At 58.3% G+C, this 53,247-nt stretch carries 61 protein-coding genes and 2 pseudogenes (1 of these 63 only partly in view); 50 read left to right on the top strand and 13 right to left on the bottom strand.

Features of this window, described 5'->3' with window-relative positions:
* The 6 genes from IAE36_RS13405 to IAE36_RS13380 all read left to right on the top strand — a co-directional run.
* Positions 1 to 136: the 3' portion of a hypothetical protein gene (locus IAE36_RS13405; RefSeq protein ID WP_201212884.1), read on the top strand. It extends 35 nt beyond the left edge of the window; 136 of the gene's 171 nt are visible here — the last part of the coding sequence; its start codon lies off the left edge, out of view; it ends in the stop codon at positions 134 to 136.
* On the top strand, positions 127 to 717 hold the full coding sequence (locus tag IAE36_RS13400; protein WP_201212883.1) for a hypothetical protein: 591 nt from the start codon (positions 127 to 129) through the stop codon (positions 715 to 717). The genes IAE36_RS13405 and IAE36_RS13400 overlap by 10 nt, the downstream gene beginning before the upstream one ends.
* A 212-nt stretch (positions 718 to 929) precedes the next feature.
* On the top strand, positions 930 to 1,601 hold the full coding sequence (locus tag IAE36_RS13395) for a HEPN domain-containing protein (RefSeq protein WP_201212882.1): 672 nt from the start codon (positions 930 to 932) through the stop codon (positions 1,599 to 1,601).
* A 115-nt stretch (positions 1,602 to 1,716) separates the two neighbouring features.
* Positions 1,717 to 2,088, top strand: coding sequence for a hypothetical protein (locus IAE36_RS13390; protein WP_049696622.1), 372 nt, complete (start codon positions 1,717 to 1,719; stop codon positions 2,086 to 2,088).
* A complete protein-coding gene (locus IAE36_RS13385; protein WP_201212881.1) occupies positions 2,088 to 2,426 on the top strand; it encodes a hypothetical protein in 339 nt (112 codons plus the stop codon). The genes IAE36_RS13390 and IAE36_RS13385 overlap by 1 nt, the downstream gene beginning before the upstream one ends.
* Positions 2,427 to 2,474: 48 nt before the next feature.
* A complete protein-coding gene (locus tag IAE36_RS13380; protein ID WP_111475764.1) occupies positions 2,475 to 2,663 on the top strand; it encodes a hypothetical protein in 189 nt (62 codons plus the stop codon).
* Here IAE36_RS13380 and IAE36_RS13375 read toward each other — a convergent pair.
* The gene (locus tag IAE36_RS13375; RefSeq protein ID WP_201212879.1) at positions 2,660 to 3,232 is read right to left on the bottom strand and encodes a hypothetical protein; all 573 of its coding nucleotides are present in this window, start codon (positions 3,230 to 3,232) and stop codon (positions 2,660 to 2,662) included. The genes IAE36_RS13380 and IAE36_RS13375 overlap by 4 nt on opposite strands.
* A gap of 81 nt (positions 3,233 to 3,313) precedes the next feature.
* Between IAE36_RS13375 and IAE36_RS13370 the strand changes: the two genes are divergently transcribed.
* The 10 genes from IAE36_RS13370 to IAE36_RS13325 all read left to right on the top strand — a co-directional run bounded on the left by IAE36_RS13370 (position 3,314) and on the right by IAE36_RS13325 (position 11,248).
* Positions 3,314 to 3,922, top strand: a complete 609-nt coding sequence (locus tag IAE36_RS13370) for a putative metallopeptidase (protein ID WP_201212877.1) — start codon at positions 3,314 to 3,316, stop codon at positions 3,920 to 3,922.
* 30 nt (positions 3,923 to 3,952) lie between these two features.
* Complete coding sequence (locus IAE36_RS13365) at positions 3,953 to 4,429, top strand: DUF2280 domain-containing protein (protein ID WP_201212875.1); 477 nt, start codon at positions 3,953 to 3,955, stop codon at positions 4,427 to 4,429.
* A complete protein-coding gene (locus IAE36_RS13360; protein WP_201212873.1) occupies positions 4,404 to 5,732 on the top strand; it encodes a phage terminase large subunit family protein in 1,329 nt (442 codons plus the stop codon). The genes IAE36_RS13365 and IAE36_RS13360 overlap by 26 nt, the downstream gene beginning before the upstream one ends.
* The gene (locus IAE36_RS13355; protein WP_201212871.1) at positions 5,732 to 7,192 is read left to right on the top strand and encodes a DUF4055 domain-containing protein; all 1,461 of its coding nucleotides are present in this window, start codon (positions 5,732 to 5,734) and stop codon (positions 7,190 to 7,192) included. The genes IAE36_RS13360 and IAE36_RS13355 overlap by 1 nt, the downstream gene beginning before the upstream one ends.
* A complete protein-coding gene (locus IAE36_RS13350; protein ID WP_201212869.1) occupies positions 7,110 to 8,207 on the top strand; it encodes a minor capsid protein in 1,098 nt (365 codons plus the stop codon). Before IAE36_RS13355 ends, IAE36_RS13350 begins: the two co-directional genes overlap by 83 nt.
* A gap of 23 nt (positions 8,208 to 8,230) precedes the next feature.
* Positions 8,231 to 8,560 carry a hypothetical protein gene (locus IAE36_RS13345; protein ID WP_201212867.1) on the top strand — a complete coding sequence of 110 codons (330 nt, stop codon included), beginning with the start codon at positions 8,231 to 8,233 and terminating at the stop codon, positions 8,558 to 8,560.
* Between the two features lie 70 nt (positions 8,561 to 8,630).
* Positions 8,631 to 9,404 (top strand): hypothetical protein, encoded by a 774-nt coding sequence (locus tag IAE36_RS13340; protein ID WP_201212866.1) that lies wholly within the window; start codon positions 8,631 to 8,633, stop codon positions 9,402 to 9,404.
* A 3-nt stretch (positions 9,405 to 9,407) separates the two neighbouring features.
* Positions 9,408 to 10,385 (top strand): major capsid protein, encoded by a 978-nt coding sequence (locus IAE36_RS13335; protein ID WP_167055707.1) that lies wholly within the window; start codon positions 9,408 to 9,410, stop codon positions 10,383 to 10,385.
* 47 nt (positions 10,386 to 10,432) lie between these two features.
* Positions 10,433 to 10,867 (top strand): hypothetical protein, encoded by a 435-nt coding sequence (locus IAE36_RS13330; protein ID WP_201212864.1) that lies wholly within the window; start codon positions 10,433 to 10,435, stop codon positions 10,865 to 10,867.
* Positions 10,868 to 10,870: 3 nt separating this feature from the next.
* Entirely contained in the window at positions 10,871 to 11,248 is a 378-nt protein-coding gene (locus IAE36_RS13325; RefSeq protein ID WP_201212862.1) for a hypothetical protein, read from the top strand.
* A gap of 6 nt (positions 11,249 to 11,254) precedes the next feature.
* Here IAE36_RS13325 and IAE36_RS13320 read toward each other — a convergent pair whose 3' ends face one another.
* Positions 11,255 to 11,479: a hypothetical protein gene (locus IAE36_RS13320; RefSeq protein ID WP_201212860.1), complete on the bottom strand. Its 225-nt coding sequence runs from the start codon at positions 11,477 to 11,479 to the stop codon at positions 11,255 to 11,257.
* 40 nt (positions 11,480 to 11,519) lie between these two features.
* Here IAE36_RS13320 and IAE36_RS13315 point away from each other — a divergent pair, with 40 nt between their 5' ends.
* The 10 genes from IAE36_RS13315 (at position 11,520) to IAE36_RS13270 (ending at position 19,733) form a co-directional block, all read left to right on the top strand.
* Positions 11,520 to 11,912, top strand: coding sequence for a hypothetical protein (locus IAE36_RS13315; RefSeq protein WP_201212952.1), 393 nt, complete (start codon positions 11,520 to 11,522; stop codon positions 11,910 to 11,912).
* A gap of 1 nt (position 11,913) precedes the next feature.
* Positions 11,914 to 12,588 (top strand): hypothetical protein, encoded by a 675-nt coding sequence (locus IAE36_RS13310; protein ID WP_201212858.1) that lies wholly within the window; start codon positions 11,914 to 11,916, stop codon positions 12,586 to 12,588.
* Complete coding sequence (locus tag IAE36_RS13305; RefSeq protein ID WP_201212856.1) at positions 12,585 to 13,013, top strand: phage tail terminator-like protein; 429 nt, start codon at positions 12,585 to 12,587, stop codon at positions 13,011 to 13,013. The genes IAE36_RS13310 and IAE36_RS13305 overlap by 4 nt, the downstream gene beginning before the upstream one ends.
* A 39-nt stretch (positions 13,014 to 13,052) precedes the next feature.
* Entirely contained in the window at positions 13,053 to 13,712 is a 660-nt protein-coding gene (locus IAE36_RS13300) for a phage tail protein (protein ID WP_201212854.1), read from the top strand.
* 9 nt (positions 13,713 to 13,721) lie between these two features.
* A complete protein-coding gene (locus IAE36_RS13295) occupies positions 13,722 to 14,105 on the top strand; it encodes a phage tail assembly chaperone (protein ID WP_201212852.1) in 384 nt (127 codons plus the stop codon).
* A 68-nt stretch (positions 14,106 to 14,173) separates the two neighbouring features.
* Positions 14,174 to 14,419 carry a DUF1799 domain-containing protein gene (locus IAE36_RS13290; RefSeq protein WP_442967456.1) on the top strand — a complete coding sequence of 82 codons (246 nt, stop codon included), beginning with the start codon at positions 14,174 to 14,176 and terminating at the stop codon, positions 14,417 to 14,419.
* Between the two features lie 3 nt (positions 14,420 to 14,422).
* Entirely contained in the window at positions 14,423 to 17,878 is a 3,456-nt protein-coding gene (locus IAE36_RS13285; RefSeq protein ID WP_201212850.1) for a phage tail tape measure protein, read from the top strand.
* Positions 17,878 to 18,216, top strand: a complete 339-nt coding sequence (locus tag IAE36_RS13280) for a phage tail protein (RefSeq protein WP_201212848.1) — start codon at positions 17,878 to 17,880, stop codon at positions 18,214 to 18,216. The genes IAE36_RS13285 and IAE36_RS13280 overlap by 1 nt, the downstream gene beginning before the upstream one ends.
* A 9-nt stretch (positions 18,217 to 18,225) precedes the next feature.
* Entirely contained in the window at positions 18,226 to 18,975 is a 750-nt protein-coding gene (locus IAE36_RS13275; protein WP_201212846.1) for a phage minor tail protein L, read from the top strand.
* A 2-nt stretch (positions 18,976 to 18,977) separates the two neighbouring features.
* Positions 18,978 to 19,733, top strand: coding sequence for a C40 family peptidase (locus tag IAE36_RS13270; RefSeq protein WP_201212844.1), 756 nt, complete (start codon positions 18,978 to 18,980; stop codon positions 19,731 to 19,733).
* 142 nt (positions 19,734 to 19,875) lie between these two features.
* Here IAE36_RS13270 and IAE36_RS13265 read toward each other — a convergent pair whose 3' ends face one another.
* Positions 19,876 to 20,139: a hypothetical protein gene (locus IAE36_RS13265; RefSeq protein WP_201212843.1), complete on the bottom strand. Its 264-nt coding sequence runs from the start codon at positions 20,137 to 20,139 to the stop codon at positions 19,876 to 19,878.
* A 203-nt stretch (positions 20,140 to 20,342) separates the two neighbouring features.
* On the opposite strand from IAE36_RS13265, the gene IAE36_RS13260 reads away from it, so the two are divergent.
* The 13 genes from IAE36_RS13260 to IAE36_RS24085 all read left to right on the top strand — a co-directional run bounded on the left by IAE36_RS13260 (position 20,343) and on the right by IAE36_RS24085 (position 33,071).
* Positions 20,343 to 20,525: a hypothetical protein gene (locus tag IAE36_RS13260; RefSeq protein ID WP_201212842.1), complete on the top strand. Its 183-nt coding sequence runs from the start codon at positions 20,343 to 20,345 to the stop codon at positions 20,523 to 20,525.
* 101 nt (positions 20,526 to 20,626) lie between these two features.
* Positions 20,627 to 21,430 (top strand): NYN domain-containing protein, encoded by an 804-nt coding sequence (locus IAE36_RS13255; RefSeq protein ID WP_201212841.1) that lies wholly within the window; start codon positions 20,627 to 20,629, stop codon positions 21,428 to 21,430.
* An 81-nt stretch (positions 21,431 to 21,511) separates the two neighbouring features.
* Positions 21,512 to 21,856 (top strand): hypothetical protein, encoded by a 345-nt coding sequence (locus IAE36_RS13250; protein ID WP_201212840.1) that lies wholly within the window; start codon positions 21,512 to 21,514, stop codon positions 21,854 to 21,856.
* A gap of 51 nt (positions 21,857 to 21,907) precedes the next feature.
* On the top strand, positions 21,908 to 22,489 hold the full coding sequence (locus IAE36_RS13245) for a tail assembly protein (protein ID WP_201212839.1): 582 nt from the start codon (positions 21,908 to 21,910) through the stop codon (positions 22,487 to 22,489).
* 56 nt (positions 22,490 to 22,545) lie between these two features.
* The gene (gene gpJ / locus IAE36_RS13240; RefSeq protein ID WP_236408879.1) at positions 22,546 to 29,817 is read left to right on the top strand and encodes a TipJ family phage tail tip protein; all 7,272 of its coding nucleotides are present in this window, start codon (positions 22,546 to 22,548) and stop codon (positions 29,815 to 29,817) included.
* Positions 29,818 to 30,147: 330 nt separating this feature from the next.
* On the top strand, positions 30,148 to 30,882 hold the full coding sequence (locus IAE36_RS13235; RefSeq protein ID WP_201212837.1) for a hypothetical protein: 735 nt from the start codon (positions 30,148 to 30,150) through the stop codon (positions 30,880 to 30,882).
* Between the two features lie 21 nt (positions 30,883 to 30,903).
* The gene (locus tag IAE36_RS13230; protein WP_201212835.1) at positions 30,904 to 31,125 is read left to right on the top strand and encodes a hypothetical protein; all 222 of its coding nucleotides are present in this window, start codon (positions 30,904 to 30,906) and stop codon (positions 31,123 to 31,125) included.
* Between the two features lie 60 nt (positions 31,126 to 31,185).
* On the top strand, positions 31,186 to 31,632 hold the full coding sequence (locus tag IAE36_RS13225; protein WP_201212833.1) for a structural protein P5: 447 nt from the start codon (positions 31,186 to 31,188) through the stop codon (positions 31,630 to 31,632).
* A complete protein-coding gene (locus tag IAE36_RS13220; protein WP_201212831.1) occupies positions 31,629 to 32,006 on the top strand; it encodes a hypothetical protein in 378 nt (125 codons plus the stop codon). Before IAE36_RS13225 ends, IAE36_RS13220 begins: the two co-directional genes overlap by 4 nt.
* On the top strand, positions 32,003 to 32,287 hold the full coding sequence (locus IAE36_RS23680) for a hypothetical protein (RefSeq protein ID WP_236408877.1): 285 nt from the start codon (positions 32,003 to 32,005) through the stop codon (positions 32,285 to 32,287). The genes IAE36_RS13220 and IAE36_RS23680 overlap by 4 nt, the downstream gene beginning before the upstream one ends.
* A gap of 85 nt (positions 32,288 to 32,372) precedes the next feature.
* Positions 32,373 to 32,561 (top strand): hypothetical protein, encoded by a 189-nt coding sequence (locus IAE36_RS13215; RefSeq protein WP_201212829.1) that lies wholly within the window; start codon positions 32,373 to 32,375, stop codon positions 32,559 to 32,561.
* A 69-nt stretch (positions 32,562 to 32,630) separates the two neighbouring features.
* Complete coding sequence (locus IAE36_RS13210; protein ID WP_060482735.1) at positions 32,631 to 32,843, top strand: hypothetical protein; 213 nt, start codon at positions 32,631 to 32,633, stop codon at positions 32,841 to 32,843.
* A 21-nt stretch (positions 32,844 to 32,864) separates the two neighbouring features.
* Positions 32,865 to 33,071, top strand: a complete 207-nt coding sequence (locus IAE36_RS24085; RefSeq protein WP_442967455.1) for a hypothetical protein — start codon at positions 32,865 to 32,867, stop codon at positions 33,069 to 33,071.
* Here the strand turns inward: IAE36_RS24085 and IAE36_RS13205 are convergent.
* A complete protein-coding gene (locus tag IAE36_RS13205; protein ID WP_201212948.1) occupies positions 33,034 to 33,753 on the bottom strand; it encodes an SOS response-associated peptidase family protein in 720 nt (239 codons plus the stop codon). The two genes, IAE36_RS24085 and IAE36_RS13205, sit on opposite strands and share 38 nt — an antisense overlap.
* A 102-nt stretch (positions 33,754 to 33,855) precedes the next feature.
* On the opposite strand from IAE36_RS13205, the gene IAE36_RS13200 reads away from it, so the two are divergent.
* The 3 genes from IAE36_RS13200 to IAE36_RS13190 are packed head-to-tail and all read left to right on the top strand — an operon-like array spanning position 33,856 to position 35,751.
* On the top strand, positions 33,856 to 34,284 hold the full coding sequence (locus IAE36_RS13200; RefSeq protein WP_201212828.1) for a LexA family protein: 429 nt from the start codon (positions 33,856 to 33,858) through the stop codon (positions 34,282 to 34,284).
* The gene (locus IAE36_RS13195; protein WP_201212827.1) at positions 34,274 to 35,548 is read left to right on the top strand and encodes a Y-family DNA polymerase; all 1,275 of its coding nucleotides are present in this window, start codon (positions 34,274 to 34,276) and stop codon (positions 35,546 to 35,548) included. The genes IAE36_RS13200 and IAE36_RS13195 overlap by 11 nt, the downstream gene beginning before the upstream one ends.
* 8 nt (positions 35,549 to 35,556) lie before the next feature.
* Complete coding sequence (locus IAE36_RS13190; RefSeq protein ID WP_236408876.1) at positions 35,557 to 35,751, top strand: hypothetical protein; 195 nt, start codon at positions 35,557 to 35,559, stop codon at positions 35,749 to 35,751.
* Between the two features lie 584 nt (positions 35,752 to 36,335).
* Here IAE36_RS13190 and IAE36_RS13185 read toward each other — a convergent pair.
* Positions 36,336 to 38,051: a DUF6119 family protein gene (locus IAE36_RS13185; protein WP_201212825.1), complete on the bottom strand. Its 1,716-nt coding sequence runs from the start codon at positions 38,049 to 38,051 to the stop codon at positions 36,336 to 36,338.
* A gap of 352 nt (positions 38,052 to 38,403) precedes the next feature.
* Here IAE36_RS13185 and IAE36_RS13180 point away from each other — a divergent pair, with 352 nt between their 5' ends.
* The 4 genes from IAE36_RS13180 (at position 38,404) to IAE36_RS13165 (ending at position 46,018) form a co-directional block, all read left to right on the top strand.
* Positions 38,404 to 40,818 (top strand): type I restriction-modification system subunit M, encoded by a 2,415-nt coding sequence (locus IAE36_RS13180; RefSeq protein ID WP_201212824.1) that lies wholly within the window; start codon positions 38,404 to 38,406, stop codon positions 40,816 to 40,818.
* Positions 40,809 to 42,053, top strand: a complete 1,245-nt coding sequence (locus tag IAE36_RS13175; protein ID WP_201212822.1) for a restriction endonuclease subunit S — start codon at positions 40,809 to 40,811, stop codon at positions 42,051 to 42,053. The genes IAE36_RS13180 and IAE36_RS13175 overlap by 10 nt, the downstream gene beginning before the upstream one ends.
* A gap of 132 nt (positions 42,054 to 42,185) precedes the next feature.
* Positions 42,186 to 45,302, top strand: a complete 3,117-nt coding sequence (locus IAE36_RS13170) for a type I restriction endonuclease subunit R (RefSeq protein WP_201212820.1) — start codon at positions 42,186 to 42,188, stop codon at positions 45,300 to 45,302.
* Positions 45,302 to 46,018 (top strand): M48 family metallopeptidase, encoded by a 717-nt coding sequence (locus IAE36_RS13165; RefSeq protein WP_201212819.1) that lies wholly within the window; start codon positions 45,302 to 45,304, stop codon positions 46,016 to 46,018. Before IAE36_RS13170 ends, IAE36_RS13165 begins: the two co-directional genes overlap by 1 nt.
* 100 nt (positions 46,019 to 46,118) lie before the next feature.
* On the opposite strand, the gene IAE36_RS13160 is transcribed toward IAE36_RS13165, so the two are convergent.
* The 5 genes and pseudogenes from IAE36_RS13160 to tnpB (IAE36_RS13145) all read right to left on the bottom strand — a co-directional run bounded on the left by IAE36_RS13160 (position 46,119) and on the right by tnpB (IAE36_RS13145) (position 48,790).
* The gene (locus tag IAE36_RS13160) at positions 46,119 to 46,412 is read right to left on the bottom strand and encodes a hypothetical protein (protein WP_201212817.1); all 294 of its coding nucleotides are present in this window, start codon (positions 46,410 to 46,412) and stop codon (positions 46,119 to 46,121) included.
* Positions 46,409 to 46,519: pseudogene (locus IAE36_RS23675) on the bottom strand (integrase domain-containing protein); the annotation flags it as partial. The pseudogene IAE36_RS23675 and the gene IAE36_RS13160, both read right to left, overlap by 4 nt.
* 47 nt (positions 46,520 to 46,566) lie before the next feature.
* Complete coding sequence (locus IAE36_RS13155) at positions 46,567 to 46,827, bottom strand: DUF6429 family protein (RefSeq protein WP_201161897.1); 261 nt, start codon at positions 46,825 to 46,827, stop codon at positions 46,567 to 46,569.
* 52 nt (positions 46,828 to 46,879) lie between these two features.
* Complete coding sequence (gene tnpC / locus IAE36_RS13150; protein WP_201212815.1) at positions 46,880 to 48,412, bottom strand: IS66 family transposase; 1,533 nt, start codon at positions 48,410 to 48,412, stop codon at positions 46,880 to 46,882.
* 18 nt (positions 48,413 to 48,430) lie between these two features.
* Positions 48,431 to 48,790 carry an IS66 family insertion sequence element accessory protein TnpB gene (gene tnpB, locus IAE36_RS13145; protein ID WP_236408872.1) on the bottom strand — a complete coding sequence of 120 codons (360 nt, stop codon included), beginning with the start codon at positions 48,788 to 48,790 and terminating at the stop codon, positions 48,431 to 48,433.
* Positions 48,791 to 48,875: 85 nt separating this feature from the next.
* Between tnpB (IAE36_RS13145) and IAE36_RS13140 the strand changes: the two are divergent.
* Positions 48,876 to 49,313 (top strand): annotated as a pseudogene (locus tag IAE36_RS13140) (hypothetical protein); the annotation flags it as partial.
* On the opposite strand, the gene IAE36_RS13135 reads toward IAE36_RS13140, so the two are convergent.
* Positions 49,291 to 49,515 carry a hypothetical protein gene (locus tag IAE36_RS13135; protein WP_201212814.1) on the bottom strand — a complete coding sequence of 75 codons (225 nt, stop codon included), beginning with the start codon at positions 49,513 to 49,515 and terminating at the stop codon, positions 49,291 to 49,293. The pseudogene IAE36_RS13140 and the gene IAE36_RS13135 sit on opposite strands and share 23 nt — an antisense overlap.
* Before the next feature lie 74 nt (positions 49,516 to 49,589).
* Positions 49,590 to 50,348, bottom strand: a complete 759-nt coding sequence (locus tag IAE36_RS13130; RefSeq protein ID WP_201212812.1) for a hypothetical protein — start codon at positions 50,346 to 50,348, stop codon at positions 49,590 to 49,592.
* Positions 50,349 to 50,463: 115 nt separating this feature from the next.
* Between IAE36_RS13130 and IAE36_RS13125 the strand changes: the two genes are divergently transcribed.
* Positions 50,464 to 50,976, top strand: a complete 513-nt coding sequence (locus tag IAE36_RS13125) for a hypothetical protein (protein WP_201212944.1) — start codon at positions 50,464 to 50,466, stop codon at positions 50,974 to 50,976.
* A 386-nt stretch (positions 50,977 to 51,362) separates the two neighbouring features.
* On the opposite strand, the gene IAE36_RS13120 is transcribed toward IAE36_RS13125, so the two are convergent.
* Positions 51,363 to 52,004: a hypothetical protein gene (locus IAE36_RS13120; RefSeq protein WP_201212810.1), complete on the bottom strand. Its 642-nt coding sequence runs from the start codon at positions 52,002 to 52,004 to the stop codon at positions 51,363 to 51,365.
* Between the two features lie 182 nt (positions 52,005 to 52,186).
* Between IAE36_RS13120 and IAE36_RS13115 the strand changes: the two genes are divergently transcribed.
* Positions 52,187 to 52,651 (top strand): hypothetical protein, encoded by a 465-nt coding sequence (locus IAE36_RS13115; protein WP_201212808.1) that lies wholly within the window; start codon positions 52,187 to 52,189, stop codon positions 52,649 to 52,651.
* Positions 52,652 to 52,732: 81 nt separating this feature from the next.
* A complete protein-coding gene (gene tnpB, locus IAE36_RS13110) occupies positions 52,733 to 53,092 on the top strand; it encodes an IS66 family insertion sequence element accessory protein TnpB (protein ID WP_054913089.1) in 360 nt (119 codons plus the stop codon).
* Positions 53,093 to 53,247: the final 155 nt, after the last annotated feature.

Below are 53,247 nucleotides of genomic sequence, written 5' to 3'. Positions count from 1 at the left end.
TTTCTTGCTGGCGTGCACTGTTGCCCTTGCATGGGCGGGGACGATCCGCAGGAAGCGACACTATGAAGAGTTCCTCCTGCGCAAGGTTGAATTGGATCTTGCTCAGGCTGATTTGAGGGCGAAGTCATGCAACTGAACAGTGCACGTCAGGCCTGGCACGACTGCTACTACACCGCCTGGGATAGCCAAGGCGCCTTCATCGAGAACCTTGGCATGCTCGGCGCCATGGTCCAGACCACGCAGAAGCAGCGCAAGGCGAGCCACGCGGTTCACCAGGCGCTGGCCGGGGGCGTGCAGGCGGCGATCGCCAAGCTGCCCGGCAGCCTACGGTCGTTCGGCAACTTCATGTACGCCCCGCAGCCTAGCGACAACGAGCGCGAGATCGCCGAGGAGTCCGTGTTCTCGCTGGCGGTGGCAAAGGTCGGGCGCATGACCGCGGCCAAGCGCGAGCGCTGCGAGTACGTGGCCAAGGGTGTGATGTTCCGGTATCGCCGGATGCACCAAGGCGGGCAGTCTTCAGCACAAGACCCATTCGAGAGCCCGGAGTGGTTCAAGCGGTGGATCGACGAGGTGTACGGGGTGAGCCTTCCGGCTTGCGCTTGGAATCGTGACTGGGAACCTTTCGTACAGATCTGCTTCGAGGTCTGCGAGGACATCGACAAGCGTTCACTCTCGCCGGTGGCGGCCACAATTTACGAAATGAAGGAGGCCGCTTGAGGGCCTATTGCGTTCCCGCACGTGTGATGGCATTATTTGTCCATTGTTAGAGTTTTGCCTTTGGCAAATATGAGCATCCAGCCCAGCATTGATCTGGGCTTTTTTTGGCGTTAACGCACTGTTTCCATCATGAGGCCCGAGGCTTAAATTCTGCGCAATATGGGTAGGCTGGTAAGGTATGATGGCTAAAACACATCATCCAAGGACCGAAGATGTCTCTCGCACTCACCAGTTTCCAAAACAATCAAGCGGATATTGAACAGCTCTGGCAAATCCATGAAGAATATGCGGGCCAAGGGCGCGGCAGAAAATACGGCGTGGAGGTGCTCAACAGATCTGTCGTGATCTTTGTCACTGCCTGTTGGGAGTCCTATGTCGAGGACCTGGCGCGGGAGGCGTTTAGCTTCTTGTTAGAGCATGCGGCCGATTCCAGTGCGATTCCTGCAAAAGTCAGAAATTACGCCGTCGCAGAACTCCACAAGCAGAAAGACCCGGCACGGCTTTGGGAGATCGCGGATCAAGGCTGGCGCCATGTTCTCGAGCTGCACAAGGATTCGGTCATGGAAAAGTGGCTGGGTGGCTTCAACACTCCCAAAGCGAAGCCAATAAATGATTTGTTTTCTGAGTTGCTTGGCATTCCCAAAATCAGCGATAGCTGGAATTGGCAGAAGATGTCCTCAGCTCGGGCCATGGAAAAACTCGACGAGTACATCACCGTCCGAGGGAATATTGCCCACCGTATCCGTGATGAAGGGAATGTAGCGAAAGTGCTTGGATACCAGTACTTGAGCCATGTGATTTCGCTCGTCTACCGAACCGAATCCGCAGTGAAACAGCATCTTCAGAACGCTACTGGTGTCGAGCCGTGGCCGCATGTTGACTAAACGAGCTTAGCTATGGATGGCCATCTGCAGAAGCTCTTCACGAGTGCATAAGCCCGCCTATGAGCGGGCTTTTCTACATCTCAAGGTCCTAGAGGGCCATGCCGCGGAGTAAGAAATGGACCCAACTGACCTCGGCCCAGGCACAGCCACCTGGCTGGGCGGTACGGGCACCGTCCTGCTGGGCGGCTTCCTTTGGCTGCGCAAATTCCTATCGAAAGATGCGACCGATCGCGCAATGGACAACGCCGATATCGGCACGGTGCGCCGCCTAAACGAACTGCTCGACTCGGAACGCGAGGCCCGCAAGCTTGCCGAGGCCCGGGCCGATCAGTTCGCCAAGGAGCGCAACGACCTAGCCGCCACCGTTGGGCGTATGGAAGGGAAGATCGAGGCTCTGACCAGCCAGGTTGGCCAGCTCACTGAGCGCGTATCGCTGCAAAGCGAAGAGATCGCCCGCTTGCGTACCAAGCTCGGAGGTATGTCGTGATGGACAGATGCGCACTTGAGTTCATTGCTCGTCGCTGGTGGCGGCGCATCGAGGTTTGGATGATCGCCCTGTTGCTTGTAGTGGGTGGCGGGTTCGGTGGCTATCAGCTTGCTCAATGGGCCCTTGCCCGAAGCTACCTGGAGCAAGTCGCCGAGATACGCGCCGCTTATGACGAAGCAAGCCTACAGCGCGACCAGCGCCTGGATGAACTGGCCAAGCAGACGGGTAGTGCAGCGGCCAAGGCGTCGAAAGCCGCAACGACAGCCACCCAAGCAGCAGACAAGGCAGACCAAGCTGTAGATCGGGCAGGGGAAGCGCTCAACCGCGTGACACCTTGATCCGCGCCACGAAATCGACATGCGCCGTTTCGTGGCGCGGAGACCTCTATGACGAATGTCACTCGCCTGCGTCATGTTCTACCGATGCCTGCCGACGTGGTGGCCGCTACCAATGCGCTCGACTCGGCGCTGATCAAGGCGATCGATGCAGCCAAGGAAGCAGGACTGCCTCAGGGGCTGCTCGTCGCTATCTTGCACGGGCATGCCCATGCAGAGACCCGCAAAATGGTGGGTTAAATGTCGATCTTTGCCTGGAGTACGCAACGGCAGTACTCACATGTACAGTTCTGTTTGAGCAATTGAACAAAATCAACGTCAACTGAGAGCAGCTTTCCATTCATCGACATGCACCAATCACAGTCGCGCTCATCGCCGCACGTCATCGGGCTGTAATGCAGGATGCCAAGGCTTTTCATCTTGGCAATCTGCTGATGCCGGTTATGGTCAAATGTTGCTCGGTAGTACAACGGGTTCATTACCTCTTTAGGGCCTAGACGCAGACCTTCCAACGTCAATGCCTGACAGTGGCTGCTTGTGATTTTGAGACGAGCGTTTATTCCCAGAGATTTTTTCTCATCTGTCGTGAGGGGTATCCCGTCTTTCAGCTTTTCCACGTGTAAAAAGTCGAGCAGTACCATCATGCGTCCAGACTCCTGGATAAAGGGACACTTCTCAATTTCCTCTTTGAAATAGTCTGCGAGACTCCGCTGATCTGGCATGACAGGACTCGCGTTGCTTTCCGATGCAGCTGCTACGGGCTTTACTGGTGTTGCTCTGAACAGTGAGCAAATCATCTTCTTGAGCATTGTCCTATTCCCGCGCTGGCTCTCGTGAATTTGCAGACATCAATACCGGCCAGGATCCATCAATTCAAGAGTAGCGTCGTTATGAGCAGGCCAAACCCTCCATGCGATCTGCCCAATCAGATCTTCCTCACCCTGCGCCCGGCTCCTGAGGTATGGGACTGGATCAACACTTTGATCCTGGCGGACACCGGCAGCCTGCATAACCCCGATCACGCTCATCTGTTGGATGCCAGCGTTCAGGTGCTATGGGCATCCCAATCATTCGCTAAGCAAGGTCGCACTGTGCTGGGCCAGGCAGAGCAGGTGATGTTCCGTGCAGGCGGGTGGCAGAAGGCACGCCAAGAGCAGCAGATGCGGGAATGGTTCGGCGAAGAGCCCCAATTCCTCATCACCCTGGCGGCTGACTACTGCGCCCAATGCACCGACGCGGAGTTCTGCGCTTTGGTCGAACACGAGCTCTACCACATCGCCCAGGCGACCGATCAGTACGGTGCACCCAAGTTCACCCAGGACGGTCTGCCCAAGCTGGAGATGCGCGGGCACGACGTCGAAGAGTTCGTTGGTGTGGTGAGGCGCTACGGTGCCAGCAACGACGTACAGCAGCTGATCGACGCTGCAAGCCGGCCGCCTGAGGTGGCCAAGATCAACATTACGAGGGCCTGCGGAACCTGTCTACTCAAGTCGGCCTGATTTTGGACAGGTTTGGACGGATGAACGCCTATGGCAGCCCTATCAAGTGAGGTGAAGGTCTTCGTAATTCAGGCCTTGGCCTGCTTTGACACGCCTTCCCAAGTTGCCGAGTCGGTCCAAAAGGAATTTGGCCTGGCAATCACTCGTCAGCAAATCGAATCGCATGATCCGACGAAGGTTTCTGGTAAAGGTCTTGCGGCCAAATGGAAGCAGCTGTTCGAAGAGACTCGTAAGCGCTTTCGCGAGGACATCATCGATATTCCCATTGCCAACAAGGCCTACCGATTGCGAGGTCTGAACCGCATGGCTGACAAAGCAGAGGGCATGCGCAACATTGCACTCAGCGCCCAACTCTACGAGCAGGCGGCCAAGGAATGCGGCTACATGTACGTCAACCGCAAGATCGAACCCGACAAGCCCTTGGGCTCCCAGTCGGACCAGCAGCACGCCGTTGCTGAGTACACGCTGGAGCCAGATGAGAATGTCCCGACTACCCCGCACCTATGACCCGCCGGTAAAGCTGACACCGAAACAGGCGAACATCTACTGTTGGGGCTTCCAGCCTGAGGCTCGCTTTCGTGATGCGGTGTGCGGGCGTCGATTCGGCAAGACCTTCCTCGGCAAGGCAGAGATGCGCCGCGCGGCACGATTGGCTGCGGAGTGGGGTGTGAGCGTCGAGGACGAGATCTGGTACGGCGCGCCGACGTTTAAGCAGGCCAAGCGGGTGTTCTGGCGCCGGTTGAAGCAGGCCATCCCCGAGGCGTGGCGCGCGACCCGTCCGAACGAAACCGAGTGCTCGATCACGCTCAAGTCCGGACACATCATGCGCGTGGTCGGTCTGGACAATTACGACAACCTGCGCGGCTCCGGCCTGTTTTTCGTCCTAGTGGACGAGTGGGCCGACTGCCCATGGGCAGCATGGGAAGAAGTGCTGCGTCCGATGCTTTCGACGTGCCAGTACACGATCGCGCAGACAGGGGAGGCCCGGAAGGGTGGCCACGCACTGCGGATCGGTACACCGAAGGGCTTTAACCACTGCTACGACACTTACCGTGATGGCCAACCAGGTGGCGAGCCTGACCACAAGAGCTGGCAGTACACATCGCTGCAGGGTGGCAACGTCCCGGCTGAGGAGTTGGACGCAGCTCGTCGTAAGATGGACCCGCGCACGTTCCGCCAGGAATACGAGGCTGGGTTCGAGAATTACGCGGGTGTCGTCTACTACACCTTTGACCGGAATGAGTGTCGGACCAGCGCGCGTATCGAGCCAGGCGAGGCTTTACACATCGGCATGGACTTCAACGTCATGAAGATGGCCGCGGTCGTGTACGTGGTCCGGGACGGCCTGCCGCTGGCGCTGGACGAATTCCATTCGGTGCGCGATACGCCGGAGATGATCGACAAGATCAAGGCGCGATTTCCTGGGCATGGCATCTCCGTGTATCCAGACGCCAGCGGCCAGAACACCAGCAGCAAGAATGCCAGTGAATCGGACCTGTCCTTGCTCAAAAAGGCCGGCTTCACCGTAGTGGTCGATTCGCAGAACCCTGGCGTGAAGGACCGCATCAACGCGGTCAACTCCATGTTCCTGAACACCTACGGAGAGCGCCGCCTGAAGGTCAACATTGACCAGTGCCCGCAGCTCACCCAGTGCCTGGAGCGCCAGACCTACACGGACAAGGGCGAGCCGGACAAAGACCCGAAGAAGGGTCACGACCACATGAACGACGCCGCAGGCTATTTCATCGCCAAGCGGTTCCCGATCAAGACTCAGTTCGCCGGCACCCGCCGCATCGGAGGTTTGGCGTAATGCCTGTTCAATCCACCAACCCAGAGTACGATGCTCACATCGAAGAGTGGCGGATGATGGACGATGCTCTGGAAGGCGAGTGCGCCATCAAGGGCAGTCCACGCAATCTGCCCAAGCCTAGCGGCATGGTCGAGGCCGAAAAGCTGGACGGCCAGGGCAATGCCTACCTCTACCAGAACTACACTGCACGGGCCCAGTACGAGCACTGGGTGCGCGACTCGCTGCGCTCGATGATGGGCCTGGTCTCCCGGCTCATTCCTGAGGTGAAGCTGCCCAGCGGGCTCAAGGGCGTGGAAGAGAACGCCACCGCTGACGGGTTCGGCCTGACTCAACTCTTCCTGCGCATCGTTCGGCAGACCATCTCCCACGGCCGTGTGCCTCTGGTGGTCAACGTGGACGACCAGGGCCAGCCTTACTTTGCAACCTACGCTGCTCGGAACGGTATTAACTGGGATACCGCCGATCAAGGCGGGCGCCAGGATCTAGTGCTGGCTGTGTTCCGCGAGTTCCGCAAGAAGGCGGAGGACCGCTACAGCCATGACTGCCAGATCGTGTACCGCGAGTTCTTCATGCATGACCAGGTCTGCTACACGGCCGTGCGGAATGAGGCCGGCGAGCTGATCGAGGATGAGCGCCCGCTTGGGACAGTGGGCACCGGCAACCAGCTGGTGCGCGGGCTTGAGTACATCCCAGTGATCTACTGCGGCTCGACTGACAACTCCCCAGACGTTGACGAGATCCCACTGCTGACCATGGCCAGGGCCGCGCTGAAGTCCTACCAGCTCAGCGCCGACTACTTCACCGCGCTGCACCAGACCAGCCACCCGCAGCCGTGGGTATCGGGTCTAGACGAGAGCGTCGAGCTGAGTGTAACCGGCCCATCGGCGGCCTGGGACCTAGGCCCAAACGGTCAGTGCGGATATCTGGAGTTCCAAGGCGCCGGCGTCGAGGCCGTACGCACCGCCATGTCCGACCAGAAAAGCGCAGCCCTTGAAGCCGGCGCCAAAGTCATGGACGTGTCCGGGACCGAGTCGGGAGAGGCACGCAAGACGCGCCAGAACGACCAGCATGCCACGCTGCACAGCATCGTCATAACCGCAGCGGCAGCCATTGAGCAGGCTTTGCGATACGCCGCCGAGTGGACTGGCTACAACCCGGACGACGTGGTCTTCACGGTCAAGCCGGAGTTTGTGATCCCCGAGGTCAACGCCCAGGTGCTGGCCGAGCTGCAGAAGAGCGTCATGGCCGGCACGATCAGCGCCGAGACCTACTGGCAGTACCTTACCACCGGCAAGCTGCCCGAGCGGGCCTACGACGAAGAGGCTGAGTTGATCGGCGATGAGCGTGAGTCGGCCGGCATCAACCTGGACAAAGACGATGGCGACGAAACCGACGCAAACGGCGGACGAGATCCTGCTGGAGCAGGTCAGTCGGCACGCGGTGCTGCTGGAGCGGCTTAAAGCGGGTGAGGTGAAGAAGTTCGAGACGGTCCTGCGCCAGGTGGATACCCAAGTGCGGGACCAGCTGACCCGTAAGGAGCTCACGACCTACAGCCGAACCCGGCTTGAGGAGTTCCTAGGCCGAGTTGGCGGCAAGTTGCTGAGCATCTACCAGGCGTTCGGCGACCGCATGCAGGCCGATCTAGTAGACATCGCGCTTTACCTGGCCGCGTTCGAGAGCCGGAGCCTGTCAAAGGCGCTACTCATCGACGCCATCATGCCGACCGACTCGCTGATCCGGGCCGCGATCAATACGCAGCCTCTTCAAGTAGCAGGGATCGACGGCGGTACGCTGCTGAAGCCCTTCCTAAGCGGCTGGACGCGCACTGAGTCTACCCGGGTGACCAACGCCATACGGCTTGGGGTGGTGCAGGGCCAGACCAATGCGGAGATCACTCAGGCCATCCGGGGCACCGCGGCGCAGAATTTTACGGACGGCGTGCTGGCGGTGAGCAACCGCAACGCTCGGTCCGTCGTGCAGACCGCAGTGCAGCATGTGTCCGCCACTGCGCGGATGGAGACCCTGGCCGCGAACGCCGAGTTCGTCCCAGGCTACCGCATCGTGGCCACCCTCGACCGAAAGACCAGCCAGCAGTGCAAAAGCCTGGACGGGCGCGAGTTCGAAATAGGGAAGGGGCCGGTGCCGCCCTTCCACATCAACTGTCGGACGACCATCACGCCGATCACCAGGCTATCAGCGGCATTCGCGAAGGGTGCCACACGCGCCTCCGTGGGCGCATCTGGCGGCGCGCAGGTTTCGGCCAGCCTCAGCTACTACCAGTGGCTGAAAACGCAGCCTGCATCTTTCCAAGACGCGGCGCTGGGACCGGTGCGAGCCAAGCTGTTCCGGGATGGCGGACTGACGGCTGAGCGGTTTGCCTCACTGCAACTGGATAAGAACTTCAAGCCATTGACGTTAGATGAGATGCGAAAACTAGAGCCTTTGGCTTTTGAGCGAGCTGAGCGGTTATCATGATTGCTTGCCAGGAGGGCTTAGCAATGCTTTTCAATTTAACGTCTCTTGAAGAAGCAGATGTGATCGACATATTCCATCGGCACGCATCAGCAAGCAAAGCTGGTCAACTCCAGCGTCAAGCCGAAATAGTCACTGAGCTGCGCAAGCTTGTGGCTCAAGCCTTATCGCAGAAGCGTTTGCCGGATGATCGGCTTGACCAGATATTGGTATTTTTGAGCTCTCATCCCGACTTAAAAGAAAAGGCCAACGACAATGGCTTTGGGTACTCTCAGCTCATCAAGGACACTCACGGTATTGATAGTCCGCCCTACATTGACGAGTTCGCCGAGGTGCTGCGATTGCGGTATTTCTAGAACCTAACCCGCTTCGGCGGGTTTTTTTATGCCCGCAAGGCGGGTTCATCAATCCCCAGGGGATAGTAAAATGCCTTTTGACTTTGACCCGGCCGCCCACGGCCTCACCCTCGACGAAACTCAAACTGCCGCGCTGAAAGCCGCGCTCGGCGGCGAGGTGCAGAAATTCCTGGACGGTGAGGTCTCGGGCCTCAAGTCCAAGAATGCCGAGCTGATCGGCTCCAACAAGACCATCAAGACCGAACTGGACAAGCTGAAAGGCCAGTTCGACGGCCTGGACATCGAAGCGGTCAAGGGTCTGCTGGCCAAGGCCGGCCAGGACGAAGAGACCAAGCTGATTGCCGAGGGCAAGCTGGACGAGGTCATCAGCCGTCGCACCGAGCGCCTGCGCACCGACCTGGACAAGCAGGTCAAGGCGGCCAACGAGCGTGCCGACAAGGCCGAGGCCTTTGCTGCCAAGTACAGCGACAAGGTGCTGGCCGACTCCATCCGCGCTGCCGCCATCAAGGCTGGCGCGCTGCCTGAGGCTGCCGAGGACATCATCCTCCGCGCCCGCGGCACTTTCAAATTGAGCGAAGACGGCGAGCCCGTTGCCACTAACCGTGCAGGCGAAGTCGTGTATGGGAAGGACGGAAACACCCCGCTGTCTCCCCTCGAATGGGCGGAATCGCTGCGCGAAACCGCTACCCACCTGTGGCCAAGGGCTCAGGGTGCCGGACAGACCGGCGACAACGGTGGCAAGGCCACGAAGAAGTGGGGCGAGTACACCGAGGCCGAGCGCGCTGCGATCGCCCGTGACAACCCCGAAGCTTACAAAAAACTCCAAGCCACCCGAGGGACCTAACCCATGGCATCTACCCAACTGTCGGACATCTTTGTCTCCGACTACTACGGCACTCTGGAGCCGGTGAACTCTCCAGAAAAGACCGCCGTCTACGAGTCGGGCATCATCACCCGCTCGGCCACCCTGGACAACATCGCCAAGAACGGCCAGGGCACCTCCGAGATCAGCTACTGGCAGGATCTCGACGCCGACGAGGCGCCGAACATCTCCAACGATGACCCCGACGACCTGGGCGCTGTTGGCAAGGCCGAGCAGGGAAGCATGCGCGCCCGGACCCTGTATCTCAACAAAGGCTACGGCGTCTCCGACCTCACTGCTGAGCTGGCCAACTCCGAGCCGATGCAGCACATCCGCAACCGCTTCGGCACGTACTGGACGCGCCAGTGGCAGCGTTACCTGATGGGCGCCGGCCGCGGCATCATCGCGGCCAACATCGCCCAGAACGGCGGCGACATGGTCAAGGATGCGGGCGCCTCGATCAGTGCAAACGCTTTCCAGGATGCTGCCTTCACCGCCGGCGACGCCGCCGACATGTTCGGCGCCATCGGCGTGCACTCGGTCGTCATGAACCAGATGGTCAAGCAGGACATGATCGAGTACCTGCGCGACTCGCAGGGCAAGATCATCCTGGCCACCTACCTGGGCAAGCCAGTGTTCATGGATGACGCCTTGACCTACGCCCCGGGTCAGTTCCTCTCGCTGTTCTTCGGCCAAGGGGCCTTCGGCTACGGCGAGGGCGATCCGCACATGCCGGTGGAGATGCAGCGCAAGGCCGACGGCGGCAACGGTGGTGGTGCCGAGGTGCTGTGGGAGCGCAAGACCTACATTCTGCAGCCCGCCGGCTTCAGCTGGCAGGGCAGCGAGAACCGCAACCTGAGCCCGACCGCCGCGCAGTACGCATCGGCGGCCAACTGGAAGCGCGTCTTCGATCGCAAGCAGGTTCCGTTCGCAGCGGTCATCAGCGGCACCGCCACTCCTTGACCCCATGATGCGGGGCGCCGGCCTGGCGCCCTGCGCAGGAGATCAGCATGAAAGTCATCTACACCAACACCCCGGGCAGCGAGCGCGGCACCTGCTATCGCCGTCTGGACCAGTTTTTCGGCGTGATCGACGGCGCTACCTCGGTGTCCGTGCAGGGCGACGCCCCGCACATCAGCGAGGCCTACCAGCGTCAGGGCATTAGCGTGAGTGAGATTGAGGAAGGCCTGCGCCTGGACGGCCCTACCGTCGCCCAGTGGGTGGCGGAGGGTTACAAGGCGTCGACCTACCCACCGAACGGCTATGCCCCAGTCAGCAGCCAGGCCGAGATCGACAAGGCGATCGAAGAAGAGGGCGGCGACGAGACCGACCCTCACAAGATGAAGGTGCCAGAGCTCAAGGAGTGGCTGACGGCTCAGGGCATCACCTTCGACCCGGCCCTCAACAAGCCCGATCTGCAGGCCCTCATCCCGTCGAAGGACTAAGCCATGACCGACTTCATCACCGTTGCTGATGTCGACCAGAGGCTCGGGCAGGGCTGGGCAGGCGACGGTGATGCGGTCCTCGCCGTGGCCATGGCCAACGCCTGGCTCACGGCCAAGATCAAGCGCGCGGTGCCCGAGGTGGTACCGGACGCCATCAAGTCCGCTGGGGCCCAGGTGGCCAAGCTGGCTGTGGCCGGCAAGCTCTACAAGGACACCGAGCGCGAGGTGCAGAGCAAGACCGTATCGGCCCAGTCCGGAACATCGACCAGCAAGACCTACGTTGCAGGCTCGGTGGAGCGTTCGAGCGGGGAAAACTTCGCGCTAGATCTGATCGCGCCATGGACCCGCCGCCCGGGCACCGTGCTGCTGAAACGGGTGTAACTACCTTCAGTTACGCCAGGTCTGTTTCAGCTCCTGATCAAACCACTGCTCAGCTACATCGTTCGCGGGCATCACGCTCCTGAACTCAAGGTAGTGCCCATAACCTTGGGCCCGAAGCCAGTTTTTGAACTCTCCGAAACTCGGATGCCAGCCTGGCGGTTGCTCTTTAGTTCCCGCCCAGGTGTGAGCCAGTTGGCGTATCGCCATCTCGCATTCAGCTTTTTTTGTCATGTCCGATCTCTGTCATGGGGTTGGCTGGAGTTTATTTGAAATGGGGATGCGAGAAGAAATCCAGGCCGACCTGGAAGAAGCGTTCGATGATCCAGACGGCCTTGCGGATGCAGTCCGGCCGGTGGCGGGGACGCGCTCCATTAAGGGCGGCTACGACCCCGCAATCGGCGGCACGGTGCCGGCGTCGACTGTGCATTACACCGGGCGTGGCGTGTTCGGCAGCTACCTGGCCAAGGAGATCGACGGCTCACGTATCCAGACCCAGGATGTGAAGCTCCTGGTGCTGCAGAACGAATTGTTCGAAGGGCAGGCCGATGCGGTGACCGCCATCGCGGCAGAACCGAAGATCGGTGACCTGATCAGCGGGTTTCGGACGCTCAACGTCTCCGAAGATCCAGCCAAGGCCACCTGGACCGTCCAACTGAGGAAGTGACATGTCACGCGGATCACACATGACCCAGCGCTATGGCGGGCTTGAGGGTGGGTTCGCCGAGAGCATCCGCGCTTTCGCCGAGCAGGCCCAGGAAGCGCTGGACGCCACCTTCCGCGAGATCGTGATCGAGATTGGCAGCAGCGTAATCCGTATGTCTCCGGTGGGTAATCCGGAGATCTGGGCGGCAAACCTGGCGCACCGAGAAGCCCGCACTGCCGAGGCTGGCCGCTATGACGCCAAGGTCGCAGCGCGCAATGAGGCCATCAACCAGAATCCGAGCAACTTCACCAAGTCGGGCAACCTCAGGCGGGGCGTGCGCTACGCCAAGCCGCTTACCAAGACCGAGCGTGACCAGAACTTTTACGTCAATGGTCTGGTATCCGGCCAGGGCTACGTCGGTGGCCGCTTCCGGGGTAACTGGCAGTTCTCCATCGACTCGCCGTCAACCGAAGAACTGGACCGCATCGACCCGTCGGGCAGCGAAGCCATAGCCGCGCTCATCAGCCAGGTACAGGCTTTGACCATCGGCCAGACGGCCTACATCGTGAACAACCTGGCCTACGCGGTGCCGCTGGAATACGGCCACTCAACCCAGGCGCCAGCCGGTATGGTCAGGGTCACCCTGGCCAACTTCCAGCGCATCGTCGACGAAGCCATCAGGAACAACAGCATATGAGCCATGCGCGAGCCCGTCAGGCCATCGAGATCAAGCTGATGGCCTGGGCGACGGCGCGCCCGATTCGGGTCGCCAACTTCGAAGAGGGATTCGAGGCAGGGTCCGGCGAGACCTATCTTCGAGCCTACTTGCTGCCGGCCAGCACCACCTGCCGATACCTGGGCGGCGACGCCTACGAATACACCGGCGTCTATCAGATCAGCATCGTTTGCCCGGCAGGCCAGCCCCTGGGCGTTGCCGAATCACTGGTCGACGAGCTGAGCAGCCTGTTCCGGGTTGATACAGAGCTAAGCCGCAGCGGCTTCGAAGGCCTGCTCACCGAGCCACTTGAGCAGGGCCCAACCATTACCGAGTCGGCGACCTATACGGTCCCGACCAGCTTCACCTACCGCGGCGTCGCGGACCAATCGCCCGTAGGGGCATAACTATCCGCCACCTGGCGAAACTTCAAGAGGAAATATCCCATGGCCGCACGCGTCCCGCTGCCAAACGGCTCTGTACTGGAAATCGCCAGCGTCCTTGCCGCTGCCGTTGCCTTTACTGCCTTGACCAATGCTGCACCGCCAGTGGCCACCGCCGCAGGGCACAACATCAAGAACGGCGACGTTCTAGTCGTCAGTTCTGGCTGGTCGCTTATCAACGATCGCGCGGTCCGCGCTGCCAGTGTTGCCGCTGACAAGTTCTCGATGGCCGGCCTGAACACCACCAACGCCGAAAAGTACACCGCCGGCGCAGGTGTTGGGTCTGTGATCCCGGTGACCAACTGGGCGCAGATCTCAAAGGTGACCGCCTTCAACTCATCCGGCGGCGAGCAGCAGTACCTCACCGTCGGGTACCTGGAGGACGACGACGATCGCCAGTTCCCCACCAACCGCAACCCCATCACTTTGTCGATCACTGTCGAAGATCAGCCAGCCGCTGCTTACGTGGGCCTGGTTGAAGCCTACGGTGATAGCAAAGAACTGACGGTCGTCCGCCTCAAGCTGCCCAACGGCGACCAGATCCTCTATCCGGGTTACGTGAGCATCACCACCACTCCGACCATGGAGCGCAACAACCTGATGACCCGAACCATCAGCATCGCGCTCTCGGGTCGTCCGGTTCGCTACCTGGCTGCTGCCTAAGGAAACCTCATGGCGAAGATCAAAATCGCGCAGAACCCGACCTTTACTGCCGAGGTGCAAGTGCCTCGAATCGGTGGAGAGTCGGTGCCGGTGGAGTTCGAGTTCCGCTACATGGACCGCGTGACGTTGGCCGGCATGTTTGATCGCTGGAACAAGGCGCGCGACGCCTGGGCAGAGAAGTCCAAGGCAGACAACGCCACCTGGGAAGAGGTGACAGCCGGCGAGATCGCCCTGCAGGCTGAGCAACTGGGCGAAATCGTCACCGGGTGGGACCTGGAGGACAAGTTCAGCCAGGAAGCGATCCTTGATCTGGTGCGTACCTGTACAGGGGCGCCAAAGGCCGTCATCGACGCCTTCCAGGCTGCCTACAGCCCAGCCCGCCTGGGAAACTGAAGGCGGCCGCCCGGGCGTGCTATGAGCAGGGTCCCTCTGCCGAGCAGTTAGCGGCTCTAGGCCTGACATTGGCAGACATTGCGGAAGATGAGGTAGAGGTGTGGCCGGATGCCTGGTCTGCCTTCCGCCTATTCGACGCAATGGGCACGCAATGGCGGGTTGGCCCCGGTGGCCCGTCCGGGCTGGATTACGCGGCCATTCCCACAACAGCCGCAATGCTGGGCATCAAGCACCGCGACCTTCCCGACATTTTTCCCGATCTCCGCGTGATGGAAGTCGAGGCCCTGGCCGTCATGGCCGAATCCATGGAGTAGATCATGACCACCATTGCCTCCCTCGGTCTTCAGATCGATTCCGGTGATGCTATCGAGGCCAAGGATAACCTCGACCAGCTGACGGACGCCGGCAAGCGCAGCGAGGAGTCGGCTGGGCGAACTGGTCGCGCCTGGGAAACGGCCCTGGGCAGCTTGCAGGGTGACACCCGGCAGATCGTGCAGGAGCTGCAATCGCTCAACGCCAAACAGGCCGAACTCGCGCAGCAGATGGCCACCGTGGGCCGCGCCGTTACCAGCGCATCCACGGCATTCAGCAGCGCTGCAGCGAACATGGGCTCGTTTCGGGCTGAGGCTGCGCAGGCCGGGCAAGTCCAGCAGGCGCTGACTACCGCCACGGATGCCGGTGCCCAAGCAGGCCGTCGCGCCGCCGAGTCCGCTGATGAGCAACAGGCCAGGATTCTGGCCGTGGCCAAAGCCTCTTTGGAGGCGAGCCAGTATGTTCAGACGCTCAATCGGGCTACTGAGCAGAGCGCGGAGGTCACCGGCCAGGCGAACGCCGTGCTCTCAGATAGCGCCAGCCGTCAGGCGGCCATCAACAGCCGGGCCCAAGCCCTTATCGCAACGGAAGAGCGCCAGGCTGAGGCGGCGAGGAGGGCTGCCGGCGCTCATCGGGAAGAAGGTCAGGCGCTGGAAGAGCTGCTGGGCAAGATCGACCCGACCGTCGCTGCGCTGGGCCGTCTGGACCAGATGGAACAGAGGCTGAAGAGCTTCCGTGCGAGCGGTGCGCTGGATGCTGAAACCTTCGGCGAGTACCAGTCAAAGATCGATCAGGCGCGCACGGCCCTGGGCGGCGCAGATACAGCGCTGAACAAGACCGGCATGTCGGCCAAGGCAACCGCCGCCGCGCTTCGCGGGGTCCCCGCGCAATTCACTGACATCGTCGTGTCTCTCCAGGGCGGCCAGGCTCCGCTCACTGTCTTGCTCCAGCAGGGTGGGCAGTTGAAAGACATGTTTGGTGGCGTTGGGCCGGCCATCAAGGCCCTCGGCGGATATGTGCTTGGCTTGGTGAACCCGTTCACGGTCGCGGCTGCAGCTGCGGGCGTGCTTGGATACGCCTATTACAAGGGCAGCGAGGAGGCCGTCGAATTCCAGAAGGCGCTGATCACGACCGGCAATGCCGCCGGAACTACGTCGGACCGCCTATCGGGGATGGCGCGCGAGGTTGCGGCCACTGTTGGCACCACCGGCGCTGCGGCGGAGGTGCTCACCCAACTGGCTGGTAGCGGGAAGGTCGCTTCTGATAGCTTCGTAGAGATCACAGAGGCCGCTCTGGAGTGGCGCTCGGCCACCGGCAAGGCGGTCGAGGAGACCGTGGCCGAGTTCGTGAAGATCGGCAAGGACCCGGTCGCAGCAGCCAAGGAACTGAACGAGCAGTACAACTTCCTGACCGCCTCGACGTACTCGCAGATCGTTGCGTTGAAAGAGCAGGGCGACACCATCGGCGCGACCAAGCTGCTCACCGACACCTACGTCGATACCATCAAGAATCGTAGCAAGGAGGTCACCGAAAATCTGTCGATCTGGGAGCGCGGCTGGAAAGCGCTACGAGGGGAGGTAGCTGCCACCGTTGACTCGGTCAAAAACATTGGCCGAGAGCAGGATATTGCCAGTCGAATCGTTGAACTGCAGCGCCAGGTAGCTGCGGCCCAGAGCGCCGTCAATGCCGACAAGGACGACAGCGATTCTCAGAAAAAGCTGACCAACGCTAATCTTGAGTTGAAAGGCCTGATTCAGCAGCGGGACACACAACAGGCGATTGCCAGAGCCCAGGAGTTAGATGCCCAACGGCAACAGGCGGCCATTGTCGCCATCGGCAAGATTGACGCTCTGGAAAAGTCTGCTCGGACCAACGCCGAGAAGCGCAAGGACGCACTCAAGGAATACACCAAATCCCTGGAGGCGATCCGCAAGGTCAACCCTGAAGATGAGCGACTGAAACCTGAAAACATCGCCAAGGTAAAGGCTGACATCGCCAAGCAGTTCAAGGACGCGGCTGGCCGCACCACACCGGTCGATCTCACGGGCTTCAACACCCAGAAAAACGCTCTTGCCGCCATCCAGGCCGAGTACAAGAACCACCAGAAGGAACTGGACGCCGCACTGAAGGCCGGTCTGATCTCTCAGGAGTCCTACGCGTCGCAGCGTGCCGCGATCATCGAGCAGCAGAAGTCCGATGTAACGCATGCTTACGAGGAAGAGATTGCTGCGCTTGAGCAGGCAAAAGGGCGCAGCAGCACCAGCGCGCAGCAGCGCATCCAGCTTGACCAGAAGATAACCGATGCGCGTGCCTCGATGGTCAAGGCCCAGAAGGACGCCGATACCGAGCTTTCGGTGCTGGCGACCAATGAGCAGGGCCGGCTGGCTAAGCAGGCCAGGGCAGTGCAGACCTACACGGACGCCCTCGACCAGCAGGTCGCAGCGCTGAGGCTGCAGGGACAGCGCTCCGCAGACGGTCTTGGACTGGGCGATCGTCAGCGCGGCTTGCAGGATCAGCAGTACGGAATCACTGATCGCATCAACCAACAGCGCCTGGACCTGGCCAACCAGTACGGCGACGGCTCCCGCGGCATGAGCCTTGATGAGTACAACCAGAAGCTGGCGGCCCTGAACAAAACCGAGAAGGACCTGCAGGAAACCACCATCGCCAACTACGACCAGATGACGGCCGCGCAGGGCGACTGGCGCAAGGGTGCATCGTCTGCCTTCCAGAATTATCTGGAGCAGGCCCGGGATGTAGCCGGGCAGACGCGATCCTTGTTCACCAATGCATTCAGCTCGATGGAGGATGCAGTCGTCAACTTCGCCATGACAGGCAAGTTCTCGTTTGCAGACTTCACCAAGTCGATCCTGGCTGACATGGTCCGGATCGAGACGCAGCGCGCTGCCTCTGGGCTGCTTGGCAGTCTGGTGAGCTGGGGCGCCACTGCGGCATCCGCCTACTTTGGCGGTGGCGGGGGTAATGGTATGGAAGCCGGCTCGGCGGGCGCGGTTTCCTCAAATCTCGGAGCCTCTCAAGCTGGTTACTCGTCTGCATACGGATTCTCGGACGGCGGCTACACCGGTGCGGGCGGCAAGTATGACCCTGCCGGCATCGTCCACGCTGGTGAGTTTGTGCTTCGCCGCGAGGTAGTCAGCCAGCCCGGAATGCTCGACTACCTGTCAGCTCTCAATAGCCGCGGCTACGCAGACGGTGGCCTGGTTTCGCCAATGCCGGTTCCTCGTCAGGTATCTGGACGGTCTCAGTCAGGCGCGTCCATCAGCGTATCCGCACCTGTGAGCCTGGTCATGGAGGACAGAAGCAGCGAGGGCATGCAGCTCGATCAAACGCTGCTCCAGCAGAACATGCAAAAACAAATGCAGATGGCTGCCGAAAAAGCGGTCGCTGATTCATGGCGTCCAGGTGGCGTCAGCCATCGAAACACTACCGGGAGGCGCTGATGGCCATCGAGAAATTCAGCTGGCCAACGCAGCGTGGGGAAACCCCTGAGATCAGCTATCGCACCCGCGAATCCCGGTTTGGGGGCGGGTACCGGCAGGTGGTTGGTGACGGGCCCAACAACAAGGAAGACAGCTACCCCATCACCTTCACCGGCACGAAGGCCCAAGTACGCAAAGTCATGGAGTTTTTCGACAGGCACGGCGGGGCTAAGGCTTTTCTGTGGACCACGCCGCTCGGGGATCTTGGTTTATTCACCTGCAAAGACCCCAAGCCTACCCCGGTGGGTGGTGGTCGTTTCAGAGTAACCGCCACCCTGGAGCGGGCTTTTCACCCATAAGGAACCAGCATGTCACTGATCAAGAACATCCAGACCCTGGAGCCTGGCAACGAGGTGCTGCTGTTCGAGCTCGACGGTTCCGACTTCGGCGCCGACACTCTGCGCTTCCATGGCCACGCAATTCCTCATACCCCCGAGGAGCTGCGAGCAGCCGGCGCCAATGCCGACCAGCTGCAGGCCAAGTCCATCTGGTGGCAGGGCAACGAGTACAGCGCCTGGCCAGTGCAGATTGAAGGCATCGAGGCGAACTCCGACGGCACCGCGGTGCGACCGACGTTCAGCGTGGGCAACGTCAATGGCCGGATCACCGCGCTGTGCTTGGCCTTCGACAACCTGCTCGAATTCAAGCTGACCATGCGGCACACCTTCGCCGAGTACCTGGACGCTTCGAACTTCCCAGGCGGCAACACCTCCGCAGATCCGGCAGAGGAGGCAATCGAAGTCTGGTACATCGACCAGAAAGTGTCCGAGAGCGGCACGACTGTAGCCTGGGAGCTTGCAAGCCCGGGCGATGTGGGTGGCGAGACGATTGGGCGTCAGATGACGCAGCTATGCCATTGGGCGATGACGGCAGGGTACCGTGGGCCAAACTGTGGCTATACCGGGCCCTACTACGACATGGATGGGAACCCGACCTCGGACCCGGCCAAGGACCAATGCAACGGCTGTTTGGACACTGGGTGCACCGTCCGGCATGGCCAGGGCAACGAACTTCCCTTCGGCGGCTTCCCTGCAGTCTCGCTGATCGCCCGGAGCTGACCATGCGCAAACACATTCTCGCCGCCGTGCAGGCGCACGCAACGGCTGAATACCCACGTGAGTGCTGCGGCCTGCTGCTGCAAGTTGGCCGCCGGCAGGTCTATCACCCATGCTCCAATGCATCCAACGATCCGACTGAGGAATTCAGGATTGCACCAGAGCAGTACGCCGAGGCGGAAGACTTGGGCGAGGTGATTGGAATCGTTCACTCGCACCCTGACGCCACCAGCAGGCCGTCTCCGAGGGACCTTGCCATGTGCGAGGCCACGGGCCTGCCCTGGTACATCTTGTCCTGGCCAGAGGGCGACCTGCGCACGATCACGCCTACCGGCCATACACCGCTGCTTGGTCGTCCGTTCGTACACGGTGCGTGGGACTGCTGGCAGACCTGCGCCGACTGGTACCAGCGAGAATGGAACCTGGTATTTCCCGCTTACGCCCGCGAAGAGGGCTGGTGGGAGAACGCTGACGGCCCCAGCCTGTACGAGCAGGCCTATAAAGCTGCCGGCTTCCACCGGGTGAGCGAGCCGAAGCGTGGTGATTTGATCGTCATGGCGGTTGGGCGCACTGCCCACCCCAACCATGCGGGCATTTACCTAGGTGACAGTGCCCAACTACCAGGCGAGGTAGCCCAGGTGTTTGGACCGGGCCCCTTCATGCTGCACCATCTGCTGGGGCGGCCATCGGAAATTATCGTGTTCGGCGGCCCATGGCTCGACCGAGCGCGTCTTGTGTTGCGTCATCGGGACGCGAAATGAAGCGGCACGGCCGCAGGAGGCACTATGACCAAGCGCAAATCGAGGGTGAAGCCTGTTACTAAATAGTTTGTAGTGGGTGGCGACGGCCGGGTCTACGTCAGCAAAGCGCTGATCTCCGCTTCGACCATCACCGGAGCTAGGCTTACTGACCCAATTCGCGCTGTTTCTTAGCGAACTCTTCCGGGCTCAGTACCACAGTTGGCTTAGCGTTTGGGAAGGTAGCTCGGTAGATCTCTTCGATCAAGTCGGTTCCGTGCCCGCTCGCTCTGGATCCCTCAACAGCTGCCGCCAGGTAACCCTGGGTTTGCTCAGGGCTTGCCTGGGCCAATACTTTAGCCAGGGCCATCACAGCGTTCGTCAGCTGATAGATAGCTTGTTCCGGCTGGATTAGGTAGTGCTCGCTCACATTGACCTTCTAGGTCGTTACGCCCCAGTCCATGGGCTTTCCGGCAACGGACCGGGGCGGGTCGTAGGGAAGCACAACGCTACTAAGTAGTACTACTTCCAGGTACTGGATTTCTGTCCACGCGAGAAGGACAGTCAGAGAGCTTGATATTGCTGATGGCAAACTGGTAGCGTTTCATCCTCCCTATCAAGGATGGCTAGGTCATGGCTCAAAAAGTGAAAACTGATACCGAACTTCAAGCTTGGGACCAATTTGCTGCTGCTGCTATTTCTAGCGCGCTGAGGCTGACATCTGGTTTAAGCGATGATGCCCACAACAAAGCGACCGCTAAGAGGGCAGCAGAGATTGCAGATGCTCTCTTGAAGGAACGGCGTGAACGCTGCTAATCGTCCTACTCGAAGCCCAGCCCTGCACTGGGCTTTTAGCTTTACTGCGTGGCTTCCCCGACCCACTGGCGGTATGGTTGGATTTTGTTCAAGGACGACCTATGGCTATTCACGCAGCGAACCATTCACAAAAGCATCTGGCGGTCCTGATCGATGCTGACAATGCTCCGGCTGCCATCGTTGAGGGGCTGTTCGAAGAAATCGCCAAATACGGCGTAGCAAGCGTCAAGCGGATCTATGGCGACTGGACAGGCCCACAGCTGGGAGGCTGGAAAAAGGTTCTGCTCGATCATTCCATCCAACCAATCCAGCAATTCGCTTACACCAAGGGAAAAAACGCCACAGACAGCGCATTGATCATCGATGCGATGGACCTCCTCTATACCCGTCGTTTCGATGGGTTTTGCCTGGTTTCCAGTGATAGCGACTTCACTCGGCTTGCATCCAGGATGCGTGAAGAAGGCCTCACCGTTTACGGTTTCGGCGAAGAGAAGACCCCTAGGCCTTTTGTCGCGGCTTGCGACAAGTTCGTTTTCACCGAGTTGCTGCGTGTGGACATCCCGAGTTCCAGCGATGAAGTCCCAACTACCGAGGTTGACTCGGCCGCTGATGCGACCGTGGTTAGCAAACCTACGGCCAAGACGGAGGTGAAAAAGAAACCAAAAGCGCCTGTGAGCTTCATCGCTAAGATTCTCGACGACATAGCTGATGAAGATGGATGGGCCCACTTGGGTGCTCTGGGTGCAAACATTCCCAAACTGCGACCGGAATTTGATCCCCGTACTCATGGCTTCAAAAAACTGAGCGATCTGATCAAAGGTCATCCGCACGCGTTTGAGCTGCAGGCTCGTCCTGTATCAGGCGGGCCGCCAGTGCTTTACGTCCGGCATAAGCAGCAAGGCTAGTGCCGGCGCTGTGCTCACATGCTTGCAGTTGGATGGAGGCAGCGCTGTGGTAGATTCCCCTGATCGTCAAGGAGGAATCACATGCGAATTTTGATCGTGGCAATGGGGCTGGCTTTTCTGGCGGGGTGCGTCTCGCCTGCGGATCTCGAAAGGAATGAGCCGACGATCTCGGCCACTACCTTAAAAGACCCGAAGGCCTACGCTCTTTGCGTTTTTCCGAAGTGGCAAGCGGCACGCACCGACTCGGCGATGGCCGAGAACTCAGACGGCTATCGGCTATGGGTTGCCCAAAGCAATATGACCGATGAGCTGCTTGATATCCGCAAGTCGGGATCGGGCAGTGCTGTGACTCTCAAGCAACGGATGGCCTGGAGCCCAGGTCTCGGTAGAAGCGCCATCGAAAAAGCTGCGAGAGATTGCTTGTAGCTCCCAAGAATACAGCCGCCTTCGGGCGGCTTTTTTACGCCTGGAGGAATCATGCCGGCATTCGCTCAGCATCATGTGAACATCAAACTCTCTGGATCACTGGCGCAGAAGTTTGGGAGGCTGCACTCGAAGGTTCTGGACACAGGGAAGGCTTGGGAAGCGTTCAAGGCCTTAAAGGTCACCATTCCTGGTTTCGAGGAAGAGGTTAAACGACTGGATCGGCTTGGGATGAGATTCGCCATTTTCCGTAACGGGAAAAACGTGAGCGAGTCCGATTTCGATAGAGGGGGGGTTCAGGAGCTGAGGATCGTCCCAGTCGTACAGGGCGGAAAGCGTGCCGGGCTGCTTCAAACAATCATCGGCGCCATTCTCATTGTGGTCTCGTTCATCCCCGGTTTTCAGGCGGCTGCAGCACCTGGTATTGCACTCGTTGCTGGCGGCGTAATTCAAATGCTCAGCCCCCAGGCCAAGGGCCTATCCCAAAGTGCGGCGCCGGAAAACCTGCCGAGTTACGCGTTTGGTTCCGCCAAGAACACCACCGCAAGCGGTAACCCCGTTCCGATCTGCATCGGGGAACGACGCTGGGGTGGGGCGATTATCTCCGCCTCAATCGAGGCACAGGACAAGGCATAGCGCCAAAAGAATGCACAGACCGCCAGTTGGCGGTTTTTTTTCGCCCGGAGGAAAGCATGGGCCCAGTAGATCACCTGGAAATTGTCGGTGCCAAGGGTGGCGAGAGCCAGCCAAAGCAGGCAGTAGAAGCGCCGGACAGCCTGCGCTCCACGAACATCGCCAAGATCCTGCTGGCCGTGGGCGAAGGCGAATTCGATGGGGTGCCCACCGACCGGGACATCTACCTCGACAACACCCCGATTGCGGACGCCAGCGGCAACGTGAACTTCCCTGGCGTCAAGTGGGAGTGGCGCTCGGGTTCCGTGGAACAGGGGTACATCCAGGGCATTCCGGCGGTGGAGAACGAGACCACCGTCAACGTAGAGCTGCGCAGCGATAACCCGTTTACCCGGGCCTTGAGCAATACTCAGCTGTCGGCCGTGCGCGTCCGCATGGTCTGGCCGCGTTTGGCCAAGCAAGAGAGCAACGGCGATACCATCGGCTACCGGATCGAGTACGCGATCGATATCTCCACCGACGGCGGCGCATACGTGGCAGCGAGCGTGGGCGCTGTGGACGGCAAGACCACCACCGGATACCAGCGGTCTGTGCGCGTCAATCTGCCCAAGGCAACCTCCGGCTGGATGTTGCGCGTGCGTCGGATCACTCCAAACGTCAACAGCGGCACCGTGGCCGACACAATGACTGTCGCCGGTTACACCGAGATCATCGACCAGAAGCTACGGTACCCCAACACCGCCTTGCTGTACATCGAGTTCGATGCCCAGCAGTTCCAGAACATCCCGGCGGTGACTGTGAAGTGCAAGGCCAAGCGCTGGCCGGTACCGAGCACTTACGACCCGATTAACCGCACCTACAGCGGTGTGTGGGACGGCACTTTCAAACTGGCCTGGACCAACAACCCTGCCTTCGTGACCTATGGCCTGTGCGTGGAAGACCGCTTCGGCCTGGGCAAGCGCATCAAGCCGTGGATGGTCGACAAGTGGGAGATGTACCGCATCGCCCAGTACTGCGACCAGCTTGTGCCGAACGGTGTGGGCGGCCAGGAGCCGCGCTTCCTCTGCGACATGAACCTGCAGGGCCGTGCCGAGGCCTGGACGCTGCTGCGTGACCTGTCTGCAATCTATCGGGGCATGGTGTATTGGGCCCATGGTTCGCTGTTCATGCAGGCCGACATGCCGCGCGCGCAGGACATCGACTACGTCTTCACCAGGTCGAACGTGATCGACGGTGAGTTCGTTTATGGTGGAGCCGAGCGCAGCACGCATTACAGTCGCGCCTTGGTCAGCTATGACAACCCGGCCAACAACTACGACACCGATGTCATTCCGGTGACCGACAACGCACTGCAGCGCCGGTACCGGGACCGCCCAATCGAGCTTTCCGCGATTGGCTGCACTCGGGCATCCGAGGCCCAGCGCCGTGGTAAGTGGGCGCTGCTGAGCAACAGCCAGGACCGCACCGTTACGTTCAAGACCGGCATGGAGGGTCGTATCCCGCTGCCTGGGTTCGTTATCCCAGTGGCGGACGAGTTGGTGGCAGGCCGGCCGAACGGCGGCCGTATTTCCTCTGCCGCTGGCCGCGTCGTGACGCTGGACCGTGACACCCCGATCAAGGCCGGCGACCGGCTGATCGTGAACCTGCCCAACGGTACCGCCCAGGCGCGGACCGTGCACTCCGTCGCGGGCCGGGCGGTGACCGTCACCACCGAGTACAGCCTGCAGCCCGAACCTGAATTGCAGTGGGCGATCGACTACGACGACCTGGCGGTTCAGCTGTTCCGGGTGCTCAAGACCACCCGCACCCAGGGGGGCAACTACGAAATCACCGCGCTCGAGTTCAACCCGAGCAAGTTCGCCGCGATCGATACCGGTGCGAAGCTGGACGAGCGTCCGATCAGCGTCATTCCGGTGACCACCGTGGCGCCTCCGGCCAGCGTATCGCTGTCGTCTGGCCACATGATCGACCAGGGCATCGCGGTCAGCACCATGACCATCGCCTGGCCGGCGGTGCAGGGCGCCGTTGCATACGATGTTGAGTGGCGCAAGGACAACGGCAATTGGATCCGCCTGCAACGCACTGGTGCCGCGTCTGTGGACGTGGTCGGGATCTACGCTGGCGCCTATCTGGCGCGAGTTCGCTCTGTGAGTGCCTTCGATATCACGTCAATCTGGAAGAGCTCGGACCTGACTCAGCTGAACGGCAAGGAAGGTCTGCCGCCGGCGGTCACGTTCCTGACCACCGAGAGCTTGCTGTTCGGTATCGATATCAAGTGGGGCCTGCCTGCCGGCGCCGAAGACACCGAGCGCACCGAACTGTGGTACAGCCAGGGCACTGACCTGGGCGCGGCCACCAAATTGGCAGACCTGGCTTACCCGCAGAACGAGCACGTCCTGCAGGGCCTGCGCGCCGGGCAGCGGTTCTTCTTCTGGGCGCGCCTGGTAGACCGGTCCGGCAACGTGGGCCCGTTCTTCCCGGTGGCGCCAACGGTGGTTTCCGGCATGGCCAGTGCCGATGCCAGCCCGATCCTCGAGCAGATTAAGGGTCAGGTCACCGAGAGCGAGCTTGGCAAGGAGCTCACCAGCAAGATCGAAAAGATCGCTCTTATCGATGGCAACGGCCCGGGCTCAGTCAACGAGCGGATCGGTACCGCCAAGACCGAGCTGGCCAAGCAAATCAGCGACGTGAACAACGCCCTTAGCACCACCAAGGGTAACTTGCAGCAGCAGATCACCGCGGTGAGTGGCGACGTGGCGGCGGCCAAGGCTGACCTGCAGCAGCAGATTGCGAACGTTTCTGCCCTGGCCGGCTCGCTGCCGTACCGTAAGGACAAGGCCTACAGCGTGGGGCAGAGCGCCCTGGGCAGCGATGGTAAGTTGTACCAGGCCCTAAAGGCCGTGCCGCTGAACACGCCGCCGCCGAACACCACTTACTGGACGGACGTGGGGCAGGCAGTGGTTACAGCCAACGGGATGGCCGCACGCGTCCAGACCGTGGAAACCAAGGTTGAGACCCTGGAGGGCGCCACCTCGGCCCAGGCCCAGCAGATCTCGGGCCTGCAGTCGTGCCTCACCACCACCAACGGCAACGTGTCGGCTGCCCAGCAGGCTGCGCAGGATGCCGCCACCCTGGCGGGCGGGAAGGGCAAGGTCATCGTTCAATCGGCAGCGCCTGCGGTCGCTGACCGCCTGGCGCAGAATCTGTGGATTGACACCACCAGCAATGCCAACACGCCGAAGCGCTGGAGTGGGTCGGCTTGGGTCGCCGTGACGGATAAGGTAGCCACCGATGCTGCCGCAGCTGCCGCTGGCGCGCTTGCCCTGGCGCAAACCAAGGCCGATGCTTCGTTAGTCAGCAGCCTGACCACCCGGGTCAGCGATGCCGAGGGCAAGCTCATGTCGCAAGCCACCCGCATGGACGGCATGCAGACCAGCATCGACGGCAAGGCCAGCTCGCAGGCCCTGCAACAGGTCACCAGCCGGGTTACGGCGACCGAAGACAAGGACAAAGCCCAGGATCAGCAGCTGACTTCGCAGAGCCAGGCCCTGACTTCGCTGACCGACAGCGTGAGCAAGAAGGCTGACGCCTCGGCGGTGCAGTCGCTTGGCAACCGGGTAGATAGCGCCGAAGGCGTTCTGACCAGCCAGGGGAGCGACATCACCCAGCTGAAGAACAGCGTCGGCGCTTCCCAGCCATTCGTGGCGGGCAAGTCCTGGGAGTTCACCGGCTCTACCCGTGGGTGGGTGGCTACAGCTTCCGGCTCTACGTTCACCGCCGGGCCGCTGTTCGCGACCATGGCCAAGTCCCAAAGCCTGCAGTGCAGCTTCACACCTGTGCTACCAGGTGCGGAGAACCCCTACCTGCGCATCCGCCTGCGTCGTCGCAACACCACGCGGACCGTGGCACGGTTGTACTGGGCCAACGAAGACGGCGGCTTGGCGGAGGCTCGGCGCCTGGACTGGACGATCAGCGTCACCACCACTGACTGGCAAGACATCGAGTTGGACCTGTCAGGCCAGGCCGGGTGGTCCGGCAAGAGCATGTATGCCCTCCGCCTGGACATGATGAACGCTGCGGATACAACCGGTGAGGTTGATGTCGCTTACATCGCCGCGGGCCGGCGTTCCGCGTCCGCGTCGGCGGAGGCTGTATTCAGCCTGAGCAACGCGGTGACCGAGGCCGAAGGAAAGCTCGCCACCCAGGGTCAGTCGATCGTCAGCTTGCAGGGTGGGCTTACCACCACCAACAGCAACGTCACCGCTGCACAGCAGGCTGCGCAGGCGGCTGCAACGGCAGCCGGCGCCAAAGGTGAGGTGATCTACGGATCTGCCGCGCCTGCGGCTGACAAACGTCTGGCGCAGAACCTGTGGATCGACACCACGGGGAACGCCAATACGCCGAAGCGCTGGTCAGGCACCGCATGGGTGGCCGTCACGGACAAGGTAGCCACCGACGCAGCGGCAGCGGCTGCCAGTGCCCTGAGCAAGGTGGAAACCAAGGCCGATGCCTCCACAGTTCAGACCTTGGGCAACAAGGTGGAGCAGCAGGGGGCGGCGATCACTGCCGCCGGCGAGGCCATCACAGGCATCAACACGTCGTTGACTCAGATTGGCGGGGAGAACCTGCTGTACAACCCGTCGCTGGAAGTGGTCAACCCGACCACGGCCTGGCTGCCCGATGGCTGGGCGCTAGGCAATTCCGGTTCGGCGCTGACGTCTGTGTTCGTGCCATCCACACTCGACCCCTCCGGAAAGGCGCTGCGCCTGGGCCTGACTATCCCAAGTGCTGGGAGCTACGTCGACCTGGTGCAGGACACACCTAAATGGCCAGGGGTCTCAGAAGGCCAGGTTCTGACGCTTTCCGGGCATTTCCGGGCAACGAGCGGGCTGATCGCCCAGCTATTCTTCCAGTGGCGGGACGCCAGTGGAGCAAACATCAGCACGGACGGAGCCAGCTCGCAGAATGCCTCCATTGCACCAGAGGCTTGGCAGCGCTTCAGCCGCACGTCGGCGCCGGCGCCGGCGGGTACCGCTTCGGTGAGGATTATCTATCGGATCCGGGGGCCACTGAACGGGGCCAGCACAACTGGCTGGTGTGAGTGGGACCGCCTGCAGCTGGAACTGGGCAGCGCAATGACGGGTTGGCGGGATAACGGCCGGGTCAACGCAGCAGACATCACGGCCAATGCCGCTGCCACGTCCGCCCTTATCGGGCGCGTGGGGCTGACGGAAGCGGGCCTCACCAGCGCTTCCAGCCAACTGACCCAGCTGGATAACAGCATTGGCGATATCGGTGGCGAAAACCTGCTGTACAACCCGGCCTTCACAAAGGCCGGCGGGCCCGCTGGCTCGGCTGATGGCTGGGAAACTGAGGGATCTGTGACTACCACCGATGCCTTGGTCACCTCATGGATGAACGCTGGTGAAAAGGCGCAGCGCATCGAGGCCTCGGGAGGGTTTAACACCTCATCGGGATACAAATCGCTTCGCCCGACAGTGACCGGAACCCCCCGCAGGCCCAAGGTAGGGCCGAACCAGACGCTGACCACGTCCATTTTCGTCAGGGGCACCAGTGGTTTGTCGCTCAGGATCTTCATGCAGTGGGTAGACGCGTCAGGGGCGATCATCAGTGCACCTGCTTCGCCGCTGGTGCCGATCAACCAGGGCACTCAGCGTGTGCAGTATTCCGCTGTGTCTCCGTCCAACGCGGCGGGGTGCAACCTGTACTACCGCATCTACAGCACCACGGGCGCGGTGGCATCCGGTTATGTCGAACTTGCCAGGCCACAACTGGAAGTAGGGGCGCGAGCCAGCGGCTGGCGAGACAGCGGGCAGGTGGACAGCAATGCCATCGGGGCCGTATCCACTGCCGTCGACGGCCTGACCTCCAGCGTGACCCAGCAGGGCAAGGACCTCACTTCGGTGTCCAGCAGAACCACCAGCCTGGAGAACAGCGTCAACAATGGCTCCACTGGCCTGGCCAGCAAAGCCTCCACCGCGGCACTGAATGGCGTAGCCACCCGAGTGGCTGCCACGGAAAGCGGCCTCACGGCTCAGTCCAATAGCATCACCAACCTTGAGGCCAAGATAGGCACCGCTCTGCCGTTCGTGGCAGGGCAGACGTGGGAGTTCACAAACTCTACCCAGGGATGGAAGTCGAACACCGATGGCGCGACCCTGACCCCAGGTCCGCAATACGTCACCATCGCGAAATACACCACGTTCCAGGTGAATAACACCTTCCCGGTGATCGACGGTGGTGAGAACCCGCTGATCCGCATCAGGCTGCGCCGGCGCAATACCGGTCGTACCAGTGCGGCCATGTACTGGGCCAACGAGGATGGAGGGCTTGCTGAGGCTCGGCGGTTCAACTGGCCTATCAGCACCTCCACTGGGGACTGGCAGGACATCGAGTTCGATTTGTCCGGCCACGCTGGCTGGAACGGGAAGAAGATCTGGGCTATCCGCCTGGACATGTTCAATTCCGGCGATGCCAACGGGGAGGTGGACATTGCCTACATTGCTGCCGGCCGTAGGTCTGTCGCGGCGTCGGGCAAGGCCTTCGACTCGCTGAGCGTTACCGTCACCCAGCAGGGCGACAAGCTGGCAGCTGAAACGCAGCGGATCAATGGCCTGCTCACTTCGGTAGGGAATGCCAGCGCCGCAATTCAGGACGAGGCCAAAACCCGATCTGATGCCGATTCAGCACTCAGCACGCGCATCACCACCGCGCAGGCGAAGGCTGATGATGCTGCAGCAGCAGTTCAGAGCGAGGTTACGGCGCGAGCCGATGCCGACACTGCCTTGGGCAAACGCGTTGACACTGTCCAGAGCAACTTGGGCAGCACCAACGCATCAGTGCAGCAGATCAGCACGGCGCAGACCAGCTTGAATAACAAGGTCAACGCCTCGTATTCGGTGCGGCTCCAAGTCACGGCTGGTGGGCAATACGTGGCTGCTGGGTTTGGCCTGGGGGTAGAAAATGGGGGCGGAGTGCTGCAATCCACCTTCGCTGTAATGGCGGATAAGTTTGCGATCTTAAACCCAAGTGGTAACGGGTTTGTGAATCCATTCTCAATTCAGGGTGGGCAGGTGTTCATCAATGAGGCGTTTGTTTCTAAGTTGTCGGTGCAAAGCGCATTGGTTTCCGCCGATATAAACTCTTCGTTGGTCAACGCACAGGGATTGCCTCTTATGCAGATGATCACGCGTACCGCACAAATCATCATGCGTCATCCAACTCGCGCCAATACCTACACGATGATTGATGTCAATGGTATTGATGTGGTGGTTGACGGCGTAAGACGGGTGCGGATGGGCGTCTGGTAATAAGTGAGGCGGGTTTTGGTCCGCATTCTTCAGGGGGATAGTGATGCCACAAGGCCTTCAAGTTTTCGATGCCAATGGTGTGTTGATCATCGACTTCAACGATCGGCTTGGGCTTAGCTTGGGCTCAGTTGATACTGGCGTCGTTAGCGGGTCGATCAATGTCCCGCAGTTTGCAGAGGGCACTCCATGGTGGCACGGGGTGCCAATTGGCATCGACGTCCAAACCATGTTGGGTTATTACCCGACCATCTCGATATCTGGCACGACATTGAGCTGGAGTTTCTCCAGCTCCCAACAGCAGCGAACTATAATCACCTATGGGGTTTGGTAATGGGAGCTGGCTTTCAGTCATTCACAAGTGATACCAATCGGCTGCAAATTGACGAGAGATTCGTCAATTACCAGCTCGTTTCAAAAACCACACTAGTCGCAAATGGTGGCGGCGGTTCCTCTTCGTACCAGAGGTTTACCGGAATTCAGCTTGAAGTTAATCGTGGGGAGATCGTCGCTTTCGCCTCTCCATCACCCTTTGTATTCGCTCAAACTTTCTCACTCAACGGAGGTGATACCTATCTTGTTGGCATTGCTTCAACAGTTGCCAATCAACAGATTACCGCTTATAGATTCAAGCCTGGTCCGCCATCCGGCAGTAATGCCGGTATGCAGATTTTCAACGCCGCTGGGGGGCTAGTCTTTGACGCAGCATCAGCGTTTATGCGTGTTGGAGATTCGCAGCCATTTCAACCGTCCGCTGGCGCCCAAACATGGGCTATGGCTGGCGGTAGAAATTATGCAATTGCATTCGGCAAATGGGGTGGGTACGTAATTGAGTCCTCTTACATTTCTGGGGGTGGCGGAGGTGGGGGTGGTGGCACAGATCTTTGGATTCAGGATATCCGGTTCCAAGGCCCAATGTTTACTACCTCCACGCCCGGCCAAATTTCAAAGAGTGCTGGCTATGCTCAATATCAAGCAACATCCAAACCTTGGACCAGTAGGCCGCCAGATTCCGCCAACATTTACGATGGTGGAAACATGCTTTTTATCGATGTGACTAATTTGTAAAATTTAATGAGGAAAATTTATATGCCATATGTAACCATCAACCTGGCCAACGACTACGACGCGGCCAACAAAACTCGCTATGCCACCCAGGAGGAAGCGGACGCCCGCGCCCGTGAAATCCTCAACCAATTTCCGACTGCCCAGGTGTGCGTTGCCCAGGTGCTGAAGGACTACAGCGCCAAGGTATCTATCACTGCCAAGGAGCCCGCGGCGGCGCCGGAGCCAGAAGTCCCGGCCGCTTAACCGGCCTCGTTCAAACCCAGCCCGCCCAGCGCGGGCTTTTTTTTCGCCTGGAGAAAACCTATGACTACACCCCGCGGTGTCCGCAACAACAACCCCGGCAACATCGATTACAACCCGCGCAACGCCTGGCAAGGGCAACTGGGCGTTGAGGTAGGTGTGGCCAAGCCGCGCTTCGCCCGCTTCGACCATCCAGAGAACGGCATCCGTGCCCTGGGCAAGCTGCTGCTCAACTATCGGGGCAAGGATGGGATGCCCGGCGTTGGCCGTCCTGGAATCGACACCCCGCTGGAATTCATCAACCGCTGGGCGCCGGCGAGTGAGAACGACACCAATGCCTATGCGCAGGCCATCGCCAAGCGCCTGGGCGTCGGCGTGCGCGACTCGATCGACATCTCCAAGCCGTATACCCTGCGCGAGTTGGTGGTGGGCATCATCGTGCACGAGAACGGTGGTAACCCCTACAAGGCCGAGGTGATCGACGAAGGCGTGCGGCGGGCCCTGGCATGAGCGCCGCGCTCGCTGCACTCAAGACCATACCGCCCTGGCTCATACTGGCTCTGGCCGCCGCCGGCTTCATCTGGTGGCAACACGGCCAGATACAGGATGCTCGCACCGATGTCGCGGCCATGGCCGAGAAGGCAGGTGCTTGCCAGGCGGCCCGAGACAACCTAGTTGCCCTGACCACTGAGCAGGGCAAGGCGCTGGGCGATCTGCAACTGGCCGGCCAGCAACGCCAAGCGGTGGCCGAACAGGCCGTCGCCGCGGCGAAGGACGGAGCCCAGGCCGACTATCAGGCCGCCAACCGCATACAGCAGGAGCGGACCGGCGGCGATCAGTGCACAGTCGCAGCCGCGATCATCGACAAGGAGCTTGGCCTATGACCATTGCAAGGCTATCCCTGCACGGGGTGGGGGTGCTCGCAGGTTTTCTCCTGCTTGCGGGCTGTGCAGGCCATGCCGAGCCGGGGATCCGTACGGTGCGCGTCGAGGTGCCGGTTCAGGTTCCTTGCCGAACTCCCGACGTAGCCGTACCGCCTTGGGCCGCTGCGAGCCTGCGACAGAGCGACAGCCTGGAAGTAAAGGTGCGGGCCCTCCTGGCGGAGCGCCGGCAACGTATTGGCTACGAGCGCTTACTCGAGGCTGCAGCTAGCGCTTGTCGCTAATATTCGCCAACCGGGGCGCTGCATCATCCGGCTGAACTCTGCCCGACTCGTCCATGTCACCTTGATACGCACGGAGGGATTGAAGATGGTTGTAAAATTACGGACGTATCGCGGGGAAGACATTCCAGAATGGTATAAGCGGGAAGACCTCGACGAGCTCTATGAGGTGGAAGATAACGAGGGGGACGTCCAGTTGCTGGAGGACGATGAGGAGGCGGTAAAGCTAGTAGTTGATCTCACATACGAGGACGAGAACCCTCCGAAACCCGAGTAGTGTTCCCAGGCGTTTATCTACTTTGGATGGCATCATTGGCGCGAAATGGAATGTGTCTGAGGTGGATTGATGACCAAACGCAGCTTCATAGGTACGATCAAGGCAGGTGAGTCCTTGATCCGACAAGCCATTGATGCCACGCGCCGGTACCAAGAGGCCGAGGATGCCGGTTTGCCAAGCGAGGAAGTCCGACAGCGTCGATTGCTTGCCGATTCCCTATTCGAAGCTGTTTTAGATTTCCAGTTGATTGAGCAGGGCCGGGCACCTTCAACGGTGCACTGACGCCTAGTAGGAGGATCTCGCGTGAAGTCGAAAACTCCGATCCTGTATCCTGACCACCCCATGTATACGGATGCCGTGGATGCTCTCCGGAGATTCCATGAGGCACAGTCAGCCGGTGAGCCGCCCCTCGAAGTGGAGCGGCTTCGTTTGATCGCTGAGGCTCAATTCCAGGCTGTGACTGACTACCAGCTCAAAGCTCTAGGTCGCCCTGCTGATGAGCGCCATTGAGCGGTTCGATCAGATGACCGCCTTGGTTTTTGACGTTCCCCACTGCTTTGGTCACGGCAAACCAGCGGAATTCCTCCGCCGGCCTGCAGCCTGACTCCACAATCTCAGCAGAGCGAGCTGGCGAGGTAGCTGGGTCAATCCACTCCTTGGCCATCTGGGCGTCCAGCACGAGCGGTTTGCGATCGTGCACATCAAGCAGCCCTTGGTCCGCAGCTGCTGTGATGATGACGAACCCGTCTCTATCATCGGCTTCAATTCCCTGGTGCACCTCGGCCAGCGCTGCGAAGTAGAGCGGGGCGCCGTCGGCGCTGGTGATGTAGTAGGGCTGTTTCTGCTTCGGGTTGTCCGCATCAGGCACCCACTCAAACCAGCCATTTGCAGGCGCCAGGGCCCGACCTTGGGGCCATAGCCCTTTGAAGAACCGTCCTGTTACCACCGTCTCGGCCCGGGCATTGATCGGGTCTGGGCGCTTGCCTTTCGCCCAAAAGGGCGACCATCCCCACCTGACCCGGTCTATGGTCAGGCCTTCCTCCACCTGGCGAATCACCTCGACGCGGGTTGACGGCGCGATGTTGTAGCGATTGATCGGCTCATGGTCGTACCCGTTGATCACCACTAGGTCCAATGCTAGCTGCTTCAGGTAGTGATCCATCGACTCATAGAGTGAGTAGCGTCCGCACATTTTCCACCTCTCGTCCGTCAGAAATTCCATTGACCAGGATTGACCGGCTGCCCAATGCCGGATTTACTGTATATGCATACAGTTTGCATTGGACCCTTTCTCATGACCGTCACAATCCTGGGTACGCCGCTAGGCGGATCTGAATCTCTACCGCTGTACTCCTTCCACGTCCCGGCCGGCTTTCCGTCGCCTGCAGCGGATCATCTGGAGGGGCATTTGTCCCTTGATGAGCTATTCGACATCCGCGCACCCCATGTGTATCTGGTGAAAGTGGAGGGCGACAGTATGCAGGGCGCCGGCATCTACTCTGGCGACCTGGTGATTGTGGATCGCGGGCGAGAGGCAGAGCACGGTGACATCGTAATTGCTGCCATCAACAGCGAGCCGATGTGCAAGCGTCTGCATCGACGGGACGGGGTGGTAATCCTCAAGTCGGAGAATAAAGCCTATCCGCCGCGGTACGTGATGGAGGGTGATGAGCTGGTGGTCTGGGGCGTGGTGCGTTATAGCGTCCGTGACCATGCGCAGTGACCAGGTATTCGCGCTGATCGACTGCAACTCATTCTATGCGAGTTGCGAGCGCGTCTTCCGGCCCGACCTTGCCAAGACTCCTATCGTGGTGTTGAGCAACAACGACGGGTGCGTGATTGCCAGGTCCTACGACGCTAAGCCTTTTGTGAAGATGGGCGAGCCCTACTTCCAGGCCAAGGAGAAACTGCGCCGCCACGGCATCGTCGCGTTCAGCAGCAATTACGCGCTTTACGGCGACATGAGTGAGCGTGTGATGACCCTCGTTGAGTCGATGGTGCCGGCCACGGAGGTCTACAGCATCGATGAGTGCTTTGCTGATCTGTCAGGCATCCAGGAAAACCTGACCTTATTCGGGCGGCGAGTGCGCTCACGGATCTTTCAGTGCACAGGCATCCCGGTTGGGGTTGGCATCGCCCACACCAAAACCCTCTCAAAGCTGGCCAACCATACAGCCAAGCGGCTGTTGAGCCACACTGGCGGTGTGGTCGACATCACCGATCCGGTGAAGCGCGACTGGGTGCTGCGCAACACTGAGGTCAAGGAAGTATGGGGAATTGGCCGCAGGATGACTGCGCACCTCGATGCGATGGGGATTCGTACGGCCATGGATCTGGCCAAAGCGGATGCCTGGACGTTGCGCCAGAAGTTCAGTGTCGTGGTGGAGAAGACCGCCCGCGAGCTGGGCGGTACCGCTTGCCTGGATCTGGATGAGATCGAGCCACCCAAGCAGGAAATCTGCAGTAGCCGGATGTTCGGTAAACGGCTGAGTGAGCTGGCGCCTATCAAACAGGCGGTGGCCACCTACGTTGGCCGGGCTGCTGAAAAGCTCCGCGCCCAGGGCTCTGTGTGCAAGCGCATGCGCGTGAGCATCCGCACTGGCATGTTCAACCCGGATGAAGCGCATCACGCCCAGGGCGCGCTTGTGGAGCTGCCTTACCCCACTTGCGACACGTTGTTGATGACGAGATTGGCGACGGATGCAGTTGAGCGGATCTTCCGCCCTGGGTACCGCTACAGCAAGGCCGAGGTGCTGCTGATGGATCTGCGGCAGCCTGGCGAGTTTTCTGAGGATTTGTTCGCGCTCAAGCAGTCGGTGTCTTGTGACCGGCTGATGCAGGTGATGGACGATATCAACGAGCGCTGGGGAAGGGGGACGATGCGGGCCGCCAGTGTGCCAGCGGCGCCGGACTGGGGCATGAAGCGGGAAATGATGAGCCAGTCCTTCACGACGAGGATCGATCAGCTATGGACGGTGAAAAGTTGAATCTGCCGATGGCTTGGCTGGCTGAGCTGGAAGACCAGTCGGCCCTGATTGCTGACCCTGATGGCCGGGCAATGGTCCTCTCTGACCAGGCCATGGCAGCCTATCGGAGAGGGGATGTGGATGCCGACCAGCTGTGTGACATGCTCGACTTTGCCGAGGCAGCAAGGCTGTGGGCGTTGGCCGACCATGAGGATGTGGCGTGAGGTTGGGATGCCCGCTGATGGACATGTGATCAATGGCACGACAACTCAAAAGCCCTCACGAGCCAAGCGGCTGCGGTCACGTATCAGGTGAGGGTTATGACCGGCGATAGAAAGGGAATTCTAGGTCGGCAGAACGCCGATTTTTGGCAACCTGGACTGCGTGAGAAATGCGTGACTCTCGTGAGCACTTGGAAGCACCTATGGACGGCCGTTTGCAGCGAGCGCGCCGAAAAATGCTGTGATATCATGCCGTTAGCTGGCTTGGCATGCATGGGGTGCAAGGGGTCGAGTGTTCGAATCACTCCGTCCCGACCATTATTGAAAACGAGAAAGCCACCTTTGGGTGGCTTTTTGTTGTTTGGAGTTTTTGTAAGTGGACGAGTTGGGAGGATTATCTTCGCGTATTGGTCGGTTTGAGGCGGTTCCGCATCGCCGGGGTAATTTGAATCAGCTGAGTAAGATAATGATTTATATGGCTAATATCTGTTTTTATTTGTGGTTGGAATACTATTTGGAATACCGTGAAAAATTGCATTTCACTTGACCACCCGTTTTGGTGAGGGTAAGGCCCAATAGTGAAGGGGTTAAGGTGCAACAGGGCGTTTAAGGGTGCTAGAGGTCGGCTTTTTTGCCTTAATCGTAGGTTTTTTTGATTTGGCCTTTTTCACCGGAGGCTTGGGCGTCAATTTTTCGATGATTTCCTTACGGATATTCATGCCAGTGCGTCTAAGCCTATCGCAAGCGGCCATCAAACTGACCTTACTGAAAAACGGAATGCCAATAGTGCCGTCAACATACCTGTGACGCAGGATCCCATAAACAACAGTGTACTCGCCCCGATCCACTTCACGCTTGCGCCCGTCCGGAAGGGTTCCGACGAAGGCAGATCCCCCTTTCGTCGCCGCGACCGTATCCTTTAGCTTTCGGCGAAACTCGCTGTCGGCAACAAAAGCCTCAGCACTGACGACACCCTGCATCCACAAGTGACTGATCGGCCCAGATGACTCCCCATCTTTAAGGTGAATGAAGTATTTATCATTTGAATAGAAGTCGCAGGGCTCCAGGTTGGCGGCGACAACGCCTTCCGGATTGATTTTTGTACGATCAAGCTTGATCAGATCTGACCGATTTTTTAACAAGTCTTCGATTAGCTCTTCTTCGTTCAGGCAGTGGGTCGACCCGATGACGGCGATGTCCTCAATGCTGTCAAAGTGCTCATCGACCCTGTCCTTAAATTTTTTCGAGATTTTGTACCATTTGCCTGCGAACAATACGTAGTTTGTAGGCGTTGGTGTAGGCAGGGTCGCCTCCCAATTGAGGCAATCATAAACCTTCCATCCGGGCTCAATAGCACCGGTCTTCAGGTTTTCAGTGCGGATTTTGTGAGAAGCTTTTATTTCCTGAATCGTGTGTGTGCAACCCAGTCGATTAAGCTCGGCTGCGTAGTCCTCGATCGAAAGCTTAGTGAATTCAGGCTTGCGGCTGTTGAAGCCCGAATATTGGAGGGCAGCCCCCTCAACGTAGTTTTGGATTTCCGGAGGGGACATATGCAGCAGGCTGTTTGATCCGCTCCGGATGGCTTGAATTTCCTGGAAGAGAAGTCTGTCCAAGCGTCTAAGGCGAGATGGGTTAGTCTCAACTTTGACATTGTCAAACCAAGCATAGTCTTTCCTATATGCCTTAGATTTGAAGGCGTTCAGGATCTCGATGCACTTGCTGTGGAACTGCGACGGCGTGAGTGGAGCATCCAGGCTGAGGGCATCTTTTCCTGCAACGAATTTGGCGAAAGCGTCGTCTTCGGGTTTGCCTCCTGCAACCCTTGCGAGATCTCGCAGGGTGTCTACCCCGAATTGACTAAAGTCGGAAAGCTTACTGGCTTGAACCCGTCGCTGAAACGTGACCGCATCTGGAGTAGCGAGGTCGAGACTCAGAAGACTCCCTCGTCTTACAGTATTTAAGGCAACCTTCAGCCCGAATTGATGCACGAATGCATCCTCGTTCAGCGCGATATGTGCATATCCAAAGCACAGCGCCATCCACCTCTGCTCAACGCTCAAGAACAAAATCGCCGCTGAACCGCTTGAATGCAGCGAGTCGAAAGGATCGCTGACAAAGCCCTGAAGGAGGCTCAGCCACTCCGGTACGGTGTCGTAGACCTGGCCGTAGTAGACGATACCTTCGCCGTCGCCATCCCAGTCCTGATCTTTCAGCGCTCGCGTGCCACCTGGTCCATAGGTGGAGCTGATCGCATCTGCCGGCGTTTTTTTAGGCTTGAGTAACCTGACGGTGATCGAGTTCACAGCGTTCCGTGCCATCTTGGATCTCTACTAAGCGCCAATGCCGATATCTTGCGGTGGATCAGATTCTGATCGCCGTGATGGCTAATTGCAATGCATTTTCATGTGTGTTGACTTCCTGCCTGCTCTCGACCACTAGAGAGATGGAGATCTCGATCCTTACGGGGGAAGAAATGGATATAATCGTGCCCATTCTTGAGCAGGCAGTCGGAATCCGATCACTCCGTGAAAGCCCTCCCGCCTTGTAGCCACCCTTTCGACGGTACGGCTGTTACTGCTCCCGCGAAAATGACGAACTGATATGCCACCAGGCCCTGCCTGGTGATTCAAAAAGCTACGGAAAAATCCAGTACTCATGGCCATCAAAAAATCAGAGCTCTACTCCTCCTTATGGTCTTCCTGCGACGAGTTGCGCGGTAGCATGGACCCGAGCCAATACAAGGACTACGTATTGGTACTGTTGTTTATCAAGTACGTCAGCGATAAATATGCTGGACAAACCTTTGCGCCTATCACCATCCCAGCCGGTGCTAGTTTTGCCGATATGGTCGCGCTCAAGGGCAAACCGGATATCGGTGACCAGATCAACAAGAAGATCATCGCGCCTCTTGCCAGTGCGAACAAACTGTCCGACTTGCCGGACTTCGACGACTCCAACAAGCTCGGCACCGGTCAAGAAAAGGTAGAGCGTCTCACCAACCTGATCGCTATCTTCCAGAATCCGGCGCTCGACTTCTCAAAGAACCGTGCCGCTCACGATGACATTCTGGGCGATGCGTACGAATTCCTTATGCAACACTTCGCCAAGGATTCGGGAAAGAGCAAGGGCCAGTTTTACACTCCCGCGGAGGTGAGTAAGGTAATCGCCAAAATAATCGGCATCGGGCAGGCACAAACCAGCAGCGATACCAGCGTGTATGACCCGACCTGTGGCTCGGGGTCGCTGCTGCTCAAGGTCGCCGACGAAGCCGGAACGCCTGTTACCCTTTACGGTCAGGAGAAAGACTCGGCCACCAGTGGCTTGGCGCGCATGAACATGATTCTGCACGACAACCCCACGGCGCTGATCGCTCAGGGCAACACCCTGACCAACCCGGCCTTCACGCTTAAAGTGGGCAATTATGACCTGCTCAAGAACTTCGACTATGTCGTGGCCAACCCACCGTTTTCAGACAAGCGCTGGAGCACAGGGCTGGATCCGCTCAACGATCCTTACAATCGTTTCGAAACCTTCGGTGTGCCGCCGTCCAAGCAGGGTGACTACGCCTATTTGCTACACATCATCCGCTCGCTTAAAAGCGAGGGTAAAGCCGCCTGCATTCTGCCGCACGGCGTGTTGTTTCGCGGTAATGCTGAGGCCGAGATCCGCCGTAATCTCGTTCGTCACGGCTATATCAAAGGCATCATCGGTCTGCCGGCCAACCTGTTCTACGGCACCGGCATCCCGGCCTGCATCATCGTTATCGACAAGGAATACGCGACGGGACGCAAGGGCATCTTCATGCTCGACGCTAGCGCTGGCTTCATCAAGGACGGTCCCAAGAATCGCTTGCGCGAACAAGATGTTCACAAAATTGTCGACACCTTCACCCGTCAGGACGACCGCGAGCCGCGTTACGCCCGCATGGTGGGTTTTGAGGAAATAGAGAAGAACGACTACAACCTCAACCTGCCGCGCTATATCGACAGCGCCCAAGCCGAAGACAAGCAGGACATCGAAGGCCATCTCAAGGGTGGTATTCCGGCCGCGGATATTGAGGCACTGGCCGGTTACTGGGCGGTGTGTCCGCAGCTCAAGGCCGCGCTGTTCACCGCCAACCGCCCTGGCTACTTTGATTTGTCCGTGGGTAAGGTCGATATTAAAACCTGCATCTATGGACACCCGCAATTCGTCGACTTTATCACTGGCATGGCCGAGCATTTTGGCAAGTGGAACGATCAAACCGCGAGAATGCTCAAGGCGCTGCAACCGGGTTTCCATCCCAAGCAGTTGATTCATGAGGTTGCTGAAAGCCTGCTACAGCACTACCAGGGCAAGCCGCTGATCGACGCCTATGACGTCTATCAGCACCTGATGGATTACTGGGCCGAAGTGATGCAGGACGATGCCTATCTGATCTCAGCCGATGGCTGGAAGGCCGAGACGTATCGCGTTATTGAGAAGGACAAGAAGGGCAAGGAAAAGGACAAAGGCTGGGCCTGTGACCTGCTGCCCAAGCACCTGATCGTCGCCCGCTACTTCGCTGCCGAGCAGGCGAGCATCGACCAGACCAGCTCCGACCTGGAAGCAACCAGTGCCGCCCTTGCCGAGCTGGAGGAAGAACATAGCGGTGAGGAAGGCGCGTTCGCTGATATCGAAAAGATCAACGCAGCCACCGTAAAAGAGCGTATCAAGGACGTCGGTAAGGATGCCGCCGAGGAACTGGCCGTGCTCAAGCAATGGCAGTCGCTGGCGGCTCAAGAAATTGCGATGAAAAAAAAGCTCAAGGAGCTGGAGGTGGATCTGGACGAAAAGGCGTATGCCAAATATCCGGACCTGAATCAGGATGAAGCGCAAATCAAGCGACTGGCCGTAGACGACAAATGGCTGGCCAGTCTACAAGCCGCCATCAGTGGCGAGATGGATCGTGTCAGCCAAACGTTGACCATACGCGTGAAGGAGCTGGCTGAGCGTTATGAAGCCCCGTTGCCACAATTGACTCAGCGCGTTAGCGAGCTGGAAGCCAAGGTCGCCGAACATCTGCAGAAGATGGGGTTCGTATGGAGCTGAAGCCGGGGTATAAACAGTCTGAAGTAGGGGTGATACCAGAGGATTGGAGTGCCTCTACTGTGGGTGAGGAGTTCCATATCCAGCTCGGAAAAATGCTCGACGCAGAAAAAAACGTTGGTATTTCAAAGCCTTTTTTGGGGAATCGTGCCGTGCAGTGGGGTCGAATCGACGTCACAGATATTGGTTTAATCAAGCTTGCTCCATCGGATCTCCAGCGATTCCGGCTTCGTGATGGTGACTTGTTGGTGTGTGAGGGAGGGGAAGTTGGCCGATCAGCAATATGGTGCCAGTCTTTAGATGAATGCTATTACCAGAAAGCCTTGCATCGTCTTCGGCCGAAGAAAGGATTTAACGTCCCTTTTATGCAGAATATTTTGCATAAATATTCGGTTGAGGGATTGCTTCAAAACTACGTGACTCAAACAAGTATCGCTCACCTCCCGAAGGACAAATTTGAGACTCTTCCAGTTCCTGTGCCTCCTCCCGTCGAACAACAAGCCATCGCCGAAGCCTTGAGCAATGCGGATGCATTGATCGAATCAATAGATCAACTGCTGACCAAAAAACGCCAGATAAAGCAAGGTGCGATGCAGGAACTGCTTACCGGCCAGCGCCGTCTGCCTGGGTTTAGTGGTGAGTGGGAGAAAAAGTCTGTTGGGGACGTTGCTGATGTTAAGACAGGTCCCTTTGGTTCATCTCTGCATGAAAGTGACTACGTGCAGTCTGGCACTCCTATTATCACTGTAGAGCACTTGGGCGAATTTGGGGTGACGCACCAAAATCTCCCGCTGGTATCCGATGAGGATCGAGAGCGTCTGGGTGCCTACTCTTTGAAAGCCGGGGATATTGTTTTCAGTCGGGTTGGCTCGGTTGATCGGAACGCTCTAATTCGTGAAGAACAAGATGGTTGGCTGTTTTCAGGGCGACTTCTCCGTGTTCGGCCTATTCATAGAATTGTGCATTCCCCATATTTGAGTTTTCAGTTCCATACTTGGCAGTTCAAGAGCGCGGTGCTCAAAGTTGCTGTGGGGCAAACAATGGCTTCCCTTAATACGCAGATTCTTAAGGCGCTATATGTGGATGTCCCAGATATCGCTGAACAAATCGCTATAGCGACTGTTCTCTCTGAGATGGATGACGATATCGTCAATTTTGAAACCCAACTCCAAAAAGCCCGCCATCTCAAACAAGGTATGATGCAGGAACTCCTAACGGGAAGGATTCGATTGGTATGAGCGAACACCAACAGCGGGGAAGTAACTCAGCCTGAGCGCTGATGGCATCAGATATCATCTAAACAAGCTACGAATAGCCGGGGTGCCCCGGCATGTTTGCCCAACGAAAAGTGGACGCAGGGAAGTACTCAGATGACCGATATAGGCAAAGCCGAACGTGTGACACAGAACCGTGTGGCCAAGCTATTTGTTGAGGAGTTGGGCTACAAGCATCTCGGCGACTGGGCGGAGCGCGCCAACAACAGCAATGTCGAAGAGGGTTTGCTCAGTGTCTATCTGAGCGGCGCGGAGTATAGCCAAGCGCAGATCAATGCCGTCCTGCACAAGCTCAACATTGAGGCTAACAAATCCGACCGCACGCTGTATCGCACCAATCAAGCTGTTTACCAGTTATTGCGCTACGGTGTGCCAGTGAAGACCGAAGTCGGCAAGATGACCGAGACGGTGCACCTGATCAACTGGGCCGAACCGCTTAAAAATGATTTCGCTATTGCCGAGGAGGTCACGCTCAAGGGCAAACTGGAGCGTCGGCCGGATATTGTGCTTTATGTGAACGGTATTGCTATTGGCGTACTGGAACTAAAAAACAGTCGCATCAGCATTGGTGACGGTATGCGCCAGAGCTTGTCCAATCAGCAACCGGAATTCAATGAGTGGTTCTTCAGTACGGTGCAGTTCGTCTTTGCTGGCAATGACTCGGAAGGTCTGCGTTATGGCACCACCGGTACTCAGGAAAAATACTTTCTGACGTGGAAGGAAGATGAGTCCGACAACAGCCGCTACAAGCTGGATAAATACCTGCTGAAAATCTGCAATAAGGCCCGGTTGATAGAGCTGGTGCACGACTTTGTGTTGTTCGACGGCGGTGTGAAGAAGTTGCCCCGAGTGCACCAGTACTTCGGCATTAAGGCTGCCCAGGAACATGTGAAGCAGCGCCAGGGCGGCATCATTTGGCACACCCAGGGCGCTGGTAAAAGCATTCTGATGGTGCTGCTGGCCAAGTGGATTCTGGAGAACAACCCGAACGCTCGTGTGGCCATCATCACCGACCGTGACGAGCTGGATAAGCAGATTGAAAGAGTGTTCCGGGATGCTGGAGAAACAATCTGCCGTACCGGCAGTGGCCAGGAGCTGATGCGTCAGCTCAGCCAGCCAAGTCCGCGTCTGCTGTGCTCGCTGGTGCACAAGTTTGGAGGCTCTACCAAAGGCAAAGATGACAAGGCCTTCGAGACATTTATCAAGGAGCTGCAGACCCAACCCAGCCAGACTTTGGGCGAGCTGTTCGTGTTTGTCGATGAGTGCCACCGGACTCAGGGCGGCCGGCTCAATCGAGTGATGAAGGCACTGATGCCCAATGCGGTGTTTATAGGCTTTACCGGCACGCCGTTGCTCAAGCAGGACAAGGCCACTAGTCTGGAAGTGTTTGGTGGTTACATTCATACCTACAAGTTCAGCGAGGCGGTGGAAGATGGCGTGGTGCTGGACCTGCTCTACGAAGCACGTGACATTGACACCAGGTTGGGGTCTTCAGAAAAAATTGACCAGTGGTTCGAGAACAGCACCAAGTCATTGAACAAGTGGCAAAAGGATGAACTGAAGCAGCAGTGGGGCACCATGCAGAATGTGCTCAGCTCCAAGTCGCGTATGGACCGCGTGGTGGCGGATATCATCTTTGATTTCAGCACCAAATCCCGTCTGTCCAGCCAGCGAGGCAATGCCATTTTCGTCGCCTCCAACATCTATGAGGCCTGCAAGTACTTCACGCTGTTCCAAAAGTCATTGTTCAAGAGCAAGTGCGCAGTCATCACGTCCTACAACCCGTTGGCCAAGGATGTGACTCTGGAAGAAACCGGCGCCAATACTGAAACAGACAAGCAGTTTATCTACAGCACCTACATGGACCTGCTGGAAGATGTACAGGCAAAACCCGGCATGTCCAAAACTGAAACCTATGAAGAACGGGCTAAGGCACTGTTTATCAAGGAGCCCGCCAACATGAGGCTGTTGGTGGTGGTGGACAAGTTGCTCACGGGCTTTGACGCGCCGCCGTGCAGCTATCTGTATATCGACAAGTCGATGCATGACCATGGCCTGTTTCAGGCTATCTGCCGGACCAACCGTCTGGATGGCGAGGACAAGGAATTTGGCTACATCGTTGACTACAAGGACCTGTTCAAGAGTGTGGAGAATGCCATCGCGGTATACACCTCCGAGCTGGATCATAGCGCTGGCGGAGTCGATCCAGAAGTGCTGTTGCACGATCGTCTAACGCAGGGCAAGGAGCGTCTGGCCGATGCCCTGGAAGTGCTGGCTCTGCTGTGTGAGCCGGTCGTTCCGCCAAAGGATGAGTTGGCGCATATTCACTACTTCTGCGGTAATACCGAGATAGCAGACGACCTGCAAAACCGCGAACCACAGCGAGTGGCCCTCTACAAGGCAGTAGTAGTGTTGCTGCGCGCGTATGCGAATCTGGCTGATGAGCTGGAAGCGGCGGGTTACAGTTCCGCGCAGATCGAAGAGATCAAGCGCAAGCTGGATCGGTACCTGGCGCTACGCGAGATCATCCGCAAGGCCAGCGGTGAGACTCTCGACATCAAGCCGTTCGAAGCGGACATGCGGCATCTCATCGACACCTATATCGAGGCCAGCGAACCGCGCAAGATTTCCCCCTTTGACAACATAGGGCTGCTGGACCTGATCGTAAAGACCGGTATTGGTGAGGCTATTGCTGAGAAGTTGGGAGAGATGAAAGGTAATCAGGGAGCAGTGGCCGAAACTATCGAAAACAACGTTCGTAGCAAGATCATCAAGGAAAACCTGACTGACCCAGCCTATTTCGCGAAAATGTCAGCGCTGCTCGATGAAATTATCAAGCTCCGCAAGGAAAAGGCCATCGAGTACGAGGAGTACCTCAAGCGTATTGGTGAGCTGGCGGCTAAAGTCCAAGCTGGAAAGTCCAAGGACACACCGGAAACACTGAACACCCCTGGCAAGCTAGCGCTCTACAACAACTTGACGCCAAAGAACTCAGTGTCCGAGCCGGCAATGCCCTATGGCGAGTCTACTGGGGACGCTGTTTTGGATTTGGTACTGAAGATCGACAAAGCGGTGAAGCAGGCGCGACCGGATGGCTGGCGTGGTGTGCAGGCCAAGGAAATGATGGTCAAGCAGGCTATGCACAAGGTGTTGAACAATGAGGAAGAGGTCGAGCGTCTGTTTCCAATCATTGTTGCTCACCAGGAGTACTGATGTCCGAGCATATTCAGCTCGGTGATATCCGAGTCGAGGTTCAAAGAAAAAATAATAAGCACGCGCACCTGTACGTCTATCCGCCGGAAGGTCGGGTGCATATTTCCGCGCCTCTGCACATGGGACTGGACGCTCTGCGAGCGTTCGCTATTTCTCGGCTGAGCTGGATCAAGGCACAGCAGCGGCAAATGCGTGCCCAACCCCGCGAGACGGAACGTGAGTATCTGAACCGAGAAAGTCATCAGGTGTGGGGCATGCGCTACCTGCTAGAGGTGATCGAAGTAGACGCCGTGCCAATGGTCGAGCTGAAGCATTCCGTGTTGGTGTTGCAGATACGACCAGGTAGTGACGAAGCACGCCGAGAAGTGTTGCTGGAAAGCTGGTATCGCCAACAGCTCCGGGCGAAGCTGCCTGCGCTTCTGGGCAAGTGGCAGCCTCTGATGGGGGTTAACGTCCAGCGCATCTTGGTGCAACGGATGAAAACCCGCTGGGGAAGTTGCAACCCGAGCACCGGCAATATTCGGCTGAACACCGAGTTGGCGAAAAAGCCGCCGGAGTGTTTGGAATACATCCTAATACATGAGCTTGCACACCTGATCGAACCAACCCACAACAATCGGTTTCTAGCGTTGATGGATAAATTCATGCCCCACTGGCGGCAAATCAAGGACGAACTGAACCGTTTACCGGTTCGACATGAAGAGTGGGATCACTGATGGATTTAAAATAAGGCTGCGCCTGCCAAGTTCTACCTTGAGTGAGACCTTTACACGTCAGGGTTAATATTCAGGCCGCAGCCAATAGGTACCGACGACGTCAGTTAAGCCAATAGGTTCCCGTATCAACATGTCGACCATGCCCCATCCGCTTCCAGATTAGCAGGGCGGTGAGTCGATAATAGTACCGGGTCGCTTCGGAACGTTCCTCCAAGTAGTGAGTGAAAAACCAGCGCACATGCTTGAGCTGCCAGGTCCAGGGGTTATCTCGCTGCCATCGCTGTTGAATGGCCGCTTGCATGATTTGGGCTTGCCGTAGGTGGCGTTGTTGCGTGACCTTCGAGCCGGTCAGTACGCAGCTCAGGAACAGCGCCATATCGAAGGTTTTGGTCACGCACGACCTCCAATGTAGGCCGAAACGACATCTATCCGGTTATGCCCGAGCTCAAGGCTGATTTGTTGGCGCGCCTGTCGATCGAGGTCGCGGTCAATGCGATAGCACTGTAAGCGATCCATGAACCCCACCCCTTACATGAAGGACGGGAAAATCAGGTATTCGAGTCGGGCGCCTGCCCCGCTTGAGCCCTTAACCCAAACAACTGGTCAGCTAGCTGTCGGCCTTGCTCCAGTCCCTCCGCCGTCAACCAGATGGATTTGTTTCTGTTAACTGGATCACTGATCAAACCCCGCTCGTGCAGTCGATTCATGATCTCGAAGTCGAATCCTTTCCATGCGTTACCTTTGTCGGAGCTATAGGCTGCCAACAGGGCAAGCACTGCGTCTTCAATCAGCCTATCGTCGTATTCCATGGTCGTTACTCCGCTCTTGTTCTTCAAGGCTGACCCACAATGGGCAGAGCACTCAACGAGGTATTTTAGGCTTGCAATTCCACGGTAGCAGCGCTTCGTAGTCTTCCACTGAGCACGCCTGCGGCAGGCGTTCCAGTGCGTGGCGCAGCCACGCATAGGGCTCTTGGCCGTTGGCTTTTGCCGTCTCTACCAAGCTGTAAAGTTGTGCGCTGGCAGTAGCACCTTTGGGCGTGTCACTGAACAACCAGTTCTTTCTCCCGATGACAAACGGGCGGATCGCACGCTCGGCTGCGTTGTTGTCGATCGGTAAGCAGCCGTGCTCGACGTAGCGTTCCAACTTGCTCCAGTTGCTGGCCAAGTAGCCGATGGCCTTGCCCAAGGCATTCTGCGTCGTGACTTGAGGTTGCGTTTTTTCTACCCAGCTTTTCAGCTGAGCCAGCAATGGCAGGCTGCGCTCCATGCGGGCAGCCTTACGATCTTCATCGCTGCCGTCCCTAAGGTCGCGCTCGATGCCATAGAGCTTGTTAATCAAATTCAGGGCGATGTCTGCGCGCCCGGTTTTACCCTTGGGCTGCACTTTCTGCGCTTCGACGAACTTACGACGTGCGTGCGCCCAGCAGCCCAACCGCTCCACGCCGTCCTGTGCAGCCAGCGCGTTGTAACCGGCGTAGTCGTCGGTCATGACATAGCCGCGGTAGCCATCCAGCAGGCGCGTCGGCACCTCCTGCGCTCGGCTGGTGGTGTAGTCGAAAAGGATCACTGGCCGATCAGGTGGGCCGCCGGTTTGTACCCACATCCAGGATTGGCTACTGGGCTCACGGCCAGGCTCCTTCAACACCTGCACACGTGTTTCATCACAGTGGATGATCCGACCGCTCAACAGGCTTTCGCGCATCAGATTCAGCAGCGGTTGGAAGTGCTCGCTGCATTGAATCACCCAGCGTGCCAGGGTTTGGCGCGGGATATCGATACCGTGACGCCCCAACACTTTTTCGAAGCGATGAAGCGGTAGGCCGTCTACGTATTTGGTGGTCAGCAGCATGGCCAGCACACTAGGGCTAGCCATACTTTTCTCAATCACTTGGGCAGGCTTGTCCGCCGTTACGGGCGCTGACTCGCAGTCGCGGCAGCCATACACCTTGCGAACATGTTTGATGACGCGAATCTGCATCGGGACGATTTCAAGCTGTTCGCTGACCTCTTCACCAATGGCATGTTTGCGGCAGGCACAAGCGCACGTCAGCTCATGCTCGGGCAGTTCGTGGACAACCTCGATACGCGGCAAATCAGCCGGCAGTGGTTTGCATTTACCACGGCGCTTGGTCGGTGCAACGACTTCTTCGTCGCCAGCCTCATCCAAGGGTTCTGCCAGGCTTTCCGCTTCGTCGAAGAGCGGCAACTGTGGCGTTGCCGCATCGCCTGTCTGCTCGGTCTTGCGCCCGAACAGGCGCTGACGCAACAGCGCAACTTCCTCTTCGAGATGAACGATCTTGCCCTTGCCCGATGCGCGCTCGCTGATCATCTGCTCGAGCAATTGCTTGAGCAGAACAGGATCGTCAGGGAGGGTTTCGGGCATGGAAATCATGCCACGGATTATACCGAATCAGGCAACGAGGCGAGGGGTCAAAACCTGAAGCGGACGGTTACGCCAGAGATCGAAACCGTCGAGTAGCCAGTTCAGTTCCTGGACGGTCAGGACAATGACTTCGTCAGTGACATCGGGCGAGTTTTTGAAACGTTCGGACTCCAAGCGTTTGAGCCATAGGCAAAAGCCGTTGCGCTCCCAATACAGGATCTTCACCCGGTTGCGCGGCTTGTTGAGGAAGACGAAAAGCACCGGATCGAACACCGCCACTTTGATATCGAGTTCAACCAGCGCGGCCAGGCCATCGATGGATTTGCGGAAGTCGACGGGCTTGGGGTAGAGGTACACTTTTTCGACTTTAGCGTCGGGTCGCATCATGCTCGGTGAACTCCAGAAAGAAATCGGGAGCACAGCATCGGGGATCAGGTAAGCGCTTTGAATGTGGGGTTCATGGAGCGCTTACCGACCAGGGACTAAATAGGCCCTGCTGGAACTGATGGAGTGGGCTGGTATCGAGGAGCAGGGCGAGGCGCTGACGCTGATGATTCATCACATCGAGGCGCTCGGGCATCATGCACTGTTCAGGATCGCGCGCCACGAAATCGAAGCCCACCGATCTGTGGCGCGGCCTGAACCGCTGCGACTGTCAGCCAGAAAGCGAACTGGCGAGCACCTGCGCGCCATCTGCGGCTGGGCTGATGCCACCTATAGCCAGATGATCGAGGCGGTGATTCACGGCATCCACGCCCTGGGCCGGCTGCACGCGGCGAAGTTTCTCACCCTGCCGCGGCACGAGATCAGGATATCACCACGGCTGGCCCTGGCCTTCGACCGGAAGAGCATGCTGATGATTCAGCAGGATCCGGGCGACGAGGTAATCAACCCCTTGCAGTCCTGCTGACCTCAATACGGCGACTGAACGGCGGATAGATAGACATGCTGTCCTCAACCTCATACGAGGCCACGACGGCGCCATCTGCGTTGATTTCATCGTAGGTGTAAATATCGGTGTCTTCGCCGCGACGAGATCCTTTGGCATCCAACCCTGTTCTCACCAGGCGATGCCCCTCGGGAATAGGCATCTTCTCGAAGTGTGCTTCCATTTTGCTCCTCCTTGACCCGGCCCCATGCCGGTCACCTGTAGTAGCCCATTCCTGACCAGATTTCCAGCATGCACTTACTCTTTGGGCATGGCGGAGGCAGAGCTAGAACTCAAACTAGGCTTAGTCTGGTTTAGTGCATTTGCACCACGGCTATAAGAAATTACGGAGTGCACTCCGATGGTCAGCAAGACAAACAACATAACCACACAGATCCAGATAGACCATTTTTTTGTGCTTTTGTAAGCTGGCTCACCGAGTTTAACTGTTTCCCATTCGGACTTCAGTATTCCTCTTGAAATTGAGGTCATTTCGTCAGCAGCAGCATGGATTTTTTCCTTTAATTGAAGCCTTTTCTCCTTATCCTTGAGCGTATTTAATTCCGCCAACAGCGCCATGCAAGTATCGAATTTATTCTCAAACCTTACAAAGGTTGGCTCATCCGGCTTAAAGTGCAGACGAACATGAGCATAGCCTTGGTATATTTGCTGATTGAGTTCCCGTACAGCCGCAATACCTTCGCTCCACTTATCCTGGGCGATTTTGATTGCATCTTTTTTTGTTTCAGTGACTAATTGACTTTCGTCCTTTTGTGGCTCTTCTAGCTTCCATTCTGCGAACGTGTCGAACATATGCGAATTCATCACTGACAGAGTCGCGCGCGCATTTATGTTACCTATCAAGTCCGAAAGCGCCTTACGCACTGAGTCAGTCCATAATTGCCTATATTCGGACGTTTTGCTTTCTTTCTCGTTGACAAGTTTCACAATGCTAAGTGCAGCAGTTATGAATCCCGCAAGCGCCGTCAAAAACGCAGTTAACAAAATCTTATCCATCGTCGGTGCTCCGATCAGCTTCTTCCTTTGAAGCTGCGTATGAAACACCAAGACGAATCAAATTGCCACCATGCCGCCTCCGACCACGGAGGTCGGCGCATGCATGCAGAAAGCCATGAACGTCGAGACATCGACCGTCACCAAGTTGCTGATCACGGAGGCGCCAGACCTCGACCCGATCAGCGTCTACCTGGAAGACTTCGAGCCCTGCAAGGGAAAGATCACCGTCAGCTGCCATGACAAGACCTGGCACGCTTACTGGGGCGGCATGTGGGATGGCCTGAACATCGGCCAGTTCTTTTGCAAGCTGAACCCCGCGTACATCATTGGCTACTTCGACCGGCAGCTGAGTTCTCGCCGTTTCAGTGGTGAGGCCCTGGCCGACGAAGCGCGGAAGGCCATTGTACGAATGCGGCGTGAGCGGGATCTCGACGCAGAAGATGCCCGAAGCCTGCTCGACGAGGCCGAGGATGTTCGATACACCAGCTCGCTCGACGAGTGCGGCGGCGCCCACCGCGAGTTCATGCACCGAGTGTTTGGTGACGACTGGTGGAACCTGCCGGCTGACGCCATGGAGCCGAACCCGGACTGGGCCTACCTCTGCCGAATCATCGCGGCAGTTCAATAGGCCTTGGCGAAACAGTACCCCGTCGCCGCATGATCCCGCGCTGCCCTCCAGCCTCATCCCTTCCGGTATTTCTCAGGCGACCAGGCGCTGATGAAGACGATAACCCCGAAGATTAGAAGGTAAAGCCAGGGCTGGCTCGGGTATGAGAAAGCCCATACCTGGGCACTCACAAAAGCGGCGCCACCCACAACAAGGCGCTGCCGGCGGGTGAACTTACGCCTCAACGCTACCAGCTTTGTCTTCCATGCCATCACCACTCTCCTTGTTTAGTAAGCGACGAAGCATATCACTCGGCGCTGCCCGCCAGCGCCTTTCCCGCTCACGCGATGGACGCCTGCGAGGCTGGGATAGCCGTGCTGAATTCAAAGATTACAAATTGATTGACGCTATAAAGGCAATTTTTTCACAAAGCTGTAAGAACTATCCTGCTCGAACTCGCAAAATAATACAAACTTTTGCAGACCGGTTTTTCCGCTTACCTTGCGGTAACGGACTACAAACTCCGTTCTAGGATCGTAGATTGCATCTAATTTAAACTTGCGCTCACACCCCTTATGTAGTGGCTGAATATTCATATCAACTTCCTCTCCATCGCTCCTCACATAGGAGATGTTTACCTCATCACAGTATTCGCCCTGATTTGCTAGCACAAACCGGTCAAAATCCCCATCAATTTCCTCGGCTGCCCCCTTGAAGTCCAAATAGAGAATAGGCTCGAGTGAGCGCTCGTGATTTTCAAGCGCAAGCTGCTGGGCTTTAACCATTTCGACTTGCTGGAGCACGGATGCGTTTAGCTCGTGCGCCTGGAGTTTAAGCGCCTCCGTACCCTGACGAAGTTCTTCGCCTTGCTGAAAATATCCAAATACGAGCCAGGCAAGAGCTAGCGGCCCAAATGCACCAGCAAGAAAATCTCCGAGCTCGTTTAAGGAGAGACAGGAGAGTTCCTCCGCTCGAAAAAACGCCAGCAGTGCCAGGCCACAGAGATAGATAGCCGTGAACGCCACGGCCAGTTTGGTTCTAAGGCTCATCCTTCAGCTCCCTTCAACAAGTCGATTAATATACCGGCCCGGAAGATCCCATGCCCACAGAAAACCGATCCAGCAATACAGAGATGGTCAGCGTGCCGCCATAAATTGGCCTGGAGCCGCTGGTTGGACGTTACTACCCCGCCCAATGCCGCCGTTGCGGTTGGGTTGGTAGCTCCGGAGAGTTGACCGAGGACGATGCGCAGTGCACACGCGACATTGGCGATCGCCTGTGCCTGGGCGACTGCGATGAACTCGGCCGAGATGATCTGCTTGGTATCATTCAGGCGATGGCCAAGGCAGCCAAGCAACACCAGAGCGATCCAGTGGCGTGGATGGACCCGCGCTCACCCGGCATGCATGCCACGATCTCGAATGAGGTCAAGCAGCACAACACAGGCTTCGGCGGCGCGCCCGCATCGGCCGTCTCTGGCTACAGCATCCCGCTCTACACCCACCCAGCGCCAGCAGTTCGGCAAGAGCCTGTGGCGTGGCTGAACACCGCAAGTGGTGCAGTCACGGCAAGCCCGGTTCAGGTGATGGACTGGGATGACGAGTCTGAGCCGGTACAGGCGCTCTACACCCACGCTGACCCTGCCGAGGTTGAGCGGCTGCGCAAGAATCACCGTGAACATGCCGCTCGTTTGTAAGCGCTCAATGAACCCCACATTCAAAGCGATTACCTGATCCCCGATGCTGTGCTCCCGATTTCTTTCTGGAGCTCGCTCACCATGATGCGACCCGACGCCAAAGTCGAAAAAGTTTACCTCTATCCCAAGCCCGTCGACTTCCGAAAGTCCATCGATGGCCTGGCCGCGCTGGTCGAGCTCGATATCAAAGTGGCGGTGTTCGACCCGGTGCTTTTCGTCTTCCTCAACAAGCCGCGCAACCGCGTGAAGATCTTGTATTGGGAACGCAACGGCTTCTGCCTCTGGCTCAAACGCCTGGACTCCGAACGGTTCAAAACCTCACCCGATCCTACTGACGTGGCCATCGTACTGACCGTTCAGGAACTGAACTGGCTACTCGACGGCTTCGACCTCTGGCGCAACCGTCCGCATCAGGTTTTGACGCCTCGATACGTCGCCTGATTCGGTATAATCCGCGGCATGATTTCCATGCCCGAAACCCTCCCTGACGATCCTGTTCTGCTCAAGTAACTGCTTGAGCAGATGATCAACGAGCGCGCGTCCGACAAGGGCAAGATCGTTCATCTCGAAGAGGAAGTTGCGCTGTTGCGTCAGCG

Source organism: Pseudomonas sp. S36 (assembly GCF_016647875.1).
Taxonomy (GTDB): Bacteria; Pseudomonadota; Gammaproteobacteria; order Pseudomonadales; family Pseudomonadaceae; genus Aquipseudomonas; species Aquipseudomonas parafulva.
Note: the sequence above shows the minus strand (reverse complement) of the source record. Positions and strands in the feature narration are given on the sequence as shown.

What these genes read in the sequence shown, in the direction of transcription:
- IAE36_RS13120 (WP_201212810.1), bottom strand. Translation starts at nt 52,004, where the DNA reads ATGAGCCTTAGAACCAAACTGGCCGTGGCGTTCACGGCTATCTATCTC.
- IAE36_RS13205 (WP_201212948.1), bottom strand. Translation starts at nt 33,753, where the DNA reads ATGTGCGGACGCTACTCACTCTATGAGTCGATGGATCACTACCTGAAG.
- IAE36_RS13125 (WP_201212944.1), top strand. Translation starts at nt 50,464, where the DNA reads ATGAACGTCGAGACATCGACCGTCACCAAGTTGCTGATCACGGAGGCG.
- IAE36_RS13305 (WP_201212856.1), top strand. Translation starts at nt 12,585, where the DNA reads ATGAGCCATGCGCGAGCCCGTCAGGCCATCGAGATCAAGCTGATGGCC.
- IAE36_RS13355 (WP_201212871.1), top strand. Translation starts at nt 5,732, where the DNA reads ATGCCTGTTCAATCCACCAACCCAGAGTACGATGCTCACATCGAAGAG.
- IAE36_RS13195 (WP_201212827.1), top strand. Translation starts at nt 34,274, where the DNA reads ATGCGCAGTGACCAGGTATTCGCGCTGATCGACTGCAACTCATTCTAT.
- IAE36_RS13280 (WP_201212848.1), top strand. Translation starts at nt 17,878, where the DNA reads ATGGCCATCGAGAAATTCAGCTGGCCAACGCAGCGTGGGGAAACCCCT.
- IAE36_RS13330 (WP_201212864.1), top strand. Translation starts at nt 10,433, where the DNA reads ATGAAAGTCATCTACACCAACACCCCGGGCAGCGAGCGCGGCACCTGC.
- IAE36_RS13360 (WP_201212873.1), top strand. Translation starts at nt 4,404, where the DNA reads ATGTCCCGACTACCCCGCACCTATGACCCGCCGGTAAAGCTGACACCG.
- IAE36_RS13350 (WP_201212869.1), top strand. Translation starts at nt 7,110, where the DNA reads ATGGCGACGAAACCGACGCAAACGGCGGACGAGATCCTGCTGGAGCAG.
- IAE36_RS13270 (WP_201212844.1), top strand. Translation starts at nt 18,978, where the DNA reads ATGCGCAAACACATTCTCGCCGCCGTGCAGGCGCACGCAACGGCTGAA.
- IAE36_RS13325 (WP_201212862.1), top strand. Translation starts at nt 10,871, where the DNA reads ATGACCGACTTCATCACCGTTGCTGATGTCGACCAGAGGCTCGGGCAG.
- IAE36_RS13345 (WP_201212867.1), top strand. Translation starts at nt 8,231, where the DNA reads ATGCTTTTCAATTTAACGTCTCTTGAAGAAGCAGATGTGATCGACATA.
- tnpB (WP_236408872.1), bottom strand. Translation starts at nt 48,790, where the DNA reads ATGATGCGACCCGACGCTAAAGTCGAAAAAGTGTACCTCTACCCCAAG.
- IAE36_RS13380 (WP_111475764.1), top strand. Translation starts at nt 2,475, where the DNA reads ATGACGAATGTCACTCGCCTGCGTCATGTTCTACCGATGCCTGCCGAC.
- IAE36_RS13245 (WP_201212839.1), top strand. Translation starts at nt 21,908, where the DNA reads ATGCCGGCATTCGCTCAGCATCATGTGAACATCAAACTCTCTGGATCA.
- IAE36_RS13320 (WP_201212860.1), bottom strand. Translation starts at nt 11,479, where the DNA reads ATGACAAAAAAAGCTGAATGCGAGATGGCGATACGCCAACTGGCTCAC.
- IAE36_RS13400 (WP_201212883.1), top strand. Translation starts at nt 127, where the DNA reads ATGCAACTGAACAGTGCACGTCAGGCCTGGCACGACTGCTACTACACC.
- IAE36_RS13180 (WP_201212824.1), top strand. Translation starts at nt 38,404, where the DNA reads ATGGCCATCAAAAAATCAGAGCTCTACTCCTCCTTATGGTCTTCCTGC.
- IAE36_RS13235 (WP_201212837.1), top strand. Translation starts at nt 30,148, where the DNA reads ATGGGAGCTGGCTTTCAGTCATTCACAAGTGATACCAATCGGCTGCAA.
- IAE36_RS13335 (WP_167055707.1), top strand. Translation starts at nt 9,408, where the DNA reads ATGGCATCTACCCAACTGTCGGACATCTTTGTCTCCGACTACTACGGC.
- IAE36_RS13295 (WP_201212852.1), top strand. Translation starts at nt 13,722, where the DNA reads ATGGCGAAGATCAAAATCGCGCAGAACCCGACCTTTACTGCCGAGGTG.
- IAE36_RS13395 (WP_201212882.1), top strand. Translation starts at nt 930, where the DNA reads ATGTCTCTCGCACTCACCAGTTTCCAAAACAATCAAGCGGATATTGAA.
- IAE36_RS13155 (WP_201161897.1), bottom strand. Translation starts at nt 46,827, where the DNA reads ATGGAATACGACGATAGGCTGATTGAAGACGCAGTGCTTGCCCTGTTG.
- IAE36_RS13230 (WP_201212835.1), top strand. Translation starts at nt 30,904, where the DNA reads ATGCCATATGTAACCATCAACCTGGCCAACGACTACGACGCGGCCAAC.
- IAE36_RS13315 (WP_201212952.1), top strand. Translation starts at nt 11,520, where the DNA reads ATGGGGATGCGAGAAGAAATCCAGGCCGACCTGGAAGAAGCGTTCGAT.
- IAE36_RS13285 (WP_201212850.1), top strand. Translation starts at nt 14,423, where the DNA reads ATGACCACCATTGCCTCCCTCGGTCTTCAGATCGATTCCGGTGATGCT.
- IAE36_RS13190 (WP_236408876.1), top strand. Translation starts at nt 35,557, where the DNA reads ATGGCTTGGCTGGCTGAGCTGGAAGACCAGTCGGCCCTGATTGCTGAC.
- IAE36_RS13375 (WP_201212879.1), bottom strand. Translation starts at nt 3,232, where the DNA reads ATGCTCAAGAAGATGATTTGCTCACTGTTCAGAGCAACACCAGTAAAG.
- IAE36_RS13135 (WP_201212814.1), bottom strand. Translation starts at nt 49,515, where the DNA reads ATGGAAGCACACTTCGAGAAGATGCCTATTCCCGAGGGGCATCGCCTG.
- IAE36_RS13310 (WP_201212858.1), top strand. Translation starts at nt 11,914, where the DNA reads ATGTCACGCGGATCACACATGACCCAGCGCTATGGCGGGCTTGAGGGT.
- IAE36_RS13220 (WP_201212831.1), top strand. Translation starts at nt 31,629, where the DNA reads ATGAGCGCCGCGCTCGCTGCACTCAAGACCATACCGCCCTGGCTCATA.
- IAE36_RS13370 (WP_201212877.1), top strand. Translation starts at nt 3,314, where the DNA reads ATGAGCAGGCCAAACCCTCCATGCGATCTGCCCAATCAGATCTTCCTC.
- IAE36_RS13300 (WP_201212854.1), top strand. Translation starts at nt 13,053, where the DNA reads ATGGCCGCACGCGTCCCGCTGCCAAACGGCTCTGTACTGGAAATCGCC.
- IAE36_RS13130 (WP_201212812.1), bottom strand. Translation starts at nt 50,348, where the DNA reads ATGGATAAGATTTTGTTAACTGCGTTTTTGACGGCGCTTGCGGGATTC.
- IAE36_RS13365 (WP_201212875.1), top strand. Translation starts at nt 3,953, where the DNA reads ATGGCAGCCCTATCAAGTGAGGTGAAGGTCTTCGTAATTCAGGCCTTG.
- IAE36_RS13275 (WP_201212846.1), top strand. Translation starts at nt 18,226, where the DNA reads ATGTCACTGATCAAGAACATCCAGACCCTGGAGCCTGGCAACGAGGTG.
- tnpC (WP_201212815.1), bottom strand. Translation starts at nt 48,412, where the DNA reads ATGATTTCCATGCCCGAAACCCTCCCTGACGATCCTGTTCTGCTCAAG.
- IAE36_RS13390 (WP_049696622.1), top strand. Translation starts at nt 1,717, where the DNA reads ATGGACCCAACTGACCTCGGCCCAGGCACAGCCACCTGGCTGGGCGGT.
- IAE36_RS13165 (WP_201212819.1), top strand. Translation starts at nt 45,302, where the DNA reads ATGTCCGAGCATATTCAGCTCGGTGATATCCGAGTCGAGGTTCAAAGA.
- IAE36_RS23680 (WP_236408877.1), top strand. Translation starts at nt 32,003, where the DNA reads ATGACCATTGCAAGGCTATCCCTGCACGGGGTGGGGGTGCTCGCAGGT.
- IAE36_RS13170 (WP_201212820.1), top strand. Translation starts at nt 42,186, where the DNA reads ATGACCGATATAGGCAAAGCCGAACGTGTGACACAGAACCGTGTGGCC.
- IAE36_RS13250 (WP_201212840.1), top strand. Translation starts at nt 21,512, where the DNA reads ATGCGAATTTTGATCGTGGCAATGGGGCTGGCTTTTCTGGCGGGGTGC.
- IAE36_RS13175 (WP_201212822.1), top strand. Translation starts at nt 40,809, where the DNA reads ATGGAGCTGAAGCCGGGGTATAAACAGTCTGAAGTAGGGGTGATACCA.
- IAE36_RS13385 (WP_201212881.1), top strand. Translation starts at nt 2,088, where the DNA reads ATGGACAGATGCGCACTTGAGTTCATTGCTCGTCGCTGGTGGCGGCGC.
- IAE36_RS13260 (WP_201212842.1), top strand. Translation starts at nt 20,343, where the DNA reads ATGGCTCAAAAAGTGAAAACTGATACCGAACTTCAAGCTTGGGACCAA.
- IAE36_RS13215 (WP_201212829.1), top strand. Translation starts at nt 32,373, where the DNA reads ATGGTTGTAAAATTACGGACGTATCGCGGGGAAGACATTCCAGAATGG.
- tnpB (WP_054913089.1), top strand. Translation starts at nt 52,733, where the DNA reads ATGATGCGACCCGACGCCAAAGTCGAAAAAGTTTACCTCTATCCCAAG.
- IAE36_RS13225 (WP_201212833.1), top strand. Translation starts at nt 31,186, where the DNA reads ATGACTACACCCCGCGGTGTCCGCAACAACAACCCCGGCAACATCGAT.
- gpJ (WP_236408879.1), top strand. Translation starts at nt 22,546, where the DNA reads ATGGGCCCAGTAGATCACCTGGAAATTGTCGGTGCCAAGGGTGGCGAG.
- IAE36_RS13210 (WP_060482735.1), top strand. Translation starts at nt 32,631, where the DNA reads ATGACCAAACGCAGCTTCATAGGTACGATCAAGGCAGGTGAGTCCTTG.
- IAE36_RS13255 (WP_201212841.1), top strand. Translation starts at nt 20,627, where the DNA reads ATGGCTATTCACGCAGCGAACCATTCACAAAAGCATCTGGCGGTCCTG.
- IAE36_RS13340 (WP_201212866.1), top strand. Translation starts at nt 8,631, where the DNA reads ATGCCTTTTGACTTTGACCCGGCCGCCCACGGCCTCACCCTCGACGAA.
- IAE36_RS13200 (WP_201212828.1), top strand. Translation starts at nt 33,856, where the DNA reads ATGACCGTCACAATCCTGGGTACGCCGCTAGGCGGATCTGAATCTCTA.